Annotated in this window: 50 protein-coding genes, 3 tRNA genes and 6 pseudogenes (1 of these 59 running past the window's edge); 31 read left to right on the forward strand and 28 right to left on the reverse strand. The window is 69.7% G+C overall.

The annotated features are described in order from the left end of the window. Window positions 1-72 precede the first annotated feature (72 nt). Entirely contained in the window at window positions 73-753 is a 681-nt protein-coding gene (locus ACWDR4_RS39775) for a SanA/YdcF family protein (protein WP_450415803.1), read from the reverse strand. A gap of 440 nt (window positions 754-1,193) precedes the next feature. Between ACWDR4_RS39775 and ACWDR4_RS39780 the strand changes: the two genes are divergently transcribed. Both ACWDR4_RS39780 and ACWDR4_RS39785 read left to right on the forward strand, forming a co-directional pair. After that, the gene (locus ACWDR4_RS39780; RefSeq protein WP_450415867.1) at window positions 1,194-2,039 is read left to right on the forward strand and encodes a sirohydrochlorin chelatase; all 846 of its coding nucleotides are present in this window, start codon (window positions 1,194-1,196) and stop codon (window positions 2,037-2,039) included. A 98-nt stretch (window positions 2,040-2,137) separates the two neighbouring features. After that, window positions 2,138-3,385, forward strand: a complete 1,248-nt coding sequence (locus tag ACWDR4_RS39785; protein WP_450415805.1) for a deoxyguanosinetriphosphate triphosphohydrolase — start codon at window positions 2,138-2,140, stop codon at window positions 3,383-3,385. Window positions 3,386-3,440: 55 nt separating this feature from the next. Here the strand turns inward: ACWDR4_RS39785 and ACWDR4_RS39790 are convergent, their stop codons facing one another. Beyond that, entirely contained in the window at window positions 3,441-5,036 is a 1,596-nt protein-coding gene (locus tag ACWDR4_RS39790; RefSeq protein ID WP_450415806.1) for a M28 family metallopeptidase, read from the reverse strand. Between the two features lie 262 nt (window positions 5,037-5,298). Here ACWDR4_RS39790 and ACWDR4_RS39795 point away from each other — a divergent pair, with 262 nt between their 5' ends. From ACWDR4_RS39795 to ACWDR4_RS39810, 4 genes and pseudogenes are all read left to right on the forward strand, one after another. Next, on the forward strand, window positions 5,299-6,564 hold the full coding sequence (locus tag ACWDR4_RS39795; RefSeq protein WP_450415807.1) for an NAD(P)/FAD-dependent oxidoreductase: 1,266 nt from the start codon (window positions 5,299-5,301) through the stop codon (window positions 6,562-6,564). 70 nt (window positions 6,565-6,634) lie between these two features. Next, entirely contained in the window at window positions 6,635-8,542 is a 1,908-nt protein-coding gene (dnaG, locus tag ACWDR4_RS39800) for a DNA primase (protein WP_450415809.1), read from the forward strand. Between the two features lie 160 nt (window positions 8,543-8,702). Next, window positions 8,703-10,082, forward strand: a complete 1,380-nt coding sequence (locus ACWDR4_RS39805) for an RNA polymerase sigma factor (protein ID WP_450415810.1) — start codon at window positions 8,703-8,705, stop codon at window positions 10,080-10,082. Next, window positions 10,081-10,242 (forward strand): annotated as a pseudogene (locus tag ACWDR4_RS39810) (cobyrinate a,c-diamide synthase); the annotation flags it as partial. The gene ACWDR4_RS39805 and the pseudogene ACWDR4_RS39810, both read left to right, overlap by 2 nt. A 68-nt stretch (window positions 10,243-10,310) precedes the next feature. Here ACWDR4_RS39810 and ACWDR4_RS39815 read toward each other — a convergent pair. The 4 genes from ACWDR4_RS39815 to ACWDR4_RS39830 all read right to left on the reverse strand — a co-directional run bounded on the left by ACWDR4_RS39815 (window position 10,311) and on the right by ACWDR4_RS39830 (window position 16,046). Next, complete coding sequence (locus tag ACWDR4_RS39815; RefSeq protein WP_450415811.1) at window positions 10,311-12,245, reverse strand: ABC transporter ATP-binding protein; 1,935 nt, start codon at window positions 12,243-12,245, stop codon at window positions 10,311-10,313. Then, window positions 12,245-13,978 (reverse strand): ABC transporter ATP-binding protein, encoded by a 1,734-nt coding sequence (locus ACWDR4_RS39820; protein WP_450415812.1) that lies wholly within the window; start codon window positions 13,976-13,978, stop codon window positions 12,245-12,247. Before ACWDR4_RS39820 ends, ACWDR4_RS39815 begins: the two co-directional genes overlap by 1 nt. A gap of 145 nt (window positions 13,979-14,123) precedes the next feature. Then, the gene (locus ACWDR4_RS39825; protein WP_450415814.1) at window positions 14,124-15,584 is read right to left on the reverse strand and encodes an FGGY family carbohydrate kinase; all 1,461 of its coding nucleotides are present in this window, start codon (window positions 15,582-15,584) and stop codon (window positions 14,124-14,126) included. 156 nt (window positions 15,585-15,740) lie between these two features. Then, window positions 15,741-16,046, reverse strand: a complete 306-nt coding sequence (locus ACWDR4_RS39830) for a YtxH domain-containing protein (RefSeq protein ID WP_450415815.1) — start codon at window positions 16,044-16,046, stop codon at window positions 15,741-15,743. Between the two features lie 197 nt (window positions 16,047-16,243). On the opposite strand from ACWDR4_RS39830, the gene ACWDR4_RS39835 reads away from it, so the two are divergent. From ACWDR4_RS39835 to ACWDR4_RS39845, 3 genes are all read left to right on the forward strand, one after another. After that, a tRNA-Asn gene (locus ACWDR4_RS39835) sits at window positions 16,244-16,316 on the forward strand. A gap of 6 nt (window positions 16,317-16,322) precedes the next feature. Then, window positions 16,323-16,395, forward strand: a tRNA-Asn gene (locus ACWDR4_RS39840). Between the two features lie 167 nt (window positions 16,396-16,562). Beyond that, window positions 16,563-16,636 (forward strand) — tRNA-Ile (locus ACWDR4_RS39845). Window positions 16,637-17,927: 1,291 nt separating this feature from the next. Here ACWDR4_RS39845 and ACWDR4_RS39850 read toward each other — a convergent pair. Next, on the reverse strand, window positions 17,928-19,043 hold the full coding sequence (locus tag ACWDR4_RS39850; protein WP_450415816.1) for an alkene reductase: 1,116 nt from the start codon (window positions 19,041-19,043) through the stop codon (window positions 17,928-17,930). Window positions 19,044-19,541: 498 nt separating this feature from the next. Continuing rightward, window positions 19,542-20,888 (reverse strand): aldehyde dehydrogenase family protein, encoded by a 1,347-nt coding sequence (locus tag ACWDR4_RS39855; RefSeq protein WP_450415817.1) that lies wholly within the window; start codon window positions 20,886-20,888, stop codon window positions 19,542-19,544. A gap of 169 nt (window positions 20,889-21,057) precedes the next feature. Between ACWDR4_RS39855 and ACWDR4_RS39860 the strand changes: the two genes are divergently transcribed. Both ACWDR4_RS39860 and ACWDR4_RS39865 read left to right on the forward strand, forming a co-directional pair. Continuing rightward, entirely contained in the window at window positions 21,058-21,411 is a 354-nt protein-coding gene (locus ACWDR4_RS39860; RefSeq protein ID WP_060895109.1) for an ArsR/SmtB family transcription factor, read from the forward strand. Window positions 21,412-21,585: 174 nt separating this feature from the next. Beyond that, a pseudogene (locus tag ACWDR4_RS39865) lies at window positions 21,586-21,699 on the forward strand (transcriptional regulator); the annotation flags it as partial. Window positions 21,700-21,783: 84 nt separating this feature from the next. On the opposite strand, the gene ACWDR4_RS39870 reads toward ACWDR4_RS39865, so the two are convergent. Beyond that, window positions 21,784-22,020, reverse strand: coding sequence for a hypothetical protein (locus ACWDR4_RS39870; RefSeq protein WP_450415819.1), 237 nt, complete (start codon window positions 22,018-22,020; stop codon window positions 21,784-21,786). Window positions 22,021-22,187: 167 nt separating this feature from the next. Further along, window positions 22,188-22,796, reverse strand: a complete 609-nt coding sequence (locus ACWDR4_RS39875) for a TetR/AcrR family transcriptional regulator (RefSeq protein WP_450415821.1) — start codon at window positions 22,794-22,796, stop codon at window positions 22,188-22,190. 88 nt (window positions 22,797-22,884) lie between these two features. On the opposite strand from ACWDR4_RS39875, the gene ACWDR4_RS39880 reads away from it, so the two are divergent. Further along, complete coding sequence (locus ACWDR4_RS39880) at window positions 22,885-23,604, forward strand: SDR family NAD(P)-dependent oxidoreductase (protein ID WP_450415822.1); 720 nt, start codon at window positions 22,885-22,887, stop codon at window positions 23,602-23,604. A gap of 20 nt (window positions 23,605-23,624) precedes the next feature. Here the strand turns inward: ACWDR4_RS39880 and ACWDR4_RS39885 are convergent. Further along, window positions 23,625-23,775, reverse strand: a pseudogene (locus ACWDR4_RS39885) (MFS transporter); the annotation flags it as partial. A 13-nt stretch (window positions 23,776-23,788) separates the two neighbouring features. Beyond that, window positions 23,789-24,223 (reverse strand): DUF2568 domain-containing protein, encoded by a 435-nt coding sequence (locus ACWDR4_RS39890; RefSeq protein ID WP_450415823.1) that lies wholly within the window; start codon window positions 24,221-24,223, stop codon window positions 23,789-23,791. Between the two features lie 5 nt (window positions 24,224-24,228). Between ACWDR4_RS39890 and ACWDR4_RS39895 the strand changes: the two genes are divergently transcribed. Then, window positions 24,229-24,684, forward strand: coding sequence for an aromatic-ring hydroxylase C-terminal domain-containing protein (locus ACWDR4_RS39895; RefSeq protein ID WP_450415825.1), 456 nt, complete (start codon window positions 24,229-24,231; stop codon window positions 24,682-24,684). An 85-nt stretch (window positions 24,685-24,769) separates the two neighbouring features. Further along, window positions 24,770-26,920 (forward strand): MMPL family transporter, encoded by a 2,151-nt coding sequence (locus ACWDR4_RS39900; RefSeq protein ID WP_450415827.1) that lies wholly within the window; start codon window positions 24,770-24,772, stop codon window positions 26,918-26,920. Between the two features lie 206 nt (window positions 26,921-27,126). Here ACWDR4_RS39900 and ACWDR4_RS39905 read toward each other — a convergent pair whose 3' ends face one another. Continuing rightward, window positions 27,127-28,578, reverse strand: a complete 1,452-nt coding sequence (locus tag ACWDR4_RS39905) for a HAMP domain-containing sensor histidine kinase (RefSeq protein WP_450415828.1) — start codon at window positions 28,576-28,578, stop codon at window positions 27,127-27,129. Continuing rightward, window positions 28,575-29,267 carry a response regulator transcription factor gene (locus tag ACWDR4_RS39910; protein ID WP_362084318.1) on the reverse strand — a complete coding sequence of 231 codons (693 nt, stop codon included), beginning with the start codon at window positions 29,265-29,267 and terminating at the stop codon, window positions 28,575-28,577. Before ACWDR4_RS39910 ends, ACWDR4_RS39905 begins: the two co-directional genes overlap by 4 nt. A 224-nt stretch (window positions 29,268-29,491) precedes the next feature. Between ACWDR4_RS39910 and ACWDR4_RS39915 the strand changes: the two genes are divergently transcribed. From ACWDR4_RS39915 to ACWDR4_RS39930, 4 genes are all read left to right on the forward strand, one after another. Further along, window positions 29,492-29,914 (forward strand): hypothetical protein, encoded by a 423-nt coding sequence (locus ACWDR4_RS39915; RefSeq protein ID WP_450415830.1) that lies wholly within the window; start codon window positions 29,492-29,494, stop codon window positions 29,912-29,914. 564 nt (window positions 29,915-30,478) lie between these two features. Further along, window positions 30,479-30,883: a hypothetical protein gene (locus ACWDR4_RS39920; protein WP_450415831.1), complete on the forward strand. Its 405-nt coding sequence runs from the start codon at window positions 30,479-30,481 to the stop codon at window positions 30,881-30,883. Between the two features lie 41 nt (window positions 30,884-30,924). After that, a complete protein-coding gene (locus ACWDR4_RS39925; protein WP_450415832.1) occupies window positions 30,925-31,755 on the forward strand; it encodes a hypothetical protein in 831 nt (276 codons plus the stop codon). Window positions 31,756-31,861: 106 nt separating this feature from the next. Next, the gene (locus ACWDR4_RS39930) at window positions 31,862-32,719 is read left to right on the forward strand and encodes a hypothetical protein (RefSeq protein ID WP_450415834.1); all 858 of its coding nucleotides are present in this window, start codon (window positions 31,862-31,864) and stop codon (window positions 32,717-32,719) included. Between the two features lie 76 nt (window positions 32,720-32,795). Here ACWDR4_RS39930 and ACWDR4_RS39935 read toward each other — a convergent pair whose 3' ends face one another. The 3 genes from ACWDR4_RS39935 to ACWDR4_RS39945 form a co-directional block, all read right to left on the reverse strand. After that, complete coding sequence (locus ACWDR4_RS39935) at window positions 32,796-35,714, reverse strand: helix-turn-helix transcriptional regulator (RefSeq protein WP_450415836.1); 2,919 nt, start codon at window positions 35,712-35,714, stop codon at window positions 32,796-32,798. Between the two features lie 339 nt (window positions 35,715-36,053). Then, window positions 36,054-36,563, reverse strand: coding sequence for a cupin domain-containing protein (locus tag ACWDR4_RS39940; RefSeq protein ID WP_450415838.1), 510 nt, complete (start codon window positions 36,561-36,563; stop codon window positions 36,054-36,056). 266 nt (window positions 36,564-36,829) lie between these two features. Then, window positions 36,830-37,387 (reverse strand): hypothetical protein, encoded by a 558-nt coding sequence (locus tag ACWDR4_RS39945; protein WP_450415840.1) that lies wholly within the window; start codon window positions 37,385-37,387, stop codon window positions 36,830-36,832. A gap of 321 nt (window positions 37,388-37,708) precedes the next feature. Here ACWDR4_RS39945 and ACWDR4_RS39950 point away from each other — a divergent pair. Both ACWDR4_RS39950 and ACWDR4_RS39955 read left to right on the forward strand, forming a co-directional pair. Further along, a pseudogene (locus ACWDR4_RS39950) lies at window positions 37,709-38,248 on the forward strand (AfsR/SARP family transcriptional regulator); the annotation flags it as partial. A gap of 153 nt (window positions 38,249-38,401) precedes the next feature. After that, on the forward strand, window positions 38,402-41,152 hold the full coding sequence (locus ACWDR4_RS39955) for an ATP-binding protein (RefSeq protein WP_450415869.1): 2,751 nt from the start codon (window positions 38,402-38,404) through the stop codon (window positions 41,150-41,152). A gap of 58 nt (window positions 41,153-41,210) precedes the next feature. On the opposite strand, the gene ACWDR4_RS39960 is transcribed toward ACWDR4_RS39955, so the two are convergent. The 5 genes and pseudogenes from ACWDR4_RS39960 to ACWDR4_RS39980 form a co-directional block, all read right to left on the reverse strand. Next, entirely contained in the window at window positions 41,211-43,604 is a 2,394-nt protein-coding gene (locus ACWDR4_RS39960) for a GMC oxidoreductase (RefSeq protein WP_450415842.1), read from the reverse strand. Between the two features lies 1 nt (window position 43,605). Next, window positions 43,606-44,718 carry an alpha/beta fold hydrolase gene (locus tag ACWDR4_RS39965; protein WP_450415843.1) on the reverse strand — a complete coding sequence of 371 codons (1,113 nt, stop codon included), beginning with the start codon at window positions 44,716-44,718 and terminating at the stop codon, window positions 43,606-43,608. A gap of 650 nt (window positions 44,719-45,368) precedes the next feature. Then, complete coding sequence (locus tag ACWDR4_RS39970) at window positions 45,369-45,578, reverse strand: hypothetical protein (protein WP_450415844.1); 210 nt, start codon at window positions 45,576-45,578, stop codon at window positions 45,369-45,371. Then, a complete protein-coding gene (locus ACWDR4_RS39975; RefSeq protein ID WP_450415845.1) occupies window positions 45,575-45,772 on the reverse strand; it encodes a hypothetical protein in 198 nt (65 codons plus the stop codon). The genes ACWDR4_RS39970 and ACWDR4_RS39975 overlap by 4 nt, the downstream gene beginning before the upstream one ends. Further along, window positions 45,769-46,176 (reverse strand): annotated as a pseudogene (locus ACWDR4_RS39980) (DUF6415 family natural product biosynthesis protein). The gene ACWDR4_RS39975 and the pseudogene ACWDR4_RS39980 overlap by 4 nt, the downstream one beginning before the upstream one ends. Before the next feature lie 231 nt (window positions 46,177-46,407). Here ACWDR4_RS39980 and ACWDR4_RS39985 point away from each other — a divergent pair. The 3 genes from ACWDR4_RS39985 (at window position 46,408) to ACWDR4_RS39995 (ending at window position 48,049) form a co-directional block, all read left to right on the forward strand. Then, on the forward strand, window positions 46,408-46,671 hold the full coding sequence (locus tag ACWDR4_RS39985) for a hypothetical protein (RefSeq protein WP_450415846.1): 264 nt from the start codon (window positions 46,408-46,410) through the stop codon (window positions 46,669-46,671). Beyond that, on the forward strand, window positions 46,640-47,170 hold the full coding sequence (locus ACWDR4_RS39990) for a DUF6879 family protein (protein ID WP_450415848.1): 531 nt from the start codon (window positions 46,640-46,642) through the stop codon (window positions 47,168-47,170). The genes ACWDR4_RS39985 and ACWDR4_RS39990 overlap by 32 nt, the downstream gene beginning before the upstream one ends. An 81-nt stretch (window positions 47,171-47,251) precedes the next feature. Further along, window positions 47,252-48,049 (forward strand): helix-turn-helix domain-containing protein, encoded by a 798-nt coding sequence (locus tag ACWDR4_RS39995; protein ID WP_450415870.1) that lies wholly within the window; start codon window positions 47,252-47,254, stop codon window positions 48,047-48,049. A 63-nt stretch (window positions 48,050-48,112) separates the two neighbouring features. On the opposite strand, the gene ACWDR4_RS40000 is transcribed toward ACWDR4_RS39995, so the two are convergent. From ACWDR4_RS40000 to ACWDR4_RS40010, 3 genes are read right to left on the reverse strand one after another with little or no spacing between them, the layout of a single operon-like run. Then, complete coding sequence (locus ACWDR4_RS40000) at window positions 48,113-48,376, reverse strand: hypothetical protein (protein WP_450415850.1); 264 nt, start codon at window positions 48,374-48,376, stop codon at window positions 48,113-48,115. After that, entirely contained in the window at window positions 48,376-48,561 is a 186-nt protein-coding gene (locus ACWDR4_RS40005) for a hypothetical protein (protein WP_450415851.1), read from the reverse strand. The genes ACWDR4_RS40000 and ACWDR4_RS40005 overlap by 1 nt, the downstream gene beginning before the upstream one ends. A 9-nt stretch (window positions 48,562-48,570) precedes the next feature. Further along, window positions 48,571-48,717, reverse strand: a complete 147-nt coding sequence (locus tag ACWDR4_RS40010) for a hypothetical protein (protein WP_450415852.1) — start codon at window positions 48,715-48,717, stop codon at window positions 48,571-48,573. Here ACWDR4_RS40010 and ACWDR4_RS40015 point away from each other — a divergent pair. From ACWDR4_RS40015 to ACWDR4_RS40025, 3 genes are all read left to right on the forward strand, one after another. After that, window positions 48,711-49,556: a S66 peptidase family protein gene (locus ACWDR4_RS40015; protein WP_450415871.1), complete on the forward strand. Its 846-nt coding sequence runs from the start codon at window positions 48,711-48,713 to the stop codon at window positions 49,554-49,556. The two genes, ACWDR4_RS40010 and ACWDR4_RS40015, sit on opposite strands and share 7 nt — an antisense overlap. A gap of 263 nt (window positions 49,557-49,819) precedes the next feature. After that, complete coding sequence (locus ACWDR4_RS40020; RefSeq protein ID WP_450415853.1) at window positions 49,820-50,197, forward strand: type II toxin-antitoxin system RelE/ParE family toxin; 378 nt, start codon at window positions 49,820-49,822, stop codon at window positions 50,195-50,197. Further along, complete coding sequence (locus tag ACWDR4_RS40025) at window positions 50,194-50,532, forward strand: XRE family transcriptional regulator (protein ID WP_450415854.1); 339 nt, start codon at window positions 50,194-50,196, stop codon at window positions 50,530-50,532. The genes ACWDR4_RS40020 and ACWDR4_RS40025 overlap by 4 nt, the downstream gene beginning before the upstream one ends. Before the next feature lie 488 nt (window positions 50,533-51,020). Here the strand turns inward: ACWDR4_RS40025 and ACWDR4_RS40030 are convergent. After that, a pseudogene (locus tag ACWDR4_RS40030) lies at window positions 51,021-51,143 on the reverse strand (transcriptional regulator); the annotation flags it as partial. A 37-nt stretch (window positions 51,144-51,180) separates the two neighbouring features. Here ACWDR4_RS40030 and ACWDR4_RS40035 point away from each other — a divergent pair. Together ACWDR4_RS40035 and ACWDR4_RS40040 are read left to right on the forward strand one after the other, a co-directional pair. After that, window positions 51,181-51,441, forward strand: a complete 261-nt coding sequence (locus ACWDR4_RS40035; protein WP_450415856.1) for an alpha/beta hydrolase — start codon at window positions 51,181-51,183, stop codon at window positions 51,439-51,441. Window positions 51,442-51,616: 175 nt separating this feature from the next. Next, window positions 51,617-52,225 (forward strand): TetR/AcrR family transcriptional regulator, encoded by a 609-nt coding sequence (locus ACWDR4_RS40040; protein ID WP_450415858.1) that lies wholly within the window; start codon window positions 51,617-51,619, stop codon window positions 52,223-52,225. Window positions 52,226-52,248: 23 nt separating this feature from the next. Here the strand turns inward: ACWDR4_RS40040 and ACWDR4_RS40045 are convergent, their stop codons facing one another. Further along, window positions 52,249-52,800 carry an RNA polymerase sigma factor gene (locus ACWDR4_RS40045; protein ID WP_450415859.1) on the reverse strand — a complete coding sequence of 184 codons (552 nt, stop codon included), beginning with the start codon at window positions 52,798-52,800 and terminating at the stop codon, window positions 52,249-52,251. A 201-nt stretch (window positions 52,801-53,001) separates the two neighbouring features. Between ACWDR4_RS40045 and ACWDR4_RS40050 the strand changes: the two genes are divergently transcribed. Both ACWDR4_RS40050 and ACWDR4_RS40055 read left to right on the forward strand, forming a co-directional pair. Then, window positions 53,002-53,874, forward strand: a complete 873-nt coding sequence (locus ACWDR4_RS40050) for a hypothetical protein (RefSeq protein WP_450415860.1) — start codon at window positions 53,002-53,004, stop codon at window positions 53,872-53,874. A 23-nt stretch (window positions 53,875-53,897) separates the two neighbouring features. Next, on the forward strand, window positions 53,898-54,080 hold the full coding sequence (locus tag ACWDR4_RS40055; RefSeq protein ID WP_450415862.1) for a hypothetical protein: 183 nt from the start codon (window positions 53,898-53,900) through the stop codon (window positions 54,078-54,080). Here ACWDR4_RS40055 and ACWDR4_RS40060 read toward each other — a convergent pair. Next, window positions 54,038-55,573, reverse strand: coding sequence for a protein kinase domain-containing protein (locus ACWDR4_RS40060; protein WP_450415863.1), 1,536 nt, complete (start codon window positions 55,571-55,573; stop codon window positions 54,038-54,040). The two genes, ACWDR4_RS40055 and ACWDR4_RS40060, sit on opposite strands and share 43 nt — an antisense overlap. A 189-nt stretch (window positions 55,574-55,762) precedes the next feature. On the opposite strand from ACWDR4_RS40060, the gene ACWDR4_RS40065 reads away from it, so the two are divergent. Beyond that, window positions 55,763-56,483 carry the 5' portion of a S8 family serine peptidase gene (locus ACWDR4_RS40065; RefSeq protein WP_450415865.1) on the forward strand. The gene runs 491 nt beyond the window's last position, so 721 of the gene's 1,212 nt are visible here — the first part of the coding sequence; its start codon is at window positions 55,763-55,765; its stop codon lies off the right edge, out of view.

Here is a 56,483-nt window from a genome sequence, read left to right on the forward strand (position 1 = left end):
TAGTTTTGCACTTCCTTCGGGGGGCCCCCCCCCCCAGGGATGGGACGGGTAAGGGCGGCGGGGGCGAAAACCTCACCCCGTATCCGCCCGCAACGCCCGCCCCACCCCCACCTCCACCGGCCCCAGAAACCGCGGATCAGGCTCGAACACCGCATCCAACGCAGCCTTACCCGCCGCGAAAATCTCCCGCGCCCCGCCGTAGTACCACGTCACATCATGCCGAGCCTCAACCCCGACCCCGTACGACTCCACCCCCGCCGCCTCGCACAACGCCACCGCCCGACGAATATGAAACCCCTGACTGATCAGCACGGCCCGGTCCACCCCGAAGATCTTCTTCGCGCGGACACACGAGTCCCACGTGTCGAACCCGGCGTAGTCGCTCACGATCCGCCCGTCCGGCACCCCGTGCCGCGTCAGATACCCCCGCATCGCATCCGGCTCGTCGTAGTCCTCCCGGCTGTTGTCCCCGGTGACGAGCACCACCTTCACCCGCCCCGCCCGATACAGCTCCGCCGCCGCGTCCAACCGGTGCGCGAGATACGGAGACGGCTCCCCGTCCCACAGCCCGGCCCCGAAGACGACGGCGACGTCGGTACGCGGCGCGTCCGAGACACTGCGCAGCCGGTCACCCGTGGCGACGAACATCCACGTGGCCGGCAGCAACGCCAGCACGCACCCGAGCATCACGGCCTGCACAAGCCTCCGCTGCCCGGTACGGGTACGCGGCAGACGGGGTCTGCGGAGTCTCACGGGGGTCCCTCCAGGTCGGCCTTCGACAGTCAGGGACGTGACGCGAGGCCCCACGGTTCACGACAACGCACGTGATCGGCCTCACTCGCTCGACCGAATGCGCAGGTCAAGCCACCTCACAGTGACCCCCCGCCCCACCGTGAACCTGCGGAAAAGCGCCGATATCTTCGTGCAACGGGGTGGCAACCTCCCACCGCGACCATCGGTCCATGACGCCGTCGAACCCACCGCGCGACGAGTCCACCGCAAGCCTCAGCCCGACCCCCGCTCCGACCCCCGCCCCCACCGCTGGCCAGACTGCCCGCCCCAGCCTCACCGCCGCCCCGAGCCACACCCCCAGCCCGACCCCCGACCCCACCGGTGGCCACACCGCCAGTCCCACCCCCACCCCCGAAGCCCACCCGCTCCCGGGGACCCACCTCGACAGTACGGCGCACCTCATGAACCGGATCAGCAGTCAGCTCGCCGGCCAGCTCAGCCTCGTGTCCCTCGACGGCAGGCGGCGACCCGAGCCGCCCGCGCTCGTCGTCGTGGCCCACGGCAGCCGCGACCCCCGCGCCCTGAGCACCGTACGCACGCTCCTCGACCAGGTCCGCGCCCTGCGCCCCGGCCTGCCGGTCCACCTCGGTCACATCGAGCTGAACGAGCCCCTTCTCCCCGACACGCTCGCCGCCCTCGGCGACCGCGAGGCGATCCTCGTCCCGCTCCTCCTCAGCCGCGGCTACCACGTCAAGCGCGACATCCCCGAGATGGCAGCCGAATCGCCGGTACGCGCACGCGTGGCGCCCGCCCTCGGCCCGCACCCCTTCCTGCTGGAGGCCCTGTACGCCCGCCTGGTCGAGGCGGGCTGGCCTACGCGGACGGACGACGAGACGCGACGGCAGAGCGCGGTCGTACTGGCGGCGGCGGGCTCCCGGGACCCGGAGTCCAAGGTCGACACGGCCCGCACGGCCCAGCTCCTCGCCGACCGCCTGGGCGTCCCGGTGATCCCCGCCTACGCGACGACAGCGACCCCGACGGTCCCGGACGCCATCGAGACCCTGACGGCAAGCGGCCGTACAAGGGTGGCCATCGCCTCCTACTTCACGGCCCCGGGCCGCTTCGCGACAGAGTGCGCGGAGAAGGCCCCATGGATCGCGTCGGCCCCCCTGGGCACCCACCCCGCGATGGCAAACCTGCTCCTCCACCGCTACGACCAGACACTGGCAACCCCGCTGAGGGGCGACCCCCTAAGGGGCGCGGGGAACTGCGCGACCAGCCACCCACAACCCGCACTCGCCGTATAACAGCACCCGGCAGACGAATAACAGCACCCGCCAGACGAAACGGCGCACCCCAGCGGAGCGCACCCCCACTTGTCAGTACCTGCCCGTACTGTCGAGACATGTCGTACGACCTGTCGTCCACCGAACGCTGGGCCCCGGAACCGGACAAGCGCCCCGGCCGAACCGCCTTCCAACGCGACCGCGCCCGAATCCTCCACTCCGCTGCCCTACGCCGCCTCGCAGGCAAGACCCAGGTCGTCACCCCGGGCACCCGCAGCCACAGCTGGGACGCCAGCCCCCGCACCCGCCTCACCCACTCCCTGGAATGCGCCCAGGTCGGCCGCGAGCTGGGCGCGGCCCTCGGCTGCGACCCCGACCTCGTCGAAGCCGCCTGCCTCGCGCACGACCTGGGTCACCCCCCCTTCGGCCACAACGGCGAACAGGCACTGAACGAGTTCGCGGAGGACTGCGGCGGCTTCGAGGGCAACGCCCAGTCCCTGAGACTCCTCACTCGCATCGAGCCCAAGCGGTTCACCCCGGAAGGCTCGGTCGGCCTCAACCTCACCCGAGCCGTCCTCGACGCCGCCACCAAGTACCCCTGGCCCCGCGGCGCCCACCCCACCGACCCCGGGTCCCCCAAGTTCGGTGTCTACGACGACGACCGCCCCGTCTTCGACTGGCTCCGCAAGGACGCCCCCGGCACCCGTACCACCTTCGAGGCCCAGGTCATGGACTGGGCCGACGACGTGGCGTACTCGGTGCACGACGTCGAGGACGGTCTGCACGCCGGCCACCTCGACCCGGCCGCCCTGCACGCGGAACCCGAACGCCAGGCGGTCTTCGCGGTCGCCCTCGGGCGGTACGTCCCGCAGGACACCGACCCGGCGGAACTGGCGGAAGCCCTCGACCGGCTCCAGGACCAGCTGTGGTGGCCGCACGGCTACGACGGCTCGGCCGTCGCCCAGGCCCGTCTGAAGGACGCCACCAGCCAGCTCATCGGCCGCTTCTGCCTCGCCGCCGAGGGCGCCACGCGCGCGGCGTACGGCAGTGGCCTGCTCACCCGGTACACCGCCGAACTCGTCGTACCGCGCGAGACCAGGCTGGAGTGCGCGGTCCTCAAGGCGGTCGCCGACCGGTACGTCATGCAGCGTGCCGAGCAGGAAGTGCTCCGCGCGGACCAGCGGATCGTCGTCGCGGAGCTGGCCGAGGTGCTCACCGACCGCGCCCCGGACGGCCTGGAACCCCAGTTCCGGGCCCTCTTCGACGAGGCCCCCGACGACCGCGCCCGCAAGCGCGTGATCGTCGACCAGATCGCCTCGCTCACGGACGCCGCCGCCCGCTCGCTCCACGAACGCCTGACCGGCTGACACGGCACGTGGGAGCGCGCGCTCCCACGTGCCGTACCGCCTGCTGCCTACCGCATTACTCCGCCACGACCTCGTCGTGGCCGGGGTGCAGACCGCCGCCGCTGCCGTCGCCGCCCGTGGTGGGCGTGGACACGACCGGCGTGCTCAGCGAGCTGAGGTCATGGGCGTACGTGCCCACCGCGTTGGCGATGACCCCGATGTTGATGCCGAACGCCTTCAGGCTGATGTTGTCCAGGTCGTCGCACGCCGCGTGGTAGCACGCGTCGTACGCGACGCCCGCGGTGCCGCCGAACAGCGCGGCCTGGGCCTCGGTCTTGATGCCCTCGGCGCCGGTGAAGGTGCCGCCGGAGGGGATGCCGACCGCGATGAACGGCCCGTAGTCGGAGCGGCCGGAGAAGTCGGTGCCCTGATGCGGCCTGCCCTTGGAGTCGAGGAACGCGTTGATGTCGCGCTCCAGCTGGGCCGACCCCTCCGGGCCGGGGCCCGCGCCCTCGGCGTCCGAGTCGTCACCGTCGTACACGAACTGGGCGTAGTTCGGGGAGGCGATCATGTCGAAGTTCAGATAGAGCTTGATCTGCGCCCGCTGCTCCTCGGTGAGCCGCTCGACGTACGACTCGGAGCCGACCAGGCCCAGTTCCTCGGCGGACCAGAAGGCGAACTTCACCTTGTTGGGCGGCTGCTTGCCGTACCTGCCCTCTTTTTGTGTTGCAGCGTCGGCGAGTTCCTCGGCGACCTCCAGGATGCCGGCCGAGCCGGAGCCGTTGTCGTTGATGCCGGGGCCCTCGGTGACCGAGTCGAGGTGGGCGCCCAGGAACACCGTGTTGTCCGCGTCGCCGCCACGGGTCTCCGCGACGACGTTGTTCGTCGTACGGGTCTCGATCAGCTGACGGACCTCGAAGCTGACCGTGACCTCGCCCGCCGCGACATCGGCGGCGAGGGCCTCGCCCTCGGCCTGGCCGAGGCCGGCGGTCGGGATCCGGCCGCTCGCCGCGTCGCCGAGGGTGCCGGAGAGGACGCCCGCGGTGTTGTTGTAGATGATCGCGCCGACGGCGCCCGCCTCGGAGGCGACGATCTGCTTCTGCGCGAAGGTGCAGCCGCCCCGCTTGATCAGGGCGATCTTGCCGGTGAAGGCTCCGGCCGCGTAGTCACCGGCCTCACAGCCGGGAGTGGCGTCCACCGTGGCGGCGGCGAGCGCGGCCGTGATGCCGCCCACGGGCGTCGACTTGGTGTACGTCATCGCTGTGATGCCGAGATCGCGCGGTGCCGGTGAGACCACGGCCGCCTTCTCGGCGAGGGTCTCGATGTAGTCGAAGTCGAAGCTGTCGTACGAGACCTTGTAGCCGGCCTTCTTCAGCACCCTGTAGACGTACTGGGCGGACTTGTCGTGGCCCGGTGTGCCGGCCGCGCGGTTGCCGCCGTTGGCGTCGGAGATGGCCTGTAGTGCCTTGAGGTGCTTGTACGCGTCCTTCGCGGACGACTCCTTGACCAGAGTCTTCGCGAGCTTCCTGGCGTCGCCGGCCGGGTTGCCGTGACCGCCGTGGGCGCCGGCTGTTCCGGCGGAGGCGATCAGCAGCGGCGTCGCGAGTGCGGTGGCGGCGATGACCGCCACGGCTCTGTGCGAGTAGGACGATGCCTTCGGTAATACGTTCACAGAGGTCCTTCCCCAGGGATGTGCGAACGAGGTGGGAGGGACGCTAGCGAGCTACGCGGGTCACGAGAAGGGGTTTTCTGCAACTCGTGTTCGGTTTCGCCGGTTTGGCTTACATGTCCCGTGTGCGCGGGACCTCCCGCCCGGCACGCGTGGCATGCCCGAATGTGACCCTCCGTGGGTCTGATCGGCCCACTCCCTCTTCCCCCATCACGCTCCGTGCGGGAGGCTCGCTTATGGCGGCACCCTTACGAGGAGGCATCAAGTGGTCGACGCGGATCAGACATTCGTCATCATCGGAGGCGGACTGGCCGGCGCGAAAGCGGCCGAGACGCTCCGGACGGAGGGCTTCACGGGCCGCGTGATACTGATCTGCGACGAACGCGACCACCCGTACGAGCGGCCCCCGCTCTCCAAGGGCTACCTCCTCGGCAAGGAGGAGCGCGACAGCGTCTTCGTCCACGAACCCGCCTGGTACGCGCGCAACGACATCGAACTCCACCTCGGCCAGACCGTCGACGCCATCGACCGTACGGCGAAGACCGTCCGCTTCGGCGACGACGGCACCCTCGTCCACTACGACAAACTGCTCATCGCCACCGGCGCCGAGCCGCGCCGCCTGGACATCCCGGGGACGGGCCTGGCCGGCGTCCACCACCTGCGCCGCCTCGCGCACGCCGAGCGCCTCAAGGGCGTCCTGGCCGCCCTGGGCCGCGACAACGGCCACATCGTGATCGCCGGCGCCGGCTGGATCGGCCTGGAGGTCGCGGCGGCGGCACGGGAGTACGGCGCCGAGGTGACCGTCGTGGAACCGGAGTCGACGCCGCTGCACTCGGTGCTCGGCCCCGAGCTGGGCAACCTCTTCGCCGAGCTGCACCGCGAGCACGGCGTCCGCTTCCACTTCGGCGCCCGGCTGACGGAGATCGTCGGCCAGGACGGCATGGTCCTCGCGGCCCGTACGGACGACGGCGAGGAGCACCCGGCCCACGACGTCCTGGCGGCCATCGGCGCCGCCCCGCGCACGGCGCTCGCGGAGGCGGCGGGCCTGACCCTCGCCGAGCGCGCGCACGGCGGCGGCATCGCGGTCGACGAACGCCTGCGCACCTCCGACCCCGACATCTACGCGGCCGGTGACGTGGCCGCCTTCCACCACGCCCTGTTCGACACCAGGCTGCGCGTCGAACACTGGGCCAACGCCCTCAACGGCGGCCCGGCGGCGGCCCGCGCGATGCTGGGCCGCGACTCGACGTACGACCGCGTGCCGTATTTCTTCTCCGACCAGTACGACATGGGCCTGGAGTACTCGGGCTGGGCGCCCCCGGGCTCGTACGACCAGGTGGTGATCCGGGGAGACGCGGGCAAGCGCGAGTTCATCGCCTTCTGGGTGAAGGAGGGCAGGGTGCTGGCCGGGATGAACGTCAACGTGTGGGACGTCACAGAGACCGTCCAGCAGCTCATCCGCTCCCGGTCCCAGGTGGACACGGAGGCCCTGGGGGACCCGCACGTACCGCTGGACAGCCTCGTCCCGTAGCCGCCACGACTGCCCTGCGGCAGTCAGACGTCCCGACAGGAATGTCGGTCGGGACCCGTAGAATCACCGCGTGGCCGGAAGGATCAACGACGAGGACGTGAAGGCGGTTCGGGACGCGGTCCCGATCGACGCCGTGGTGTCCGAGTACCTCCAGCTGCGCAACGCGGGCGGCGGCAACCTCAAGGGCCTGTGCCCCTTCCACGACGAGAAGTCACCGTCCTTCCAGGTCAGCCCGAGCAAGGGGCTCTTCCACTGCTTCGGCTGCCAGGAAGGCGGCGACACCATCACGTTCGTGATGAAGGTCGACCACCTCTCCTTCTCCGAGTCGGTCGAGCGCCTGGCCGCCCAGGCCGGCATCACGCTGCGCTACGAGGAGGGCGGCTACAACCCCGCCAACCAGCGCGGCGAACGCATCCGTCTGGTCGAGGCCCACAAGATCGCGGCCCAGTGGTACGTGGAACAGCTGGCGACGACCTCCGAGGCGGACGCGGGCCGCAAGTTCCTCGCGGAACGGGGCTTCGACCAGTCGGCGGCGGAACACTTCTCCGTCGGCTACAGCCCCCAGGGCTGGGACCACCTCACCCGCTACCTCCGCGGCAAGGGCTTCTCCGACAAGGAACTCCTCCTCTCGGGCCTCGCCCAGGAAGGCCGCCGGGGCCCCATCGACCGCTTCCGGGGCCGTCTGATGTGGCCCATCCGCGACATCGGCGGAGAGGTCGTCGGCTTCGGCGCACGGAAGCTGTACGAGTCGGACAACGGCCCCAAGTACCTCAACACCCCCGACACGGCGATCTACCGCAAGTCCCAGGTCCTGTACGGCATCGACCTCGCCAAGAAGGACATCGCGAAGGCGAGCCGCGCGGTCGTCGTCGAGGGCTACACGGACGTCATGGCCTGCCACCTGGCCGGCGTCACGACGGCCATCGCGACCTGCGGTACGGCCTTCGGCACCGAACACATCAAGATCCTCCGCCGCCTCCTCATGGACAACGGCTCGGCCCGAGTGATCTTCACCTTCGACGGCGACGCGGCCGGCCAGAAGGCGGCCCTGCGCGCCTTCGAGGACGACCAGAAGTTCGCCGCCGAGACGTACATCGCGATCGCCCCCGACGGCATGGACCCCTGCGACCTGCGCCTCGCGAAGGGCGACCAGGCCGTCGCCGACCTCGCCGAACCCCGCACCCCCCTCTTCGAGTTCGCCCTGCGCCAGATCGCCGCCCGCTACGACCTGGAAACCCCGGCGGGCCGCGCGGCGGCACTGGACGAGGCGGCCCCGATCGTGGCCCGCATCAAGAACAGCGGCGCCCAGCACGAGGTCGCGGTCCAGCTCGCGGGCATGCTCGGCATCCTGGACACCCAGTTCGTGGTCAAGAGGGTGGCCCAGCTGGCCCGTTGGGCCAAAGACCGCGGCGGTAAGGGCCCGGCCCCCACAGGCGGGCAGCACCAGCAGCCGTACGAGCAGACAACGCGCCAGGGCGGCCCCACGGGCCCGGCCCTGAACCTCCGCAACCCGGTCTACGCCACGGAACGCGAACTCCTCAAACTGGCCCTACAGCGCCCCGAGTTGGTCTCCCCGGCCTTCGACGCCTACGGCATCGACGAGTTCACGGCCGCCCCCTACGCGGCCGTACGCCAGACGATCATGGAAGCGGGCGGCGCGGAGTACGGCGTCCAGGACCCCCAGGAGTACCTGGTCCGCGTCCGCGAGACGGCCCCCGACAACACCGTCCGCTCCATGGTGACGGAACTGGCGGTCGAGGCGATCATGCGCAGAACGGTCGACGACCTGTACGCCGGCGATGTGCTGGTCACCGTCCGACGCAGAGCGGTGGGGCGCCGTATCCAAGAGGTTCAGGGCACCCACACCCGCCTGACCGCTCACGGGGACCCGGCCCAGCTGGCCGCCGCACTGAACGAGTTGTGGGTACTCCAGCAGTACGACCTGGCACTTCAGAACCAGGGAGCGGCGGCGCTCTGAGGCCGGCGCCGGGCCGATCGTGCCAGGTGGGACCCCGGACACGTACGCGTACAAGCACCCGGGTTTGACGTCACGGTAACCACGCGGTCACGGACCGGACCCAAAAAGTGGTCGCACGCCCCTCGTGGCGGCGATGTGTCGTACTCCACACTGGGTTCCGGTGCCTGAGTCCTCGGAGCGCGGCCGACCCGTCCCCAACGGGTCCGACACCCCCGCGGTTCCGCTCAACGCGTACGGGACGGACAGCGGCGAGGCCGCCCACTCCGCCCCCCGAGTACCGCTGCCGTACGCCTCAGCAGCGATCATCCTGGAGGTCGCCCCCGTGCAGACCCAGACCCTCACCCAGACCGACAGCAGTACCGCGGTGACGGAGCCCGACGCCGAGACCGAGATCGCGGACGTCACCGACGTCGCCGAGGTCATCGCGGCCGTGCCTCCGCAGAGCCGCGCCGCTCACCACCCCGAGACGACCGATCCGGACAGCCCGCCCGAACCGGACGGTTCTCCGGCGGACGCGGTGGAGGTGGAGGAGACCGAGGAAACGATCGAGCCGGTGGAATCGATCGAGGTGGTCGAGGTAATCGAGCCGATCGCGCCGCGCCGCGCCCCCGCCCGCGCCGACACCAGCGGGCCCTCCTCCGACCTGTTCCGCCAGTACCTGCGGGAGATCGGCCGTATCCCGCTGCTCACCGCCGCCGAAGAGGTCGAACTCGCCCGTCGGGTCGAGGCCGGCCTGTTCGCCGAGGAGAAACTGCGTCTCGCCTCCGACCTGGACAGCCAGTTGGCCCTCGACCTGGACAAACTGGTCGTCATGGGCCGCATGGCCAAGCGCCGGCTGATCGAGGCCAACCTGCGCCTGGTGGTGTCGGTGGCGAAACGGTACGTGGGCCGTGGGCTGACGATGCTCGATCTCGTTCAGGAGGGAAACCTGGGCCTGATCCGCGCGGTCGAGAAGTTCGACTACGCGCGCGGCTACAAGTTCTCGACGTACGCGACCTGGTGGATCCGCCAGGCCATGTCCCGCGCCCTCGCCGACCAGGCCCGTACGATCCGTGTCCCCGTCCACGTGGTCGAACTGATCAACCGGGTCGTCCGGGTCCAGCGCCGGATGCTTCAGGAACGCGGCTACGAGCCGACCCCCGAGGAGGTCGCCGCCCAACTGGACCTTCTCCCCGAGCGGGTGAGCGAGGTACTGCGTCTCGCCCAGGAGCCGGTGTCGCTGCACGCGCCGGTGGGCGAGGAGGACGATGTGGCGCTGGGTGACCTCATCGAGGACGGCGACGCGGCGTCGCCGGTCGAGTCGGCGGCGTTCTTGCTGCTGCGGGAACACCTGGAAGCGGTGCTGTCGACGCTGGGGGAGCGGGAGCGCAAGGTCGTTCAGCTGCGGTACGGGCTGGCGGACGGGCGTCCGCGCACGTTGGAGGAGATCGGGCGGATCTTCGGCGTCACGCGGGAGCGTATCCGCCAGATCGAGTCCAAGACCCTGAACAAACTGAGGGACCACGCGTTCGCGGACCAGCTGCGGGGTTACTTGGACTGAGGTCCGGGTTTCCTCGCCCCCGCCGCCCCTACCCATTCCCATCCCCTGGGGGCTGCGCCCCCAGACCCCCACTCCGGCCCTGAACGGGCCTTGTCCTCAAACGCCGGACGGGCTGGAAATCCAGCCCCTCCGGCGTTTGAGGAGCGGGGGTTCGGGGGCGGAGCCCCCCGAGGATGGGACGGGTAGGGGCGGCGGGGGCGAAGAAACAACCCCCGAACCCCCGCCCCCCTAATCCACCTCAGCCACCGCCTCCGCAAACTGCGCCTTGTACAACCGCGCATAAGCCCCGTCCGCCCCCAACAACTCCCCGTGCGCCCCCTGTTCCACGATCGCCCCGTTCTCCATCACCAGAATCGTGTCCGCATCCCGAATCGTCGACAACCGATGCGCGATCACGAACGACGTCCGCCCATGGGCGAGTTTCGCCATCGCCTTCTGGATCAGCACCTCCGTCCGCGTGTCCACCGAACTCGTCGCCTCGTCCAGCACCAGGATCACCGGATCGGACAGGAACGCCCGCGCGATCGTGATCAGCTGCTTCTCACCCGCGCTGACCCCCGTACCCTCGTCGTCGATCACGGTGTCGTACCCGTCCGGCAACGTCCGGATGAACCGGTCCGCGTGCGCCGCCCGCGCCGCCTCCTCGATCTCCCCGCGCGTCACCTCACGCTCCCGCGCGGCCCCGTACGCGATGTTCTCCGCGATGGTCCCGCCGAACAGCCAGGTGTCCTGGAGCACCATCCCTATCCCGGCCCGGAGTTCGTCCCGGGACATGGACGCGATGTCCACGCCGTCCAGAGTGATCCGGCCGCCGGACACCTCATAGAACCGCATCAGCAAATTGACAAGAGTCGTCTTGCCGGCCCCCGTAGGACCGACGATCGCCACCGTGTGCCCCGGCTCCACCGCCAGCGACAGATCCTCGATCAGCGGCTTCTCCGGCTCGTACCGGAACGACACATGCTCCAGCGAGACAAGTCCCCGCAGCTCTTCCGGCCGTACCCCCGGCACCGGATCGGCCTGCTGCTCCTCCGCGTCCAGCAGTTCGAAGACCCGCTCGGCCGAGGCCACCCCGGACTGCACCAGGTTCGCCATCGACGCGACCTGCGTCAGCGGCATCGAGAACTGGCGCGAGTACTGGATGAACGCCTGCACGTCGCCGATCGACAGCGCGCCCGAGGCGACCCGCAGCCCGCCCACCACGGCCACCAGCACGTAGTTGAGGTTCGACACGAACATCATCAGCGGCTGCATCACCCCGCTGTTGAACTGCGCCTTGAACCCCGCCTCGTACAGCGCGTCGTTCTGCTCGGCGAACTGCTGCGCCGACTCGTCCTGGCGTCCGAACACCTTCACCAGGTTGTGCCCGGTGTACATCTCCTCGATGTGGGCGTTCAGCTTGCCGGTGGTCCGCCACTGCTGCACGAAGTGCGGCTGCGACCGCTTGCCGACGCGCGTGGCGACGTAGAACGACAGCGGTACGGTCACCAGCGCGACCAGCGCCAGCAGCCACGACACCCAGAACATCATCGCCAGCACGCCGACGATCGTCAGCAGTGAGTTGATGAGCTGCCCCATCGACTGCTGCAGCGTCTGCCCGATGTTGTCGATGTCGTTGGTCGCACGACTGAGGACTTCTCCACGCTGACGCTTGTCGAAATACGACAGAGGCAGCCGCGACAGCTTCGCTTGCAGATCCTCGCGCATCCGGTACACGGTCCGGTTGACCGCCCGGTTCACCAGCCGCGTCGCCACCAGCATCAGCAGCCCGGCGAGGACGAACACCACCAGGGCCAGCCCCAGCACCTCACCCACCGCGCCGAAGTCGATGCCCTTGCCCGGGGTGAAGTCCGTACCGGAGAGCATGTCGGCCATGCCGCCCTCGCCGCGCTCCCGCATGGCGGCGAGCACCTCGGCCTTCGAACTCCCGCTGTCGAACTGCCGTCCGATGATGCCGGAGAAGACCAGGTCGGTCGCCCGCCCCAGGATCTTCGGGCCCACCACCGACAGGCCCACGCTCACGACCACCGCGAGCAGCATCACGTACATCGTGGCCCGTTCGGGCCTGAACTGGGAGAGGAGCCGTTTGCCGGACTCCTTGAAATCCATCGAGTTATGGTCGGGGCCGGTGCCCGCCATCATGCGCCCCATGGGCCCGGCCATCAGGCGGCCTCCGCTTCCGTGAGCTGGGACAGGACGATCTCGCGGTAGGTCTCGTTGTCCGCCATCAGCTCGTGATGGCGGCCGGTGCCGACGACCCGGCCCTCGTCGAGGACGATGATCCGGTCGGCCTCCCTGATCGTGGACACCCGCTGGGCGACGATCACGACGGTCGCCTCGGCGGTCTCGCGCGCGAGCGCCGTCCGCAGGGCCGCGTCCGTGGCGTAGTCGAGCGCGGAGAAGGAGTCGTCGAAGAGGTAGATCTCGGGCCGCTGGACCAGCGTCCGGGCGATGGCGAGCCGCTGCCGCTGGCCGCCCGACACGTTCGTACCGCCCTGCGCGATCGGCGCGTCGAGCCCGCCCTCCAGCCGCTCGACGAACCCCTTGCCCTGCGCCACCTCCAGCGCCCGCCACAGCTCGTCGTCCGTGGCGTCCGGATTTCCGTACCGCAGATTGGTCGCCACGGTCCCGGCGAACAGGTACGGCTTCTGCGGCACCAGCCCCACCGTCCTCGCCAACAGTCTCGGCTCTACGGTGGCCACGTCCACGCCGTCGACGAGCACCTCCCCGTCGGTCGCGTCGAACAGACGGGGGACCAGCCCCAGCAGCGTCGACTTCCCACTCCCCGTGGACCCGATCACCGCGGTCACCTCACCGGGCCGCGCCACCAGGTCGACGGCCCGCAGCACGGGCTCCTCGGCGCCCGGATAGCGGAACCCGGCGCCCCGGATCTCCAGATGCCCGTGCCGCCGCAGCTCGACCACCGGGTCGACCGGCGGTACGACACTCGACGACGTACCGAGCACCTCCTCGATGCGCTCGGCGCACACCTCCGCGCGCGGGACCATCATGAACATGAAGGTGGCCATCATCACGGACATGACGATCTGCATCAGATAGGCGAGGAACGCGGTCAGCGCGCCGATCTCCATCGCGCCGCTGTCGATGCGATGCGCACCGAACCACACCACCGCGATGGACGAGATGTTGACGACGGTCATGACGATCGGGAACATCAGCGCGAGCAGCCGCCCGGTGCCCAGCGACACCTCGGTCAGCTCGGCGTTGGCCTTCCGGAACCGGTCCTGCTCGTACTCGTCCCGCACGAAGGCGCGGATCACCCGGTTGCCGGTGATCTGCTCGCGCAGCACCCGGTTGACGGTGTCGAGCCGTACCTGCATCGACCGGAACATCGGCCGCAGCCGCCGCACGATCAACGTCACGCAGATGCCCAGCACCGGTACGACGGCGATCAGCACGCCCGACAGCGGCACATCCAGGCCCAGCGCGAGCACGATGCCGCCCACGCACATGATCGGCGCCGACACCATCAGCGTGAACGTCATCAGCGCGAGCATCTGGACCTGCTGGACGTCATTGGTCGTACGGGTGATCAGCGAGGGCGCGCCGAACTGCCCGACCTCGCGCGCCGAGAACGACTGCACCTGGTCGAAGACGGCCGCGCGCAGGTCCCGGCCGAGCGCCGACGCCGTACGGGCGCCGTAGTACACGGCGCCGATGTTGCAGACGACCTGCACCAGCGAGATGCCGATCATCACGGCGCCGAAGGCCAGGATGTGGCCCGTGTCGCCCTTCACCACACCGTCGTCGATGATGTCCGCGTTGAGCGTGGGCAGATAGAGGGTGGCGCAGGTCTGCAGGAGCTGGAGCAGCACGAGCAGGACGATGGGTTTCCTGTACGGCCGCAGGTAAGTGCGGAGAAGTCGTATGAGCACGCTGAATCTCTCGGAGTCGGCGGTTTGTCCGTCACGGACGTCTGGCCGTCACGGACGATGGGGAGTGCCCCACGCCCCCATCGTCGAACACTCCACCCGTGTTACTTCAACCGATTAATCCAACGGCAGGACATTTTTTGGTGGGTCAGCTACGAAACGCCCCGGGATGCGTCTGCTCCCGCACGGACACGTACTGTTGCCGCACCGCCTGCCCCACCGCCAGCTCCTCACCGGGCTCCAGCACCTGCGCGGTGGCCCCCTGCCAGGCCGGCGGGGTCCGCGGATCGAGCGTCCCCTGCGTCACCCCGAGCGCCCAGGCGGCCTGCCGCGCGGCACCGATGGCCGCGTAGTCGGCGGGCTGCGGTACGACGACCTGCGCCCCGAACAGCATCGGCGCCGCGGCCTGTACGGCCGGCAGCTCGGCGGCTGACCCGAGCAGGAACACCCGCTGTACGTCGACTCCCCGCCCCCGCAGCACATCCAAGGCGTCCGCGAGCCCGCACAGCATGCCCTCGAAGGCGGCCCGCGCCAGATGCTCGGCCTTCATGGACTCCCGCCGCAGCCCGGCGAGCGTCCCGGCGGTGTGCGGCAGACTCGGCGTCCGCTCACCCTCCAGATAGGGCAGCATGACCAGCCCATGAGCGCCGGGAGTCGACTTCATTGCGAGGTCGGACAGACTCTCCAGATCCCCGAGCCCCAACAACTCGGCGGTCCCGCGCAGGGTCCGTACGGCATTCAGCGTGGTCACGACAGGCAGATGCAGCCCGGTCGCGTCGGCCAGCGAGGTGATCATCCCGGTCGAGTCGAAGAGCGCCTCGGGGTGTACGGCCATCACGGACCCGGAGGCCCCGAGCGACACCACGACGTCCCCGAGCCCGAGCCCGAGCCCGAACGCGGCGGCCATGGTCTCCCCGGTCCCGGCGGAGATGAGCAGCCCCTCGGGCGTCGTACCGGCGGCATCGGACGGGCCGAGCACCTCGGGCAGCATGGCCTGCCGCCCGAGCGCGAGCTCGACGAGATCACCGCGATAAGCCCCCATGGCGGCGGACCAGTACCCGGTCCCGGAGGCCCCACCCCGATCGGTGGTCCTCCGCACGGGCCGCCCGAGCAACTGCCACACCAGCCAGTCGTGCGCCTGCATGAGGACGGCGGTCCGCTGGGCCGCCTCCGGCTCGTTCCGCGCCAGCCAGCGCAGCTTGGTCACCGGCTGCGCGGCCTGCGGCACACACCCCACGGCCTGCGCCCACGCCTCACGCCCACCGAGCGCGTCGATCAGATCGGCGGCGGCGACCTGCGCCCGCTTGTCCCCGCCGACCATCGCCGGCCGTACGGTGTTGCCCTGCGCGTCGACCGGCACGAGCGCGTTCTGCTGCGCGGACACACCGATGGCCTGCACGCCTTCGAGGAGCCCGCCGCCGGCGGCCTCACCGAGGGAGAGCAGCCAGGCCTGCGGATCGACATCGGACGGCCGCCCGCCGCTCCCACCCTCGGCGCCTTCCATCGGATGCGGCGCATAGCCCTGCCGCAGCACGGACCCCGTGTCCGCGTCGCAGACGACGATACGAGTGAAATCGGGCGAACTGTCCAACCCGGCGACTATCCCCATGGCGAAAATTCTGCCGTACGCGGAGAGGTGAACGCGCCGGGTCGGGTTTCCGTCAGGGACAACCTGTGCGTTGTCGGTGTCCAGGGGCCGTGCGGAGGCGCCAGATGTGGCGATGCCGACACCCGTGACACCCCTGACGCCCCCGCCCCGGGTCGCTCAGGTGTTGCTGGTGCCCCAGTCGTCCTCGCCACCTCCCGTGGCGTTGCGCTCGCGCAGGGAGCGCACCCGGTCGGCCACGGAGTCGGGCACCCGGTCGCCGACCTTCTCGCTGACGGTGTGGAACGCCTTGCCGGCGAACTCCCGCCCCTGCAGCGCGGCCGACTCGGCGGTGTTGCGGACGGCCGGGTTCTGCGCGACCTGACGGGCGGTCTTCTTCAACTGCTCGTAGCGCTCGCGCCCGGCCCGTGTGCCCAGCACGTAACCCAGGGCCAGTCCGGCGACGAACGTGAGCCGGTAGCGCATGACGGCCACCTTTCCTTGACGAGTGTCGAGTGAGGCGAGTGAGGCGAGTGAGACGAGTGGCTGACGACGGGCGAGGGGTGCACGGCGCGGGGAACCGATTGGCGGAGCACCCCCCTGCTTGCGCTAATGTATGTGTCGCAGCGAGCACACGCCCCCTGGCGAATACCCAGGGAGGTACGTTCGATGCAACGAGGCAATCCTCCGTAGCTCAATTGGCAGAGCAGCCGGCTGTTAACCGGCAGGTTACTGGTTCGAGTCCAGTCGGGGGAGCTTCGGTCTTCCGTAGCTCAATTGGCAGAGCAGCCGGCTGTTAACCGGCAGGTTACTGGTTCGAGTCCAGTCGGGAGAGCACTTGAACGAGGACCCCGTTGGGGTCCTTTTTCATGTCCGGGGGAACCGCGCGAGCCGCGTCCGGGTCCTCATGGTCATGCGAAGTCGACCATCCGAAGCAGGAGATCGTATGAGCGGCTATGCTGCGGCAGACGGCGCGCACAAATGTGCGCGACGCGCCGTAATGGGGCGGTAGCTCAGCCGGTTAGAGCAGCGGACTCATAATCCGTCGGCCGTGGGTTCGAGTCCCACCCGCCCCACTGTGCCCCCCCTGTGACCTGCGGAAACGTCTCATCTGGGGTGTGGATTCAGGGCGTTGGTCCACGGGGCTGAATCCGCTGCTCGTGAGTTCGACTCCGTTGCCATCAGCGTTAGTTGAGGTCACTGTGACCTGCGCAGACGTATCAGCCCACGGCTGGAGGATGGCGTCGTCGGTGGGCTGTGCGAGGGTCTGGACGTCGAATTCTGGACGCTGGCTGGACGCGAGATCCGGAAGTGGTGTCGCCTGGTGACCCCTGGGTGTCGGGAGACGGTGGCGCACGATGATCAGGGTGCTGGGCGCCCCATACATCACGGCGTAGCCGCCGACCTCGGGGCGGCGAGAAACGGCCCGTACAGGAAACGGTACGAAGGGACACTCGGGGTGCGCGGAGACGACTGTGGACGTTCACCCCGTTCCGTACGAGGTGCTCGTCCTTTGGCGCGGAGGGACGGGGGCAAGCCCAGCCCGCGCGGAGCCGATGCGACGTCCGTGCCGTCCCAGATGTGGATGCCGGAGCTATCCCCGCGTGCGCGAGGCCGACCCGAACTCCGCGAGACACCAGGGCGTGGCGACGGAGCTATCCCCGCGTGCTCGGGGATAGCTCCAGGTAGTCGATGCCCAGCTGTTTTCAGGACAGGTCAGCCCCGGGGGGATAGCTCCATCACGGCCGGTCGGCACATGGACTCGGTACGGTCGGCCCATGCACGCGGGGATAGCTCTAAGAGGGCGGTACGTGACTTGATGTCTGTATTGCCCTGTCGGCTGGGGTAGGCAGGCTGCTCCGAGGGCCGCCGGGCGGCTATGGCCGCGGCTGGGCGAACAATCCCTGCTCGGTCTCGACCAGGATGCCGCGCTCGGTCAGCCGCTTGAGTTTCAGGCGGGTGTTGTTGATGTTGTTGGTCGCGATCTCCATGTCCATCGCCTCGCAGACCTGCCGTGCCCGCAGCGGGGCGTCGGCCGCGGCGAACTGACGGATATCTGCGAAGGACTCCCTTACGGAAGGCGGACCTGGTAGGTGGGCCGCCGCCGGAAAACTGTCATAGGTGTCAGCTGTGGCCGAAGGCCGCCGCGGTGGCCATGCACGAGAGCGATGTGCTCGACGAGGTCACCGAACGCGGGCTGCTGACCAGGAACCTGCGGACCGTGACCGCCCTGACGGGCCCGACGGTCCTCGAGCCGGTGATCGCCGGTGTGACCGCGGGCTCAAAGGGGCGGGCACAGTGTCGCTGGTCGGGCGCCTGTCCATGGGTGAGTGGGGCTGCCGCATGGACAGGCGTGACCGTGGGGCTTCAAGCCGCTTCGAGGAAGGGGTAGTCGGTGTAGCCCTCGGCGTCCGGCCCGTAGAACAGTTCCGGCCGCGGCTCGTTCTCCGGGTTGCCACCCTGCCAGCGCTCGACCAGGTCGGGGTTGGCGATGAGGGCCCGGCCCACGGCCACGGCGTCGGCGTGGCCGGCCTCGATCTGCTGGAGCGCCCGCTCGCGGGTGGTCTGCCCCCCGCCGAGGGGGCCGTTGTTGACGATCAGCTTGCCGTCGAAGCGCCGCCGCAGCTCCTGTACCAGCTCGCCGCCCGGCTCGGTGTGCAGGACGGAGAGGTAGGCCAGGCCCAGCGGGCGCAGTTGGTCGAGCAGGGTGCCGTAGGTGGCCAGGACGTCGTCCCGGTCGGTCTCGAAGACGTCCCCGAAGTCGACCTCCGGCGAGATCCGCAGCCCGACTCGCTCGGCACCGACGGCCTGGGCGATGGCCGTGACGACCTCGACGACGAAGCGGGCGCGGTTCTGCGGCGAGCCGCCGTATTCATCGGTGCGCTGGTTGGCCGCCGGGGAGAGGAACTGGTGGAGCAGGTAGCCGTTGGCGCCGTGGATCTCCACGCCGTCCGCTCCCGCCTCGATGGCCCGGCGGGCTGCGGTGACGAAGTCCTCCAGGGCTGCACGGACCTCTGCGGTGGACATCGCTTCCGGTACGGGGTAGGGCTGCTCGCCCTTCTCGGTGAACGTCTCGCCGGTCCTGGCGATCGCGCTGGGGGCGAGGACGCGGCGGCCGCCGTTGATGGCGGGGTGGGTTTGGCGGCCGGCGTGCATGATCTGCAGGACGATGCGGCCGCCCTCGGCGTGCACCGCCTCGAACACCCGCTGCCAGCCGGCCGCCTGCTCCTCGGTGGCGATGCCCGGCTCACCGACATACCCCTGCGACGCGTGGTCGGGGTAGGTGCCCTCGGCGATGATCAGCCCGACGCTCGCCCGCTGCCGGTAGTACTCGACCATCAGATCCCCGGGAATGCCGGAGGAACCGGCCCGGACCCGGGTCATCGGTGCCATGACGACGCGGTTGGCAAGCTCGATCTTCCCGAGAGAGACGGGGGAGAAAAGTGATGGAGCGGGCGAAACTTCTGAAGTGTTGACAGGCATGGTTTTCTTTCTGCAATACGGAGGGAAACGGGATGAAGGTCTGCGACGCAGGGCGTCCACGCTGTCCCGGCGGAGGCGCGGATGCGGTCCTCGGGCAGGCGCGGGCCCGCTGACGGTGACGCGGTTCCAGGACCGCGATCGGGGTGTTGGCGGCGAACGCGGTGAGAGCCGCATGCCGTCGGCGTCGGTGTCGACGCCGGTTCAAGCGCAACTGCCCGCCGGAGTACGGGTGTTCGCTCCCTGTACACGATCAGCGGCCGGCCAGGTGACGAAGTCTTGGGTGCCGCCGCCGGAGTCGGTACGGATCGGTGTCCGCACCCGCGCCGCGACCGACTCCCTCGATGCGCCCCCGCGATGAGGACCGATATACGGCTTCACCTGGAACGCGCTTGCGGCGGTGGCGGGCACAGCGATCTCAGCGATCCTCATTCTCGCCGGCCTGAGGCACTTCCGCCGGCCGATCGCCCATCGGACAGCCTGCTTCACGAAAGCGCGGGCCTAGCTGAGCGGCACGTCCGCGACGCCCTTGAGGTGGCTGAACGTCTCGAGGGAGTACCGGCCGTGGTATCGGCCCATGCCGCTTTCGCCGACGCCACCGAAAGGCAGTCCCGGCATGAGCAGTTGCATCACCGGCTGGCCCCAGGCGACGCCGCCGGAGGACGTCTCGTTCAGGAGGCGAGACTTGGTGGCCTCGGACTCGGTGAAGGCGTAGAGCGCGAGGGGCTTGTCGCGTTCGTTGATGAAGGCGATGGCGGCATCGAGGTCTTCGACTTCCACGACGGCGAGGATCGGACCGAAGATCTCCTCCTGCATGACCGGCGATGCGGGGTCGACATCGGTGAGCACCGTCGGTGCGATGAACAGGTCGTCACGGTCGTGCTGGCCTCCCACCGCCGCCCGGCCGGAGTCCAGCAGAGCGGTGAGCCGGTCGAAGTGCCGCTCGTTGATGATCCGGCCGAAGCCGGCCGAGGTCTGCGGGCTGGTGCCGAACTGAGCTTCTACCGCCGCACGCAGGGCGGGGACCAGTGCGGCGGCGGTGGCAGGATCGGCCAGGACATAGTCGGGGGCTATGCACTGCTGCCCCGCATTGCCGAACTTGGCACCGACCAGCCGCTTGGCGGTCTCGTCCACGTCGGCGTCAGCCGCTACGAAGACCGGCGACTTGCCCCCGAGTTCGAGCGTGACGGGGGTGAGGTTCTTGGCTGCTGCGGCCATGACGATCCGGCCGACCGTGCCATTGCCGGTGTAGAAGATCTGGTCGAAACGCTGCGCCAGGAGGGCCGTGGTCTCCTCGGCGCCTCCCTCGACCACGGTGAGCACATCGGCGTCGAAGTACTCACGCAGGAGGCGTGAAGCGACCGCCGAGGTGTGCACCGACATCTCGCTCGGCTTGGCCACCACGGTGTTTCCGGCGGCCAGGGCGCCGATGATGGGGTCGATGAGAAGGTGCAGCGGGAAATTCCAGGGAGCGATCACCAGGACGACCCCGAGCGGGTCGTACGTGGTGTAGGCCGTTGTCGTGGGACCGAAGTGGGCAGGAACCTCCACCGGGCGGGGCTGAAGCCAGCTCTCGAGATTCGCCAGCGTCTCGTCGATGTCGGCGACGGTGAAGTCGATCTCCTGAGTCTTGGCCTCGGCGGCGTTCTTCCTCAGGTCAGCCCAGAGGGCTTCGATCAGCTCCTGCTCGTTCTCGACCAGCAGTGCCCGCAGCCGCTGCAGTTGACTGACGCGCCAGTCCAGTCCGCGGGTGACGCCGGTGTTGAACGTCGCACGAAGACGGCCGACCACCTCCGCGGCCGTTTCGGTCCGGTGCGTCCTCGGCTCGGTCGCCTGTGTTGTGGTCATGGGGTGTGCTCCGTTCTTGATGCAGGCCGCGCCGTCAAAGGCGTTCGTGGCATGCCGTAGTACCGGTGATGGGCAACCCGGTGGATGACGGATGAAGGGTCAATCCGTGCCTTCACTGTAACCCATGTACGCGCCGACGCGAACATAGGGCAGGGGTTATTCTTTCCTCATGGCCAGCCGCACCTCATCCCCCCTCGTCCACCCCGACACGGACGACCTCGACCTCTTCAAGATCATGAGCGCGCTGACCGACGAGACCCGGCTCACCATCGTCGTCACCCTCTCCGTCTCCCCCGGTCTGGCCTGCAGCGGCTTCACGCAGGACGTCACCGCGTCCGTACTCACCCGCCACTTCCGCGTCCTGCGCGAGGCCGGCCTCATCCGGCAGCACGATGTCGGCACCCGCCGTTTCAACACGCTGCGCAAGGAAGATCTGGACCAGCGGTTCCCCGGACTGCTCGACCTCGTCCTCAAGGAGAGCGTCGGCCGCGTGGAGCCCTACGTGAACGCCGAGTGCGCCTGACCCTCCGGGGCGCCCCTCCGCGACCGCGACGAACCGGACCCACCGCAGCCAGGTGCCCAGCTTGCGGTCGGCTTCGATCACGTCGAACAACACCTCGTGCGCCGAGCGGCAGTAACCGGTGCCCCAGCAAGGCGATACGCCACCGGCCCCGACGTACCCGCTTACACGGAGGCGACGTACTACGCCGAATCCGGTTCCCCGTCGGCAGAGGCACTACGACTGCTGGCCAGCTGGGGCACCGACGCGACAAGGGCGGGAGCCGGGATGCCGCCGGCACGCACGGCTTGATGAACAGTTGATCATCGGTAGTTGGCTGCGCGCCACGCCCAGCGTCCTTTCGCACGCCAGACGCCTCCGGGGGCGGTGTCGGGTTCAGGACGGCGCGGGTGGCGCGGGCGTGCTGCGGGTAGGCAGTGGAAGAACGGTGCCGCCGCTGCGCAGGGCGTCGTTTTCGAGGGCCGGCCGGCGGATGGCCTCCTCGTACAGGTTCCGGCGGGCTGACTTCTCCCCGCACGTCTGCCGCGTCGACATCAGGTACCGCTCCAGGTGACGCACCCGCAGCTCCTCCACCCGTCGCGGCGGTTCCGTGAGCCCGTTGACCGTGGACACCTCCCGGTCCCAGCTCGTGTCTTACAGACGAGGTCCACGCTCGCCGCGACGACGCCACCACTCGTACGCCGCCCGGTCATCCATGGACGCGTCGCGCCAGTCACGCCGGCCTCGCGCGAACCACAGAAAGTCGAAGTACGTGCGCAGATCCCGGGCTAACTGGCTGACTACAGCTTTGGCCAGCTGCCCAACGCGAGGTTCGCGACTTGCAGCAGCTCAGGGCGGGAACTACCACTCGCGGCCTGGACGGCAATCCCATTGGCGACTGTTCTCAGGTAGAGCGCAAGAAGATGAGGATCTGTGGAAGGCGGAAGGTCACCGGCGTCCACCGCCTGTTGAAACCGGCGCGTCAAGTGGGCTATCCCCTCCTCGCGCCATGCGATGAGTGCGTCTCGGACCGGGCGGCTCTCATCCCCGGCAGCCAACGCACCCAGCACGCCAAGACAGCCCGTGGGCAATCCCGGCATGGTTGCCGCCTCGACCGTCCCGTGGAGCACAGCAGTAGCCACCGCTCCACTTGTGGGCTCTGCCAGAGCCCGAGCGAAGTAGGAGGTCAAGCCCTCGGTGTACCGCTCCAGCGCCTTGTAGAAGAGGTCTTCTTTGTTGCCGAACGCCCTGTACAGGCTGGGGCGGCTGATACCCATCGCTTCGGTGAGGTCGTCAAGGCTGGCGCCCTCGAAACCCTTTGACCAGAACACCAGGACTGCACGATCGAGTGCCTCGTCGATGTCGAACGCGCGAGGCCTGCCAGGAGGGACCGGTGTCGTCGAGCTCATTTCTTCATCCTACCCCTTCGATACCGATCGGTACGGATGTGCTAACGTGTTTCGTACCAATCGGTACGCTATACGGAGAGGCGACATCATGTCACAGACCGTACTCATCACTGGCGGAACCTCAGGCATCGGCTTGAGCCTCGCGCAATCCTTCGTGGATCTCGGGGCGTCCGTCGTCGTTTGCGGGCGTTCGCAGGCTGCGCTTGACCGATTCGCGCAGGCACACCCGCAGGCGCTGGCTGTGCGGGCCGATGTGACGGACGCAGCTGACCGGGCAGCGTTGCTGCAAGCAGTCGCTGATCGCTTCGGGCGTTTGGACGTGTTGGTCAACAACGCCGGTACGTTCGAGGAACGAGACTATGCCGCCGGCAAGGACCCCAATGCGACTCTCGATGCCGAGGTGGCGTTGAACCTCACCGCCCCCATCCACTTGACGGGTGAAGTGCTCGAGCGATGGCCATCGCCCGACGCGATCGTATTCATCACCTCGGGGTTCGCTTTGGTCTCGCCCACTCGCGCGCCTACCCACGGCGCGGTGAAGGCCGGCCTGCACGGCTTTGCGGACGGCTTGCGCCGTCAACTCGTCCCGCAGGGCACCCATGTCCTCGAGGTCCTCCCACCGTCTACGGACACGCCCATGAACGCCGAAGCCACGGGGAAGAAACTGACTCCCGCACAGGTGGCGGCGGTCACGATGAAAGCTCTTCGGCGAGGGCGGAACATGGCATTCCCCGGTCAGACGAAAGTCATGCCCGCCATGCTGCGCATCGCGCCGGGCACACTACGACGCGTCGTCGCCGAGCTCTGAACCCCATAGAAATCATCGCGGGTGCCGGAGACGAGGCCCAGGTTCCAGCCCAGCCGCGGCAGGCGCCGCGGCGGCGGTGATTCCGGCGACGAGGAGGGTGAGGCCGGAGGCTGCGGCTTTCGGCGTACGGCCGTACCGGTCGACGAGCCAGCCGGTCAGTGGGGAGGGCAATGCAGACATCGAGTCACGTACCGCCCTCTAAGGCGGATGATCTCCTGGACACCTTCAATGAGTCGGCCCCGCGCACGCGGGGATAGCTCCCAGACAGCGACATGGGCGCCGCGGGAATAGTGGTTCGCCCCGCGCAAGCGGAGGTGAACCGGCGGTAGAGGATCTTCCCGCGTGGGCCGAAGTCTGTTCTCCGCGCGAGCGGAGGTGAATTGCGTGGCTGAGCAGCCAGCCGATTCGGTCGTAGGCGAGGACCTGGTGGCCGACCATGATCACAAGGAGCCGGCGGGCCGCGGCGCAGGCCGGCGAAGTTGAGCGCGGCCACCGCGCCGAAGAACACAGTGAGTTCGAGGAGCAGGCGCACTGGTCCGGGGGTGTGGATATCGCTCTCGCCAGAACGGGACGGGGCATCCGGCACGGCGAAGGAACCCCACGCCCAGCCCACAGCCACGGGCAGTGCGACGACCAGCAGCCAGCGCCACGGAGAGGGGACCTTGCGCCGGGACCCTCGACGACGCCCGCCGGTACGTCGCCGACATGCTCGCCGGCATGGACGTCCGGTACGACCTGGGCGACGCCCACCGGCTCGTCGGCACCCTGTGCCCGGACATGAAGTTGACGCTGGAGCGGCCCGACCCGGACGTCGTCACCGCGGTGACCCGGTCGGCGGACCTGCTGCGTGAGGGTCGTGGGCTCCTGCTCGACCTCGTCGACCGCGCAGAGGTCCGCGACGCCGCGGCCGCGTGGACCGGACGGGTCAACACCGTCACCGCCCGCACGGACCGGGTGGACGTCGATGCGTTGCTCATCCGGCCCGACGGCTGTGTCGCCTGGGCCTTGCCCACCGGGCAGGACCTCGACGCCACCACGCTGGTACGTGCGCTGGGCACATGGTTCGGCCAACCGGCCTGAGCAGCGTTTTAACGGTCGTCTCAGGTTCGCTCAATAGGAAGAGGCATCCAGATAAGCGATGCAACCCGTATGTAGGAGGCTAGTGATGGCAGTCAACGCAGCGCCGTCCGGGGAAGCGCCGGCCGGTCGGTTGGCAGGCCGGTGGGTGCCATGGTTGGTGATTGGCTTGTGGCTGGTGCTGGCGGCGGGCATGGTGCCGCTGAGCGGAAAGTTGAGCTCGGTCACCACCGACAGCGCCGTAGACACCCTGCCGGCCAGTGCCGAGTCCACCAAGGTGGCGGTGCTGGACGACAGTCTCCCCGGCGGTGACAACAACACGTTCGTCTTCGTGTACCACCGCGCCGGCGGCATGACGGACGCCGACCGCGCGACGGTCGAGCGCCACTACAACACCCTTGCCAAGCGGTACCCGCCGAAGGCGACGGCGGCGGCCGGCGAGGACGACGAGGGCTCACCGACGAGCCCCTCCACCGACCGCAAGGCGATGATGTTCACCCTCGAGGTGAGCACGGCCTACGGCGCACCGGAGGACATCGTCGGCCCGTTACGTGACGCCGCGAAGGACCGCCCCTCCGGCCTCGAACTCGACGTGACCGGCCCGGGCGCGATCGACGGCGACATGGAGGCCGTCTTCGACGGCATCGACGTGCAGGTCCTCCTCACCACCATCGTCGTCGTCACGCTCCTGCTCATCCTCACCTACCGCAGCCCGGTGTTGTGGATCATCCCGCTGGTGGCCGTCGGCGCGGCCGCACTGACTTCGATGGGGACCGTCTACCTGCTCGTCAAGGGCTTCGGCATCGTGGTCAACGACCAGAACTCGGCGCTGCTGACGATCCTGGTATTCGGCGTCGGCACGGACTACGCGCTGTTGCTCATCGCCCGATATCGGGAGGCACTGCACCACCACGAGAACGTCCGGGTCGCGATGGTCCACGCGCTGCGCGGCGCGGCGCCGGCCATCGTCGCGTCCGCGGCCACCGTGGTCGCCGGCCTGCTCTGCCTGCTCGTCGCGGACCTGAACAGCACCAGCGGGCTGGGCCCGATCGGTGCGGCCGGCATCCTGTGCGCGCTGGTGGCCATGCTGACGCTGTTCCCGGCGGTGCTCGTGGTGTTCGGCAGGCGGATCTTCTGGCCGGCCATCCCGCGGTTCAGCACGGCCGTGGAGGAGAAGCCGGGGCTGTGGGGACGGCTCGGCACCGCCATCAGCCGCCGCCGGTGGGTGGCGACGCTCGGCTCGCTCGGAGCCCTCGGCGTGCTCGCCCTCGGGCTGGCGGGCAACACCGGCGCCCTGCGGGAGCAGGACCAGTTCCTGTCCGCGCCGGAGTCGGTCACCGGCTTCACCGTTCTCCGCCAGCACTTCCCGGAGCTCGGCGGCCAGCCGATGACGGTCTTCACGCGGCCGGCGCACCAGGAGCGGGTGCTCGACATCGTCAAGGACACGCGCGGTGTGGCCCTGGCCGTCCCGGAGCAGACCAGCGGTGGCTGGGCCAACATCTCCGTGTTCCCGAAGGACGCGCCGGACACCGTCGCGGAGTACGACACGATCAAGCGGGTGCGCACCGCCGTGCACGCGGTGAGCGGGGCGGAGGCGATCGTCGGCGGGCCGAGTGCGGAGAACCTCGACACCGAGGTGACCACCAGGCGCGACGAGAAGCTGGTGATCCCGCTGATGCTCGCCGTCGTCCTGATCGTCCTCGGGCTGCTGCTGCGCGCGATCCTGGCCCCGCTGGTCCTGATGGCCACCGTGATCGTCTCATTCGCCGCAGCCTTCGGCGGCAGCGTGTTCGTCTTCGACACGATCCTCGGGTTCAAGGGGATCGACTATTCGGTGCCGCTGCTGGCATTCCTGTTCCTGGTGGCGCTCGGCGTCGACTACAACATCTTCCTGGCCAGCCGGGCCCGGGAGGAGACCGTGCGTCTCGGCACCAGAGAGGGCATGCTCAAAGCCCTCTCGGCCACCGGTGGCGTCATCACCTCGGCAGGCCTGGTCCTGGCGGCCACGTTCGCGGTCCTCGCCACACTTCCGCTGGTGATGCTGATCGAGGTCGGGTTCCTGGTCGCCTTCGGCGTGCTGCTCGACGCCCTGCTGGTGCGGTCGGTCCTGGTGCCCGCCCTCACCCTGCTGATCGGCCGCCGGATCTGGTGGCCGAGCCGGCTGTCCCGTCCAGCGGCGGAGCTGCCGGACGGTCAACAGCCGCTCGCCGACGACGAGGAGCCCGCGCTGCAACGGTGAGCGCGGCGGCACGGACGAGATCCGGGACGGGGCCCCAGGCCCGTCCCGGATTTCTTTCATGGGCCCGACGGTCGCCGCCCTTTGGTCCTGCGCCACGCGCCGGGGCTGGGGTCGGCGCACCGCGGTGTCCTGTCCCGACGGTGAGCCGCGCGGGGCCATGCCCGAGGGCCGCCGTCCCTTGTCCTGCGCCGCGCCGCCGGGGCGGGTCAGCGCACCGCGGTGTCCTCCCCGGCGGTGAGCCGCGCGATCGGGGCGGGCGGGGCCGCGGCCGGAAGGTCGACCCGGAGCAGCGCGCCACCGCGTGCGGAGCGGGCGACGGTGGCCCGGCCGCCGTGGGCGTCGACGACCCGCTGCACGATCGACAGCCCCAGACCGGATCCCGGCAACGCCCGGGCGCTGTCGGCACGGTAGAACCGGTCGAACACCCGCGGTACGTCGGCGGCGTCGATGCCCGGTCCGGCGTCGTCGACCTCGAGCACCGCCGACGCGCCCTCGGCACGGAGCCGGACCTGGACCGGCTGGTCCGCGGGGGACCACTTGCCGGCGTTGTCGATGAGGTTGAGCACCGCCCGCTCGAGCGCAGCGGGACGCCCGCTCACCCACACGGAGGTCACGTCGAGCGCGACCTCGATGTCGGGCATGCGGGAACGCGCCCGGGTCGCGGCGGCCACCACCACGTCGGCGAGGTCGAGCACCTCGGTGTTCTCGTCGCTGACGTCACCGCGCGCCAGGTCGGTCAGCTCGGCGGCAAGGGTGCTCAACTCGGCCACCTGGGCGCCGAGATCGTTGAGCAGCCGGGTCCGGCTCTCCGCCGGCAGTGCGCTGTCCAGGGTGCCGCGCCGATCGAGCCGGATCAGCAGCTCGGCGTTGAGGCGCAGGCTGGTGAGCGGGGTCTTGAGCTCGTGGGCGGCGTCCTCGGCGAGCAGCCGCTGGGCCCGCCGGGAGTCCCGGAGCGCGGCGAGCATGTCGTTGATCGACTGGATCAGCCGCCGGATCTCCCCACCGCCCTCGTCCGGGATGTCGGCGTCGAGATCCCGGGTGTGCGCGACACGTACCGCGGCGGCGGTCAGCCGGTCGATCGGTGCCAGCCCGGTCCGCGCCACGGTCCGCCCGACAAGGGCGCCGCCGACCACGCAGAGCAGCCCGATCAGCAGCATGCCAAACCCGAACCGGTTGATCGGGCTGTCGTCGACGACGTGGGCCACCTGGACCGCGCCGTCGCCCGCCCGCAGCGTGTAGATGAGGTAGCCGTCGTCGTCGCTGTCGTTCGACTCCATCAGGTCGGCCGACGCGCCCTGCGCCACGCGCCCGGCGTGCTCGCTGACGGGGGGCAGCGCGGGTTGGCCGGCCGGCGTCCGGGTCGAGCCGTCGGGCAGGATGACCCGCACCAGCCGACCGGATCCGGGATACGGCGGTAGCTCGACCTGCGCCAGACCGGCGCGCTCCGCGTTCGTCGCCAGGACGCGGGAGTCGGCGCGCAGCTGATTCTCGGCGGTGTCCCGCAGCTCCCAGTCCAGTAGCTCGCTGGCCACCTGGAAGGCCACGAACACGCTGACCGCGATGGCCGTCGCCGCGATCACCGTCAGCCTGGTCCGCAGGGACCGCCGGCGCCACCATCGGGTCAGCCGGCGCGGTTCCCGGCCGGCGGACCTGCTCACGGAGGAGTCTCCCGCAACGTGTATCCCAGGCCGCGCAGCGTGTAGATCAATCGCGGCTCACCCTCGGCCTCCATCTTGCGGCGCAGGTAGCTCACGTACACCTGGAGGTTGTTGGCGGTGGCGCTCATGTCGAAGCCCCAGATCGCCTCGAACAGCGCGTCGCGGGTCAAGACCCGGGTCGCGTTGCGCATGAGGACCTGCAGGAGGGAGAACTCGGTCCGGGTCAGGCGCAGCGGCCGCCCGCCCCGCCACGCCTCGAACCTGTCGGGATCGAGCCGGACATCGGCGAACGACAGGATCTGCGACTCCCCGTCGGTCGGCGTGCGCCGGCGCAGCAGGGCCCGCACCCGGGCCAGCAACTCCTCGGTGGCGAACGGCTTGGGCAGGTAGTCGTCGGCGCCCGCGTCCAGCCCCGCGACCCGGTCGGAGACCTGGTCACGGGCCGTCAGCATCAGCACCGGCAGATCCCGACCCGCGGCCCGCAACCGCCGGCAGGTCTCCAACCCGCCGAGGCGGGGCATCATCACGTCGAGGATCAGCAGATCCAGCGTGTCACCGCCGGCCCCACCGAACCCGTCGAGCACGGCGAGACCGTTGGCGACGGTGCTGGTGTCGTAACCCTCGACCTGGAGCACCCGCTCCAGCGACTCACGGATGGCCACTTCATCATCCGCGATCATGATCCGCACGCCGGCCCGCCCCCTTCCAGTCGATGTTTTTGCCGCTCACTGTCCCCGATCAACCTGAGGCCAGGATTAGAGCGTCGCTGGGGACCGCGCTCTTACGGATACCTAAGAAATGGAACCTACTACGAGCATCTGCCCCGCAGTTCGGAGTCGCGGGTGTACTGGGCGATGACCGCGGTGATACTGCGTCGGCTGACCGGGGCGACCACATCGGCCTGGCGCACCGCATGACCGGCGGGGAGCTGACGCTCGGCGCGGTGCCGGCGCGGCTGGAGGAGCGGGAACGCGAGATCACCGCACAGGCCGAGACGATGCGGGAACAGGTCGCGCAGCTGACCGCACAGCTCGACGAACCCGGCCGGGCCGCCGAGGAAGTCCGGATCACCCGCAAGACACTGCTGGGGCTGCCGGACCCCGGGCCGCCCGCGCCGCCGGCACCGAAGCTGCCGGATCATCCGGCCTACCAGCAGATCATGGCGGTGTTCACCGCGGCCGACCACCCGCTGCGGGCCCGGCAGGTGTGCGAGGCCATGGACCTGGCGGTCGCGCCCAACAACATCAACAACGTCCGCCTCAGGCTCAAGCGGCTGGCCGGCCGCGGGATCCTGACCGAGACCGAGCCAGGCTTGTTCACCCAGCCTCGGCCGTAGCCGACCGACGTCGCCACGACCTGCCCGCTCGTCCCGCACGAAACGAAGAATCGGGCATCAGGTCTCATACCGCCCTCTGAAGACATCTTGGCCAACGACATCGGTCGTAGAAGGCTCTGCCCCGACTGCTGGGGTGGAGCCATCGTGCGTTGGAAGGGGAATCCGCTGCGCGCGGGTTCGGGACCCCTTCCTGGGCTGGCACAACCGGCCCTGCGTCGGCCAAGCCTGTCCATCCGGGACGTGTTCGGGACACGTTCGGGACGCAAGGATAGGAACAGACCGACAAAGGCGAAGGGATGCCGACGCGGCAGTCGAGTACCGGGCGGGCATGCCGGCGCCAGGCCGCGTCCAGGGGCGCGTCGACCGTGCGGTCGGCGGGGTTGGCCCGGCGCTCGCATCCTGGTCTCGCCCGTGGACCTCGTCGCCGAGAGCAGACAGCGTGTTTCCGCGCGCCGAAACGACGGCGGAGGAGATCGCGGCGGCCGGGCGGCGATGGCATATCCGTACATGGACTACGTACTCCTACCGACGTGTCCCTGACACCTGTGCCGTTTTCTTGGATTCATGACGACACCGAGCGTGAAAGCGCAGATGCCGAAGAGTGTCAGGCTGGCGTTGGTGGGGGTATGGGTCCAGGCCGTGCTGAACCTGGCGGTGGGATTCCTGTTGCTGGCCTTGGTGAACGACGCGGCGGACCACGGTCAGGACGAAGGGGCCGGGCTGCTCCGGTTCCTGGCGGTGCTGTCGCTGCTGATGGCCGGGGCGCTTCTGCTATGCGGCGTTTTCGCGGGCAAGCGGTCGAACGGGATACGTGTCACGGTCATCGTTATCGAGGCGCTGAGCCTGCTGAGCGGTGTGCTGGGCCTGCTTCAGGGAAGCGGTGTCTCGGTTCTCCCGGGCATCGCCTTCGCCCTCGCCGTGCTGCGGGGCTTCAGCACCGTGGAAGCCACGAACTGGTTCGACCGATGAGATACGTACCGAGGCGCATACCCGGGCCGAAACACTCCGTCGTGCCTGTCGTCGCGGCCCTCGCCGTGGCCGTCCTGTTCACCGGGGGTTGTTCGAGCGCCCACGGCACCTCCCTTTCCGGGGATCCGTCCGAGAGCGCGACGGGGGTGTCCGAGTCGCCGAGCCCTTCGCCGACCCCGTCTCTCACTCCCCCGTATCCGACCGGGGCGTCCGGTTGCCACGACAACACGGGGTGGACGGCCGAGGAATCCAGGGACTGGGTTCGGAGGGTCGTCGACACGCCCAAGGAGAACTATGTGGGCGAAGGGCTGAGGGTTGTCAGCCTGCCGGGGTACAACGGACCGCTCTGCCGGAAGATCACCGTGCAGGTCGAGTTCTGGAAGCTGGTGTACGGAGTCGCGAACGGCGCCGACGGCGAACGTCTCTCGGACGGGACGCGACCCGCCTATTACTTCGACATCCGCCTGGGGAAACGCGTCGAACTCCATGTGGACGCGAGCGTCGAGCGGAAGATCGCCCTGCCTGCGTCCCTCTACGCGACGGACCGCAGTCCCTGCGAGGGCGCCCTCCTCTCGATCACCGTGGGCAAGCCGCTGACGAGCAGGGAACTGCCCGAGGAGGTCGAGGCCAGCGGCGAAGAGAGCCGCTGGGACAGCGCCACCGTGGACTTCCGGTCGCAGCGGGTCGCCGACTACGAACTGTCCAAGCCCTCGGCACCGCAGGTGTGCAGCCCGGACGGCAAGCCCACCGCCGACCCGGCCGATGTACCCACACCGGGCTCCCAGCCGACGGACCTCTACCCGACAGACCTCTACCCGACGCCCGACCGCAGCTTCGACATCGACGACGTCCTCCGCTCTCCCACGCCCTGAGCCCTTCGCCGGGTCCGGGCGTGCACCGACCTTTTCACCACATCAACGGGCCCTGTCGCAAGGCCAGTTCGGCAGGGCCACCCGACCTCACCTTGGGGGAAATCACATGCGTATACGCACCGCGGCCACCGTCCTTTCCGGCGCCCTCGTACTCTCGGCGCTCGTTCTTCCGGGCGCCGCCCAGGGAGCGGAGCACCCCGGGGCGGCGACGGACCTCAGAGCCTTCGCCTCGCAGAGCGTTCAGCCGAAGGACGCGCTGGGCGGCACCACCTTCAAGAACGGAGTCGTCAACAAGGGCAAGGACATCGTTCTCGGCGTGACGGGCAAGAAGGCCGTTCCCGTCACGTTCACCGCCTTCGACGAGGAAGGCCTGGCCCTCACCATGGCGTTCCTGTGGCAGGGCACCGACAGTTCGAGCACGGACACCATCACCGGCGCCCTGGGGACGGACGACAACCCCGTCTGCACGGAGACGACGGTCGAGGGCGGCTACAGCTACAGCTGCAAGGCGGTCTTCACCATCGACCCCGCGGTCGACTTCAAGGACGGCAACGGCATCGCGGGGCCCTGGAAGCTCTTCCTGGGCGCCTACGACCTCTACGCGAACGCCAGTGCCGACGACGACGTCGCCAGGACCAGCATCAAGCGTGCCGCCAAGCTGACCGTCAACGCCTCCCCGGAGCCGGTGAAGAAGGGCAAGACCATCACGGTCACCGGCAAGCTGACTCGCGCCGACTGGCCCACGGGCAAGACCACGGGCTACGCGACCCAGCCGGTGAAGCTGCAGTTCCGCAAGAAGGGCAGCAGCACCTACACCACCCTCAAGACGGTCAAGACCAGCCGCACCGGCGCCCTGAGCACCACCACCAAGGCCGGCTCCGACGGCGACTACCGCTTCGTCTTCGCCGGCACCTTCACGACCGGCTCCGCGACGGCGCCCGGCGACTTCGTCGACGTCAGGTAGGCGGCTTCCCGGCCGGGACCGCGGTGGCCGGTTCGCGGAGGCTCACCGGTCACCGCCGAGGGCGCCTGGACCGGGCTCAGTCCTGCTCCGCGCGGGCGTCCCCGAAACGGCTCCCGGCGCGGCGGCGGGCCATCAGCGTGGCCAGGGCGGTACGCGAGGAGACCCCGGTCTTGCGGAAGGCGCGGGAGACATGGGTCTCGACGGTACGCCGGCTGACGTAGAGCCGGTCCGCGATGGCCTGGCTGGTGAGCCCCTGCGCCACCAGCTCGGCTATCTCCAGCTCCCGGGCGGTCAGGGTGGCCAGCCGCTGGGTGAGTTGGGCGCGTTCCGGGGAATCGTACGGAGCCTCGGAGACGTCACCGGGCGGACGGTTGGCGTCGGCGAGGCCGACCAGCATTCCGCTGCCGCCCGCCTCGGCGAGCCGGCGCCCCCTGAGCCAGGTGTGCGTGGCGCCCCGGCCGCGGCCCGCCGCCGCTTCCAGCGGGGCGCCGAGCAGCAGGGAGTGGGCCTCCCAGAAGACCGCGCCGCAGCGGGCGCTCTCCGCCGCGGCCTCCGCGAACAGGTCCGCCGCCGCTGCCGTGTCCCCCTGCGCCAGCGGCAGATGGGCGATACTGCGCAGCGCGGACGCCCGCTGCATCGGCAGCCCCAGTTGTTCCGCCTCCTTGTGCGCCCGCTCGGCCCAGCCGCGAGCCTCCTCGGACCGGCCCGTCACCAGTGCGGCCGTGACCAGGATCTCCAGGTAGAGCGGACGCATCGAGGGCTGGATCCGCTGCAGCTCGGGACCGCCCGCCTGGAGCGTCGCGTCCCGGGCCCGGACCGGATCGCCGGCCATGAGCGCGGCCCAGCCGAAGATGCACCAGGCCGTGGAAGCCCACCAGTCGACCCCGGCACCGGCCGCGGCCACCGCCTCCTCGGCGACGGCGAGAGGGCGCGGATCGCCCGGCGGGCAGGCGGCGACGAGTGCCGCGGCCTTGCTCGCCAGTACGAACGCGAGCATCTGGTCGCTGCCGATCCCGCGGGCGATGTCCTCGGCCTGGTCGGCGAGTTCCAGCGCCGAGGAGACCCGGCAGGTCTGGACCCGGACATGGGACAGGCACAGCAGCAGATGGGGCACGACATAGAGCTGGCCGCTGCGGCGGGCGATGTCGAGGCCGCGCTCCGCGTGCCGCTCCGCGTCCGGGTAGTGCTCCAGGAAAGCCTCCGCCCAGCCGAGCCGGGCCAGTGGTTCGCACAGCGCGGTGAGGTCGTTGTCGGGCAGGGAGTCGACCAGGGCGGCGGCCTGCCGGGCGAGTCCGTGCGCCGCCGTCATGTTGCCCTCGTACGCTTCTCCCAAGGCGGCGACGGCGAGGACGCCCGCCTCCCCGACCTCGTCCCCCGTGTACCGGGCCGCCGCGAGCGCCCCCTCGACCTCGCTGCGCACCTGGGCGTACGAGGTGTCGCTGTCCTGGGGCGCGGCCGAGCCCAGTTCCAGGCCGAGCCGGACGACGTCGGCCGGGGCGGGGTCGCGGGCCAGCTCGCGGCGCAACAGCGCGACTGCCTCGGTGCAGCGCCCCAGATGACGCTCCACCAGCGCGCACAGGACGACCGCGCGCACTCTGAGGCGGTCCTGGTTCTCGCCGGTGGCCGGGCCACCGGGTGACCGCCGCGGGGTGGCGATCAGCTCCTGGAGCAGGTCGCGGCTCTCGCGCAGGCCACCGCACGCGGCCAGGGCGCGGGCCCGCCTCAGGACCAACTCACGCCGCCGGGCAGTGTGTTCGGGAGTGTGCGGAAGGTGGCGGAGTGCCACATCGAGCCAGTGGGCGCAGCTCGCCGGGGCCGTTCGGGCGGTTCGTGCGGCGGCCTCGTCGAGCACGGCCACCGCTGCCGGGTCCCAGGCGGTCAGCGACTGTTCCACATGGTGGGCCCGCTCGGCGGCGGAGGCACCTGCGCGGGCCAGTTCCTGCGCGGCGAGCCGGTGCATCTCGACGCGCCTCAAGAAGGGTGTGCTTTCGTGGACGAGGGTTCGCACGACCGGATGCCGCAGGGTCAGCAGGCCCTGCGGGGTGGAGCGCAACAGGTCGCGGCGGGTGAGAGCGTGGACGTCGGCGGTGAACGCGGTGCCGGAGCGGCCGGTCACCCGGCTCACCATCGCCGGGGTGGCGTGCTCGCCCAGTACCGCCACGGCGTCGACGATGCCGCGCTGGGAAGGGGCGAGCACGGTGAGTTCGTCCAGCAGCAGGGTGCCGAGTCCGGGCGGCGCCGAGGACTCGGGCGTCATACCCCCGCGGTGGGCCTGAAGGAGGGTCAGGAAGTAGAACGGGTTGCCCTCGCTCGCGGCGTACAGCGCGGCGGTCTCGGCGGGCGGCAGGCCGGGGCCGGCCAGTTCGGCGCAGTCGCGTGCGCTCAGCGGTCTCAGGCCGAGTCTGACGACCGTGCCCGTGTCGAGTTCTCGGGTGAGCCTGGCGGCCAGGGACTCGGGACTCTGGCGGTCACGGCGTGTGACGGCCAGGACGACGGGGGCGTGCACGGGATGGCGTACGAGATGGTCCAGCAACTCCAGTGACGCGGGGTCCGCCCAGTGCAGGTCGTCGAGGGCCAGCAGCAGCCCGGACGGGGCGGCGAGCCGGGCGAGCAGGCCGGCCGTGGACCGGTGCAGTCCGAAACGGTCGACCGCTCCGCTCCGCTGGAGAAGGGGCGCCACCGCGTCGGTCTCCTGGAAGCCGTCCAGGGCGTGCGGGTCGAGGTGGGCGAGCGCGTCGGTGAACACCTGGAACGGCACCTGCCGCTCGTACTCCGTGGCTCTGCCGCGCAGTACCGTCATTCCGCGTCGGCGCGCCCGCGCGCAGACCTCGCCGAGCAGCCGACTCTTGCCGATGCCGGCCTCACCGGTGATGTCGACGAGCCGGGAACGGCCGCTGTCACGGAACTCCTCGCCCCGTGCCGTGCCGCGCGTGCCGTCTGCCGCACGGTCGAGCAGCGCGTCGAACCGGGCCAGTTCGACGGAGCGGCCCAGCAACGGAGCCCCGTTTCCGCTGTCCCCAACTACCCCATCCGCTCCCACAGTTGCCCCCTTTGTCTCTACATCCCCTCACATATCATTCTCTCCTGTTGATCGTCGTAACCCAGGGGGTGGCCGACGCGCGGTTACCCGAACGCGTCGAGCAAGGTCGCTTACACCGCGAGTGGGACATGGCCCGCGGCTGTCGCTGTGGTAAGCGTCCAACTCATCGACCTTCAGGGGCCATTGAGGGGCCACCAGGACAGGAACACATCGACAGGCACCACGTCGTTGACCTGCGCTGGGGATCGGTGACCGCTGGAGTTGCATCCTGATCGTTGCCCACGCCCTGTGGCCTCAGTCCGTGGTTGTGGCGGTGAGGGGGGTGAGTTGGTGGATGTCGTGGCGGAGCCGTAGAGCTGTGATCTCGGCTTGGTCCGGGGGGCCTGGAGTGTTCAGGAGGTCGGTGAGTTCCTGGAGGTAGGTCTCGTGGCCGGCCGGGGACACGAGGAAGAGCATCCGGGCGGGTTCGGCGCCGGGGTTGGAGAAGGCGTGGGGGCATCCGGCGGGTACGAACATGAAGCTCCCGGGTCCGCCCCGCAGCACCCTCGCGCCGGTCTCGGACTCCCAGGACCGCCAGTCGCCGGTGGCCTGGGGGGTGGGGCGGAAGGCGAGCAGGTCGAGTTCGCCTTCCAGGACGTAGAAGACCTCCTCGGCCTGGTGGTGCAGGTGCGCTCCGACATCGAATCCCGGCGCGACCTCGGCCTCGAACGTCGACCAGGTCGTCGACTGTTCCGCACCCGACTTCATGGTCATGGTCTGGATCCGGCGGCCGCCACCGGGCGGCAGCAGCAGTCCATCGGTCATGTCTACTCGTTTCAGGGGTTCAGGGCTTCCATCCGGTGCTGCGCAACCAGGTTCCGAGGTTCATCAGGCCGGGGTGGTGCTCCCGCAGGGCTGAGATGTCGGGCAGGCCGGCAGCCCGCGGTGCCGAACTCGTCGCCTTCCTCGTGTGCCCGTCCTCCCTGGGGAGGACGGGCAGGGTGCGGTGTCAGCTGCAGGTCCGGTGGTCGTGGCCGGCGAGTCGCGGCACACCTCTCGTGCGGTCACGTACCGCGTACAAGCCCCCTGGGTCAGTAGAGCGCGATCGAGCTCACCAGGTCATTCCAACTGCCGCTTCCCATGTACCCGTCGGACTGCCACGGTCCGACGTCGGCCTGATCTCCCCAGCCACCGTTGTCAACCGCGAAGGAGGTGTAGCAGCTGCCGGTCTTGTAGGAAGAGGTCTGGTCGTTGAAGTACCAGCGGTCCAGGTTCTGCCAGTAACCGCTGTCGTAGAACGACAGGATCCGGCCGTCGGGGAAGGGGGCCTGGTTGAAGTTGGCGTGCTCGTACAGGCGTAGCGGGGTGGAGCAGTAGCCCTGGGCAGTGCGGGGGCTTGCGGTCCTGGCCTGTTGGGCGGCCTGTGTGTCGCTCTCCTCGGCGGTGCGGAAGCAGTTGATGACGCCGCGCTGGATGTTGCAGGCCTTGGCAGCGCCCCAGTCCTTGGACAGGTCGATCGTCTTGCCCTCGAAGCGTGCGAGGGTCGACGTCCCGGCCGCCTGGGCGGTCGGTGCTGTGACGGTGGCGCTTCCGACTGCCAGCGCGAATCCGCCGAGCATGATGCCTGCCTTGGCAAGGATTCTCTGCATTCTGCTTGCTCCCCTGATTGGGTCGGTTCGAGGCATGGCGGAGGCAATTCCTGTGCGGGTTGTTGTGCGTCGCGCTCTTTCCTGTCCTGGACCACAGTGCGCGGCCGACCGTCGGCGAACCTTGGACAGACGTTGAATCCACTGGTCGAAGGTGCTAAGCCAGGGTGGGAACTTGAGACTCGGGGGCGTGCTGTGACGGTTGAGTTCGATTTACTCGGCAGCGTCGAGGCGCGTGTGGACGGCCGAATCGTTGATCTGGGTCATGCCCGGCAGCGGTGTGTGCTGGCAGTGCTGCTTGTGGACGCCAACCGGGTGGTCAGGGTGGACCAGCTTGTCGAGCGCGTCTGGGCCGACCGTCACCCGCAGCGGGTCAGGAACACGCTCTACGGCTACCTCTCCCGTCTGCGGCAAGCTTTGGCCATCGCCGACGGGGCGGATATCGTCCGGCGATCCGGTGGTTATGTCCTCGACGTCGAGGCGACCGCAGTGGATCTGCACCGGTTCCGTGATGTTGCCGCACGAGCCCGGGCGGCCGTGCGGAACGAGCAGGACGAGCTGGCTGCAACTCTGTTCGGGCAGGCACTCGGCCTCTGGCGGGGAGATGCCTTCGCGGGTCTGGACACCCCTTGGATCAACGCCCTCCGCGACGCGGTCGACCAGGAACGGATCGCGGCCGAACTGGACCACACCGACGTTCGGCTCCGCTGCGGTCACCACACCGGACTGTTGGCCGAATTGGCCGCCAGGGTCGAGACACACCCACTGGACGAACGACTGGCGGGCCAGTTCATCCTCGCCCTGCACCGCTGTGGCCGCCCGGCCGATGCCCTCAACCATTACCAGCAGGTCCGGCTGCTGCTGGCCGAAGAATTCGGCTGTGACCCCGGCCTCCCGTTGCGGCAACTGCACCAGCAGATCCTCACCACCGATCCCGCGCCGAACGTCCCGGCCGCCGGGCGCGCTCCGAGATCCGCACCCGCTCTCGTGCCGCGCCCGTTACCCATGCCCCCGCCGGTGCGCACCCCACGGGACGGCGCCGACCTGGCCGGCCCGCCGAGACCGCAGCGTCCCCGGACAGGGAGCCACCTGGTTGGGCGGGCAGCGGAGTTGACGGTCCTCGACGGTGCGATCGAGGATTCCTTGGCCGGTGCGCCAGGGGTGGTCGAGGTGGTCGGGGAACCGGGTATCGGAAAGACACGGCTGCTCGGCGAGCTGGGCGAGCGCGCGAGACAGCGCGGTTTCGTGTCCTTGGCCGGCCGCAGCGTGGAGTTCGACCGGGCTCCGTACGGTGCGTTCGTGGACGCCTTGGACGACCACCTCGGCACGGTGGACTTCCCTCGGTTCCGTCACGACGGGGCACCGCCCGGCACGTTCGCCCTGCTGAGTACGGTCTTCCCCGCGCTCTGTGATCGTTTCCCGACCGGGCCGGATCCGGTGACGGTCGAACGGTACTGGTTCCACCGGGCGGTGCGAACGTTGCTGGAGACGCTGAGTGCCGACGGGGGGCTCGTGCTCAGCCTGGACGACCTGCAGTGGACGGATGACGGTACAGCCGAGCTGATCGACCATCTGGTACGGCACCCGCCGAGGACACCGCTGCTGCTCGCCCTCGCCTATCGGCCCCGGCAGGCTCCGCCACGACTGGCCGCGGCACTGGCCCGGGCGGGAACGGAGGGAAGGCTGGCCAGGGTCGAGTTGGGGCCGCTGTCTCCGGCCGAGGGAGCGGAGCTGTGCGGGGCCAGGCCGGATCACTGGCGTTTCCGACGGCTGTACGAGGCCAGCGGCGGCAACCCGTTCTACCTGGAGGCGCTGACCCGGAGCACCGGGGACGAAAGCCTGCCGGCGGTGCCGGCCGTCTCGGCACCTGTCGCCGGCGAACTGCCGCAGTCGGTGCGGGCCGCGCTGCTGGAGGAGCTGGGAGGTCTGTCGGCCACTGCGAGGGTCTGTACACAGGCGGCCGCGGTGCTCGGCGACTCTTTTGAAGCCGGCATGGTGGCAGTCGTGGCCCAGACCGGTGAGGCACAGGCCCTTGCCGCCCTGGACGAGGTCGCGGAGCGGGACCTCGTACGCCAGGTCGGCTCCACGCGCCAGTTCCGGTTCCGCCATCCGCTGGTGCGGGCAGCGGTGTACCAGGGGGCGGGCGCCGGCTGGCGGATCGAGGCGCACACCCGGGCCGCGGACGGCCTGGCTCTGCACGGCGCACCGCTGACCGCCCAGGCGTCGCACGTTCAGCGTTCGGCGCGCGTAGGAGACGAACACGCCGTCGACGTACTTGTCCGGGCCGCCCGTCAGGTGATGACGATCGCACCGGCCACCGCCGCGCACTGGACACAGGAAGCCCTGCGGTTGCTCGGCGAGCAGAGTCGACTGCGGCCCGAACTGTGGCTCCAGCAGGCCGATGCGCTGGGCATGGCAGGACGACTGCTGGAGAGCCGCGACATCCTGCGCACGGCCGCGACCCTCCTGCCTGCGCAGGCCCGGGGCCGACGGGCCCGGGTGACTGCCCTACGAGCCACCATGGAGTGGGCGCTCGGCCGGTACGAAGAGGCCACGGCTCTGCTGCTGCGGGAGTTGGCGGACCACGAGGGCCAACTGCAGCCCGAGACCGCCACTTTGGAGTGGGGCGTCGCGGTGGTGGCGCTTCGTAAGAACGACTTCTCCACGGCGATCGACTGGGGCGAACGCGCCTTGCGTTCGGCGGAACGTATCGGCGACCCGCCGCAGACCACCGCGGTCCGCGCTCTCCTGGCCCTGGCGCATACCTTCGCGGGCGACGCTCGGGCGGCCGACTACCTCGACCCCGTGGTGGAAGTGCTCGACGACACCGACGACCAGGAACTGGCCGGGCAGATGGACACGCTCGTCATGACGGGCTGGACGGAGATGCTCCACGGACGCTATGACCCCGCACTGCGCCATCTCCGCCGCGGCCTGGAAGTGTCCCGCCACACCGGCCAGAGCCTCGTGCTCGCCGATCTCTTCGCCGCCTCCGCCTACGCCTACCTGTGGCTCGGACGCCTGGACGAGGCGGCGGCCTACGCCGACGACGCCCTGGAGGCGGCGTCACTCGTCGGCAGCAGCGAGCCGCGCTCGTTGGCCGAGGTGGTGAGCGCGGCAGTCCTGATGTGGCGGGGAGACTTCGTCGGAGCACTGAAGATCTGTGAGGAGTCACTCTCTTCGGCCGGCCCCGCACCGGGCGCGCACCGGTCGGCGATGGTCGGGATGCTCGGCCAGACGCTGCTGCTCAACGGCGATCCGGAGGGCTGTGTCAGCAAGGTACTCGAAGCGGGCGGCGGCCCGCGCCTGCTCGGGTTCGAAGCCCCGGTCCGCCCGATGTGGTTCCGGCTCCTGGCTGTCGCGGAACTGGCCCTGGGTGACGTGGCAGCTGCCGAGACGTGGGCCGACCGAGCAGTCGCTGCCGCGGGGCTCGACCTGGCGCCCGGCTGGCGCGGTTTCGCGTTGCAGGCCCGCGCCGAGGTACAACTCGCCCGGCAGAACCCGGCGGCGGGTCCCACCGCGTGCCAGGCCGCTGCCGAGTTTCGCGCGGCCCGGATGCCCCTCAACGAGGCCATGGCCCGGCTGACCGCCGGTACCGCGCTGTCCGCCTCCGGCCGTCAGGCCGAAGCACTCGCCGAGCTGGAGCAGATGAAAGCCTTGGCGGATACCTGCGGGACCCTCGCTCTGTCCGAATTGGCTGATCACGAACACCACCGAATCGCCGTCCAGCCCCCGCCTCCGGCAGCTGGTACGACACCCGGCACATGACGTTCCCGAACAGCACAAGCTCTGGTGGAGCACGTTCTCGCGGTATGTCCTGAGCTTCTCAGGGGCGCCGCAGGGCGTAGGTGTTCCAGAGTTCGCCGGCGAAGAAGCGGCCGAAGCGAGTGAGTGCCGCGGTGCCGTGCGGGCCCGTTGTGCGGAACGTGGTGAGCAGGCGGGCGAGATCGGTGGCGCCGAGACTCGCCGTCCCTGTGCCCAGTATTCCGGCGTCGGACCCGCCCTGTTCGTGGACGTGTCCGTCCAGGATGCGGAAGGCCAGCCTGGTCGTGTCGGTCCACAGGCGGGCCGGGGTGCCGGGCGCCAGGTCCTTGCGGCCGGTGAAGGTGCGGGGGTGACCGTCGGCGTCGGTGAAGTGGAGCCGGTAGCGCATCGTCCGGCAGCCGTCCTCGAACAGGCGGACGCTGCCGTGCAGGACGGGCCGGCGTCCGCCGAAGGAGGGGCTGTCGATCCAGCCGTCCGCGCGCGCCTCGTGGTCCGGTTCCTCCAGGAAGGCGTCCACGTCGTCGGCCGTGACGGTGAGCCGGAACGCGAACGGTTCGGTCCGGGACCCGTCCGCACCGGGTGCGTAGCGTCCGCGCAGTTCCTCCGTGAACTGGAGAGAGGTGCGGCGGGGGTACGTGCGGTGCGCGACCGCTCGTGGAGCGGCGGGCCGGTGCTCCAGCAGGCGGGTGCACATGCGGTCGGCCAGGGCCGCGATGGTGAGGGCCGGGTTGGGGCCCACCGGGCCGGGCATCGCCGCCCCGTCCGCGACGTACAGGCCCGGGTGGCCGAAGACCTCGCCGTACGGATCGCAGACCCCGGTGCCGGGGTGCCGGCCGATGGGGGCGCCGCCGAGCGGGTGCACCGTGAGGACGCGGTCCCGGTGCCAGAGCGGATGGTCGGCGTATCCGCCGCCGAGCGCGCCGGCGATCTGCCGCATGAGTGTGCGCGTCCGCTCGAACTGGGCCGCGCTGCCGCCCCGTACCGTCCAGGTGCTGTCCAACCGGCCGCCACGCATGCGCAGTTCGCCGTCCGGCACATCTCGGCCCATCCCGAGCAGCGGCAGGGACGTACCGGTGAATGCGCCGTCGCCGAGGAGCTCGGCGAACGCGCCCGAGAGGCTGGGGTCCGGGGCGCGGGAGATCCGGTCGAGCAGCCTCCCGGTCAGGAAGCGGGCCGCCCGGGAGACTCCCTGCGGTGCGTGAGCGCCTTCGACGAGCCACTCCACGAAACCCGGGTATCCCGCGTCCTGGATGTATCCTCCGCGCCCCGCGCCCGGTACGCCGTCCTGTTCGTCGGGCAGCCGGATGGAGCTGGTGATGACCGGACCGCGGCTGGGACGCATCGGCCGGGGCTCGTCGCCCCGCCTGGCCCGGAGCACGAACGCGAGGTGGTCGCCGTTCGTCGAGAACCGGCTGCCGATCGCGGGGCTCAGACCGGGCAGGTTCCGGCGGGAACGCAGCAGCAGCGAGACCGTGTTGTAGGTGCCGGCGGCGAGGACCAGACGGTCGCAGCTGATGGTGTGGAGCGTTCGGGAGGTACGGGGTGATCCGGAGGTGTGGGGTGATCCGGACGGGACTCCTCCGTCCCCGCGGCGGCCGTCCGGATCACCCCTTTCCCCTTCCCCTTCGCCATTCGGTCCGTGTCTTCCGTGTCTGACGTAGTCCACCGCGTATCCGCCTCGCGCGAGTGCCCGCACCGCGCGCACCTCGTGTCCGGTGCGCAGGTCGGCACCGTGGCGCCGGGCCGCCGACAGGTAGGTGTGGTCGAGGCTGTTCTTGGCGCCGTCGTTGCAGCCGAGGTTGCACTCACCGCACAGCCGGCAGGTACGGCGGCCGACCCCGTGCAGGTTGCCCTGGTCGGCGTTGACCAGCGGCAGGCCGGGCTCGGGGTCGGCGCCCGGTTTCGGGGCGAAGCTGATCGCGAGCGGCGGCCGTTCCGCGGTCAGGCCCAGCCGTTCGGCCGCTTCCCGCATCGCGTGCGCCCGGGGCGTGTCCGTGTAGCCGGGGCGGTCGAGGGGGTACGGGACCGGGCCGAGCATCCGCTCGACCTCGTCGTAGTGCGGGTCGAGTTCGGCGCGGCCGACGGGCCAGGACTCGTAGCCGCCGCCCGGCAGCGGCTGTTCGTCGACGAACCAGCGTTCGTCCTTGCGCAGCAGCACGTTCGCGTAGATGAGCGATCCGCCGCCCAGTCCGCTGGCGACGACGGAGTCGAAGGCGCGGAAGCTCCACACGTCGAACAGGCCGTGCAGGCCTGCCCGCGGGTCCCAGAACGCACGGCCGAGTTCGGCCGGGGAACGGGCGAAGCTGCCGGGAGGATAGGCGCGTCCGCGCTCCAGCAGAACCACCTCCTGTCCGGCCTCGGCCAGCCGGTACGCGGTCACGGAGCCACCGAATCCCGAGCCGACGACGACGGTCCCGACGTGTTCGGACGGGGTGTCCGAGAGGAACTCCGTCATCTCATACCGACCTTCGCCGCAGGAAGTCGAGGAGGTGCGGGAACACGTCCCGGTGCGCGTCCCGACCGATGATCGTGTCCACGTAGCCGTAGCCGGGGGCGACGAACAGTTCGTAGCGGTCGGGGTCGGCGGTCTCCCGCGACATCTCCTCGTGCTCCTGGACGACGGAGTCCCCGAAGACGCGGTTGTGCTCGCCGGTCAGGAACAGCACCGGTGGGCCGCCCTTGGCCGCCGCCGCGAGGTAGTCGTCCGGGAGGCGCGCGTGGCGCGGCTCGGCGTCGTCGTACTTCACGGCACGACCCGCTCGTACGATCCTGCCGATGTGCCGGTGGTAGCCCAGCCCGACAGGGCCGAGCAGGTCCGCGACGCGGTCGTGAGTGACGGGGTCGAGTCTGTCGTGGCTGTAGAGCGCGGGCCAGCCGGTGCCCCACATGAAACTCACCATGTGGCAGGCCGGGTTGTCGCACTCCGGGTGCGCCAGTGACACCAGACGGGCGAACATCCCGCTCCGGCTGAACCAGGCCGCGTCGCCGCTCCGCGGGTCCAGCTGGGACAGCCCGAGCGCGCCCTCGACGAGCGCGGGGCCGTACGCCAGCTTCCAGCGCGACCAGGCCGGTACGCGCATCAGCAGGCCGACCGCGCTGGTGACGACGCTGGTGATGTCCCGTACGGCGCCGGCGTACAGGCTCATGAGGAAGGTCATCGACCCGAGACAGTGCGCCACGACGTGCACCCGCCGTTCGCCGACATGCCGGCGCAGTTCGGCGAGCGCGGCCGGGTAGTCGTACAGGGCGATGTCGTCGAGGGTGTGCGCGTGCGGTTCCGTGTTGTACGGGAAGCGGTTGCTCATCCGCATGTCGAGCGTCCATACGTCCGCGAAACCGTTGTCGAGGAGGCAGGTCGCCAGATTCCGGTGCTCGGGCATGATGAACAGGTCGCTGGACGCGGTCAGTCCATGTACGAGGAGTACGACGTCGTCGCACTCCGCCCGGCGGAAACGGGTCAGTTGGAGGCCGAGTCCGTCGTCCGTGGTGACGGGGTGGACGGTGACCTGGGCGTCGGGAACGCCGGTCGTGGTGTGACGGGGGACGGCGGCGCCCTTCTGGATCGGCATGATTGTCTCCCCTCAGTTGGTCGACCGCCCCCACGACGGCGTCGGCGGCCAGGCAGAGGTCATCGTGGCGCTCCCGGCTTCGGCGTACCTGCGGAAAACCTGAAATCGGCAGGTCACGGCGCCGATGCCAGGTCAGGCTCGGTTGCCGTCGCTCTTCAAGGCGCCTCACCGCGGCGCTGCCAGAGGCCGGAGTCCCTGCGCGTTGGAACGGGAATTCGCTGCGCGTGGGTTCGAGACCCCGTCCTGCGCTGGCGCGTTCGGGACGCAAGGATAGGAACAGACTGGCAAAGACGATTGGATGCCGACACGCCTTACCCGCTCTGAGCAGCGAAAACGTCAAAGACGAGCGGAGATCGGCAAGGGTCGCCAAGATCCTCAAAGGACTCATAATCCGTCGGCCGTGGGTTCGAGTCCCGCCCGCCCCACCTCGGTGCCCTTGGTGCAGGAACGTTTTCACCTGGTGACAGCTGGTCAGCCTCTCGGAAACCGAGGGGCCCCTTTCGTCTCCGGTGATCGTTAGCTCGGCCGATGCTCGGACGAAGTGCAGACGATCAAGACATGGAGCGGCCCCGACCGGGACATGCGGACCGGCCGGGGCCTGGACCCGCCCGCCCCCGGATTCACGGGGTGCGGGGCGGGCGGTTCAGGGGTCAGGCGTCGTGCTGCCGGTGGGCCCATATGCGGGTCATGATCCGTAGGGCGTCCGGGTCGATCAGGTCGACGAGGCCGGCGTGCTCGCGGTGCGCCCACACGGAGCGGCCGGGCCCGGAGTTGCCGTGCTCGTAGGCGACCTCGACCGCGTCCTCGGGGTCGACGATGAGGCCGTCGCAGTAGCGGCACACGTGCAGGGTCGCGGTCATGACGCGTCCGCGATCGGCCGGTGGCAGACGCAGCGGCAGCGCGGCCGGAGAAGGATGCCCGTGCTGTGCGGCAGGGGGATGTCCTCGGTCTGGCGACAGTCGGCGTGCATGGTCTTGTACTCGGGCCGGAGGGCGACCGCGCACTCGGCGGACATCCGCGAGGTGTCGTCGAGCGTGAACCCGGAGCCGCTCACCGGCCGGCCGCCGGGCGGACGCCGTTCAGGTTCTCCCAGTGGTCGCACAGGGCGTTGAGGACGCGGGCGAGGCGGCGGGCGTAGGCGACATCCCCGCCCGGGCCCAGGCTCGGCGAGGCGCGGAGCTTGCCGCGGGCCTCGCCGACGCAGGCGAGCGCGCACTAGCGGGGGATGCTCTCCTTGTCGAGCCTGCCGGCGGCCCGTGCCACCTCGGGGGCGAGGAGTTCCAGGTGCCCGCGCAGTGCCTCGGTGAGCGTGGCCAGCTCGTCGGCGGCTGGCGGAAGCACGTCCGGCGCACCGTCAGGGCCGAGCAGCAGGGCGGTGCTGGTTCGCATCTCCTCGGTGTCAGGTGGGCGGGAATCCTGCTGTTCAGCAGTTGAGGGTGAGGCTGTAACTTGCCTCATGTCGACGCTCCTTCACGGTGTCGGCCACGCCCCGGGAGTCCTGACCGACTCGCCGGGGTCTTGCCGTAACTGCCGACGCTAGGAGCGCGGTGTGTACGCGATCCAGCATTGTGCAGATCTGTGCGCACACCACCATGCGTAGGAGCGGTGGCCGGTTTGTCACCCTGACCAGCTCATCGGATCCGCAGACCCTGTTGCACAGAACTGCACATGACGATGCGGGAGGCAGCCATGCCGCTACTGTTCATCGGAATCGATCCCAACACGGGAGACCACGAGAGTCCGACCGTGTGGGTCGACCAGGAGAAGAAGGAACTCGTCTTCCAGGGGTTCAAGCCTGACGCGGAACTCGAAGCGGAGTGCGCCGCCTTCGAGGTTCCCGGTCACGCCAAGGGGATCCCGGACCACGAGGCAGTCATCCGTATCCCGGCCAGGATGGTGCACATGATCAGGGAGGCGTGCGATGCCGTCGAGCACACCGGCGACGTTCACTGATCTGCTCTCCCGAAGCCAACACTCCGCCGTCCACCTGGAGATGCGTGACACCTACGCCGTCGACTACGAGCAGGGCCCGTTCGCGGACTGGAGGAACGGATACCGCCACGACCCGGCCAACCGCGACTCGTGGTGGCGCCCGTGGCTCGACCTGATCCAGGACACTGTGGCCCGCGGCGTCGTCGTCCGGCGGGCCCGGATCGTGTCCGAGCCAGTCAGCGAGTACACGCGTTTCCTGTACGACGGCACCTTCACTAACGTCGCCAGCGGCGAGCACGTGCGCTGGTTGCCGCGCCGCCGGGCCTCCGACATCGCCCTGCCCGGCAACGACTTCTGGCTCTTCGACGAGCAGTGGATCTACTGGAACCACTTCACAGGAGACGGCGCTTCGGTCGGCGGTGAGGTCTCAGACGATCCGACCGCCGCGAAGCTATGCGCTGAAGCCTTCGAGGCCGTATGGGGGCGTGCCGTCCCACACCACGAGTACGAGATCCACTGACAGAAAGCATCGGACAAGCCAGCTCATGTCCTCTCCTCCTCCTCGTCCGCCCAGGCCGCGCGCGAAGTCGTTGCCCAGCGACTGCGCGACCTTCGTAAGGGGGCAGGGCTGACGGTCACCGAGCTGGCCAGCCGCTGCAGTTGGCACCACGCGAAGACGTCACGCATTGAGAACGCGCGGACCGCACCGTCGGCAACCGACATCCGACTGTGGTGCCGTGCGGTCGGAGCGCAAGACCAGGCAGAAGACTTGATCGTGCAGTCGCTGCACGCTGAGTCGATGTACACGGAGTGGCGCGACCAGGTACGCAGTGGCCTGAAGCAACTCCAGGACAGCGCCGTCCAGTTCTTTCATGAGACGCAGCTCTTCCGCGTCTACTCCTCGTCTCTTGTGCCGGGCCTGCTCCAGACTGAGGGGTACGCGGCCGGGATCCTCGGTATCAGTGCCCGGTTCCGGGACCTTCCGGTCGACGACAGCGCGGAGGCCGCGCGAGCGAGGGTCGACCGGTCACGCGTGATCCATGAGCCAGGGCATCGTTTTGTGTTCCTCGTCGCGGAGGCGGCGCTGCGCTACCAGATCGCGGACACTGATGCGATGGCCGCACAGTTGGGCTACCTGCTCACCGCCGGAGCGATGCCGCAGGTGTCGCTCGGCATCATCCCCATGGCCGCGCTGGAACGAGGCCAGTGGCCGCGCGAGACCTTCCACGTCTACGACGACAGTCTTGTCTCCGTCGAGCTGGTGTCGGCCCGAGTGAAGATCACTCAGCCATCGGAGATTGCCCTGTACCTCAAGGCGTTCGAGCAAATGCGCGGCATGGCCGTGTATGGGGCAGAGGCGCGAGCCCTAATTCTCAAGGCGATCGAGGCGCTGAACTGACCCCGATCATGCCGAAGCGCCCCCTGCACGGCCAGCATGACCGTGCAGGGGGCGCAGTGTTGTTCAGCGGCCGAACAGGGCGACGGCGCCCGTCGCGGCCCCGGCGACACCGGCGAGGACGCCGATCGTGGGCAGGGGCCAGCGGGCACGTTCCAGGGTGCGCAGCCGGGTCTCGTGGTCGGCGACGTCCTTGCCCAGGTCGGTGAGTCCCTGACCGATGCCGTCCAGCTTTGTCTCTACCCGGGTCAGTCCGTCGCTCAGGGATCTCAGCTCCTGGTACATCTGGGCGCTGCTGATGTACACGCCCGCAGGGTCGGGCGTCGTCATCAGCGGCCCTGACCTGTCTGCCGGTTGGGCACGGCGTACGTAATGCCCCAGGCGCCGAGGACGGCGAGCGCGATGGTGACGCCCTCCCCGGTGGTGAGCACGTTGTCCTGTACGGCGGTGACGGCCGCCGTGGTGCCGGCGGCGATACCGGCGACGATCGACTTGGCGATGCTGGAGATCTTCATGGGTGCCTCCTAGTTGGCGAGTCGCGCGGCGAGCTTCGCCGCGACCTTCTCGGCGATGGCCTCGGCGAGCGCCGGGTTCGTGGCGAGCGCCTGGACCTGGGCGTCGGTCAGGGTGACCGGGCGGGCGACGACGGCGTCCGCGACGGGGACTGTCAACTTTTTGGTGGAGCGCGGCTCGGCCGGCGGAGATCGCCGAGGAGTTCAATGGACTGCTGCGTGATCCTGAGGTGCGCGCGATCATCGCGCATGACGGCGGCCAGACGGCGCTCGGTTACCTCGACCTGATCGACTTCGAGGCGATCACTGGTGACCCCAAGCCGATCCTCGGCCACAGCGACATCTCGCTACTGCATCTGGTGCTCTACGCGCGCACGGGCCTGGTCGGCTTCCATACCGACTTGGCCACCCCCGGACTCGGCGGCCATTGGCAGGCCGCGCCCGCAGCGCACCAAGCGGTGCTTGAGAAGCTCTACTCGACGCTGCTGACCGGTACGGAACCGATCGGCGCGCTGCCAGCCACCCCGTCATGGGAGTGCTGGCGTGCCGGTCGTACCGAAGGCTGGCTGATCGGCGGGGTGATCAACCGCATCGTGCTGGCGCAGGCGACGCGTTTCGCGCTGCCGCTCAATTGGTTCGACGGTGCGGTGCTGTTCTGGGAGGAGACGGGCGGCCAGGCATCGTATGTGTGGAGCTATCTACAGGTGCTGCGGCACAGCGGCATCCTCGATCGGATCTCCGGCATGGTCGTGGGCGTCCCGTACGCGATCGACGGGCTCGGGACGCCCGACGTGTCCCCGACCCTCCGCGAGATAGTCTTCGACGTCCTCGGCGACCGTGACATCCCGGTCCTGGGCAACGTCGAGTTCGGACATGCCGGCCCGAATCTGCCGATGCCCGTCGGCATCCGTGTCGGCCTGGACGCGAGGCAGCGGACATTGTCGCTGCTCGAGCCGGCGGTACGGCGGCCGCACGCGATGACGGAACCGGTCGGCTGAGCAACGCGGACCAGTGAGCCGAGGGTTTGTAGAACCAGCCGTAAGGACCCCGCCCAGGGGCGCAGTGAAATCATCGAGGGGGACCCCGCCCGTCTCACGCTCGCTGTGGGCGCCGCCCTGCTTGGCACCGCGGCGTTCGCGACGCAGGACACAGTCGACTCGAAGGCAGCACTCGACGGCATCGAGGATCTGGCGTATCTCTCCATTATGACGTCAGTGGTGTATGCTGTCAGTGTAATAAATTGCAGATGGGGGACGCGTGCATGGCTTGGAAGATCGTCGTGGTCGAGCCGGCTCTCTCGTGGCTACACAGCCTGCGCCGCACTGACCGCGACACCCTGATTCAGGTCAGCCAGGCTGTCACTGCCCTTCAGGAGGAAGGTCCCGCGCTGGGTCGGCCTCTGGTGGACACGATCAAGGGCTCGGTGCTGTCGAACCTCAAGGAGCTCCGCCCCGGCTCGGCGGGGGCCACGGAAGTGCGGTTGCTGTTCGTGTTCGACCCGGACCGCCAGGCCGTGATCCTGGTCGGCGGTGACAAGGCGGGCAACTGGTCCGGCTGGTACCGCGTCGCGGTGCCCCAGGCGGAGCGGGCATACGCGGAGCATCTGAAGCGAATCGATGGAGAGGACGGGGCACGATGACTGATCACCTCAAGGACCCGCAGGCCGTCGCCTGGGAAGGCCTGGCCGAGGACTTCGCCTTCACCGATGCCGAAAAGGACCAGATCCAGAAGGGGGCGCAGGCGATGGTCCTGGCCTCTCGCGTGCACCGCCTCGCCGAGTTGCGGAAGCGGCAGCACACCACACAGGTTCAGGTAGCCGAAGCCATGGGTGTCACCCAGGCTCGCGTCTCACGCATCGAGAAGGGTCAACTGGAGCGCAGCGAGGTCGACACCCTCGCTGCCTACGTCAAGGCGCTCGGCGGCAAGTTGAAGATCGTCGCTGACTTCGGTGACGAGACCTACGTCCTCGGCTGACTCGGTCGACAGGCTGCGCCCAGGTCCTGCGCAGTCCGGTGGACAGATTCGCCTCGTGACGTCAGGGATGATGCTCCACCCCGGTACAGGGTTGGAGCATCATCGCGTCGGTAAGGCGCTGCGCTGTGTGAAGGTTCCAGCCTCTTGGCTGAACTGGGCGGACGCGGCTGCTGCTGTGGTAAGCGTCCAACTCGTCGACGCCCAGGGGCCATTGAGGGGCCACAAGGACAGGAACAGACTGACAGGCGCTGTACAGGTCTGACACGGATCGGCACGTCTGACCTGCAAGAACGGCGTCAATCGGCACTGATCGGCAAGAGCCGCCAAGATCCTCAAAGGACTCATAATCCGTCGGCCGTGGGTTCGAGTCCCACCCGCCCCACCTCGGTACCCCTCGGCAGGCTTCAGACCTGCGGAAACGTCTCATTTGGCGTGCGGATTCAGGGCTTTGGGCCAACGGGTGAATGTTCGACGGGGAAACCGATCGCTCAGGTCTCGTCGGCTGTAGGGACCGCGCGTTGCTGGTCGTGTGTGGCCGCCCAGGTTGCCAGTAGGCGTAGGCCGTCCTCGGAGGGGGTGCCGGGTTCGGCGCCGTAGGCGAGGAGGGTCAGCACACCCCGCGCCCAGCACCCCCGCTCCGACAACCGCATGCTGTTCACCAGCGTCGCCGATATCTACGCATTCGACGCGTTCCACCAGGTCGAGACGCTGCTGACCCAGCCGCTTCTCATGGTCGCAGGCAGTGACGCGGGCTCCCTGTGGCAGGCCGAGCAGCTCCTGCCCCGGGTGAACAGCCCCAAGGAGCTGGCCGTCATCGACGGCGCCGGACACGTCTCCCTCTACGACGTCCCCGAGTGCGTCGACCAGGTGACGGCCCACCTGTCGCCGTTCTTCACGAAGTACCTCTGATCCCCCGCGTTGCCTCCTGTCTCGTCCCGCATCGGATTGCGAGACGTCAGTAAATTGCTGGACTGGAGGCCATTAATGTCCGGCAATCCAAGAAGACAGTGGGTCGGCGTCAATATCCGTGCGGCCCTGTGCTGTACTGGCGGCCATGAAGACCCCGGAGGCAGGAGCCGAAACCGTGCCCGCAGTGCCGCCCGCCGGGCGCCGGGAACGCAAGCGGCAGCAGGTGCGCGACCAGCTCTACGCCGCGGCGCTGCGCCTGTTCGTCAGCCAGGGGTACGAGGCGACGACCATGGACCAGATCGCCGAGACCGCCGACGTCGCCCGGGCCACCGTCTTCAACCACTTCTCGCAGAAGGTCGGGTTCCTCGAGGAATGGGGCGTCCGCCGCCGCGCCCGCGTCAACGAGATCCTCGGCTCCCAGCGCGCCGAGGACCTGCCGGTCGGGGACCGGCTGCGCCGCTACCTGAAGGAGATGGCCGACCTCAACGTCGTGTCCCGCGCCGAGACCACCGTCCTGATGGACGCCTCCGCGCGGTACGGCCGCCTCCTCCAGGACCCGTCCCTGGAGACCGAACTCGCCAGGATCGTCGAGCAGGGGCAGCGGCGCGGGGAGGTCAGGGCGGACGTCGACTGCGAGCAGGCCGGACAGCTGCTGGCCGCCTGCTACTTCACGACGATCCTGCGCTGGATCCGAACGGAGCCCGCCCCCTTCGACCTTCAGCAGCGACTCGCAGGCGCGCTCGGCATCATCCTGCGGGGCCTCCTCGTCGACGAAGCGGCCTGACCGGGCACCTCCCTGAACCGTGTTCAGAGCCCGGGCTTCAGCCACTGCCGTACGTGCTGGCGCGCGGTGTGCAGGCGGGACTTGACCGTGCCCAGAGGGAGGCCGGTGCGCTCGGCGATCTCGGCGTACTCCAGCTGACAGATGTCCCGGTACACCAGCGGCGCGACCAGTGTGGGATGGTCCCGTTCCAGCCGTTCGAGCGCTTCGAGGAGGTCGATGCGCGAGCCCGCGATCACGCTCGTGGTGCGCGGATCCGCCCGGTGGATCTCCTCCGCCGGCAGCGGTTGCTCGGCGGCCCGGCGCTTCAGGTCGCGGTACTTCTGGCGGGCGCAGTTGGCGACCACGGTGTGCAGCCAGGTGCTGAACAGGCTGCGCTGCTGAAACGTGGTGATCTTGCGGGCCACCTGTAGCAGCACGTCCTGGGCCGCCTCCTCGGCGTCCTCGCGGCAGGGCAGGAACCGCCCGCAGCGTCGGAGCACCTCTGGCCGGATCGCCTGGAGAAGGGTGTCGAGGGCCTGCTGATCGCCTGCCGCCGCGTGTACGGCGAGGGTCTCGGTGTCGACGGCGGGCAGCACGATGACTCCCTGGTAACTGGTAGTGACAGCACGGATTTTACGGTGTACACGCGTCACCAGGGCACGAACGGGCAGACCCGGCTCCCTTTCGGTACCCCCCTCGCCGCACGAACTCCCGCCGGGCGAGGGGTGTTCCTAGAGTCGCCGACGGCACCTGCGCCTCACCCTTCCGCCGCCCGAGCCTTGGGGAGAACCGACGCGATGAGCATCAGCGACGAGTACGAGCACGAGCCCGAGGGCTTCGTCCGGGCGCAGCCGGTGCCGAGCGCCGCCGCCCGGATCGTGCCGACGGGCGGAATCGGGATCGCCAAGGACCGGCTACGGGTGTGGAGTCGGTACGGCCAGCGGTTTCGCGGGGCGATGACTGTCGTGGAACAGGCCTGGGCGGAACGGGAGTTGACGGAACGTCAGAGAAGTCGGGGTCGTATGCGGAACGACCGGGTGGGCACGCTCGCCGATCTGGCGGCCGTCCAGCTGTATCTGACCGGGGAGTGGGCCTGGCTCGACGAGGCGCTGCCCGAGGGGGAGGCGGGCGCGCATCTGCCGCTCTCCCGGTGCGTCGCCTCGGGACTGCGCCGGCTGCCCTCCTACCGAGGGCCCGCCGTCGTACGCGGTGGTGCGGTCGGGGCGGTGACGGACTGGTACCGCGACCACCGGTTCGTCACCGAGAGCGGCTTCTGGACCGCGTCGTCGTCGCCGGCCGCGCTCCGTGAGGGCGGTCCGGGGTTCCTCGTGTGGTCCCTGACCGCCCGCCGTACGGCGGTTGTCGCCCCGTACGGCCCGGACCGGCTGGTCTTCCTGCCCGGTACCCGTTTCAAGGTGCTGCGGGTGACCGAGCTGCCGCGGCCCGTGGTGCTGATGCGGGAGCTGTTCCCGGAGGAGGCGGACAGCCCCGACGAGGGCGGGATCTCGTGGCTCGACCGGAGCACGGTGGAGGAACTGGACCGCGTGGTGAGCGCGCTGCGGGCCGCGGCCGGACCGTCCGTACCGCCGCCGGTCGGCATCGCGGGGCCGCGCGGCCGGCTGCCCGGGCTCATCGCCCCGGCGGAGACCGCGGCCCGCGCGGGCCGTTGAGACGAACCACTGGGGAGAGAGCGGTGCGGGTCATCGGGGCGGGCGTGGAGGAGACGGACGTGCGGTACGGGGTGACGGGTCCGGAGGAGACCGCGGAGGAAGTACGGGCCGCGGTGCGGAAGGCGTGGGAAGCCGGAGGAGCCGGAGGAGACATGGCCCGGCATCAGGTCTCCGTGTTGGCGGACCAGATGGACTGGTCCTGGTAGATCAGGTGGACGCTGCCGTCGGCCCCCAGACACAGGACCGCCCCGTCGTGGCCCTGGGTCCCGGTGTGCCAGAGCGACACACCGTCCTGGCTGAGCACGACGAGGTTGCCGTCGCCCTGCAGATAGGCCTTGTTGCCGCTGCCCGTCGTACCGGACGACCACCGGGCCTTGTCGTTCTCGTCGTAGACCACCAGATCGCCGTCGGTCTGCATCTCCATCCGGATCCGGTTGGTGCTCCAGGCCTGGCCGGCCGGGAGCCGCTCGTTCGGCTGGACGCACCGGGTCGTCCATTCCTGCGGCGCGGCGGAGCGCGACGCCGACGGAACGCTGCTCGCGGCCGTCACGGGCTTCGCGCCCTCCGTGCTCACGACGGTCCTCGTGACCTCGGGGGCCGGCGCCGCCGACCGGCCGGGCTTCGAGGCGCTCGGTGCGGCGGACGTGGGGGTGAGGGAGGGAGTGGGGGCCCCGGTGCCGGCGGAGGGCGAGGCGGACGGGGTGTCCGAGGAGCGCGTCATGGATTCCCCGGCGGCTGTCCGTGGAGTCGCGGCGGTGGAGCGTCCTGCGTCGTCGAGGGCGAACCGTCCCGCCAGGAGAGCGGCAACCACCGCGACCGCAGCCCCGCCCAGCAGGAACCGCCGTCTGCCCCCGCCCACGAGGTTCCGCAGGCGGGGTCTGCGGCCCTCGGCGGGGGAGACGGTCGACTGCCCGGCGATGGCGTCGAGTTCGTCCGCGAGAGCGGTGGCGCCGGGCCAGCGGCGTTCGCGGTCCGGCGCCAGGGCGCGCATGATCGCCTGCCCCGCCCGGTCGGGGAGATCCGTGCGGATCCGGGCGGGCGGGACCACCTTCCCGGGAGCCGCGGGCACGGCACCGGTCAGCAGGTGGTAGGCGAGCGCGCCGAGCCCGTACACATCGGCGCGTTCGTCGATCCCGTCATCCGGCTCGGCCTGTTCGGGAGCCATGTAACCGGCCGAGCCCGCGGCCATGGTGAGCCCCGACGCGTGGGCGAGGCTCTTGGCCAGCCCGAGGTCGGCGACGAGCAACTGGCTGTGCCGCGCGCCGAGTTCGGAGCGGAGCAGCATGTTCGACGGCTTGATGTCCCGGTGCAGGATGCCGGCCTCGTGCAGCACGGCCACCGCACGGGCGGCCTCCGCCGCCAGCCGCAGCCCCTCGTCCAACGGCAGCGGACCGTCCGCCAGCAGATCCTCCAGGGTGCCGCCGTCGGCGTACTCCATGACGAAGTAGGGGCGTTCGTCGGGGAGTTCGCCGATGTCGTGGACCTGTACGACGCGGGGGGACGCGGCCTGCCGCAGCAGTCGGGCCTCCGACAGGAAACGCTCCCGCATGTCCAGTCGCTGGGCCCAGTTGTCGGCCATGACCTTGATGGCGACCGGTGCTCGCAGCGAGTCGTCGTGTGCCATCCAGACGACTCCGAAGGCCCCGGAACCCAGCGGCTTTTCCAGCCGGTAGCGGCCGATGTTGTGGGGTAACTGCATGAGATCACCTTGCTGGGACGAGGTTACGGTCAGGTAGCGGGCGAGCGGCATTCCGGAATACCGGGGTCCGTACGCACCCTCCCGGCCTGCCGGTTTCCGACCGCCGAACTTTCGTCCCCTCCGCCGCATCCAATCAGAGCGAGCACTACGCAGCTGCACCCGCAGCAAGGACACGGAGGACGCGGTCACGTGGTTCAGTGGAGACAGGGCATCACAGTCGCCTTCGGGTGTACGGCAGTGCTGGTCGCGGGCGGAACGACAGGGGTCAGGGCCGCCGTCCCCCTGGCCCCTTCGGCCTCGGACGCGCTGCCGCAGATGCCGGAACAGGTGGGCGCGGACGCCGGGTGCACCCCCGCGTCGAAGAAGACGGTGACACCGACCCCGTGGGCTCAGCAGCTGCTCGGGCTGCGCCGGGCACAGGAGTTGAGCCTGGGCGAGGGGGTCACCGTCGGCGTCGTGGACACCGGAGTGGACACCCGTACGTCCGTACTGAAGGGCCGCGCCTCCGGTGACGGGAAGCGGGACTGCGTGGGCCACGGGACGTTCACCGCGGGCCTCGTCGCCGGTGCCCGGCGGGACGGGACCGGGTTCGCCGGAGTCGCCCCGCGCGCCCGGGTGTTCGGGGTGCGGGTGACGACGGACGAGGGCGCCACGACCGCGGATGCGATCGCCGCGGGCATCGACGCGGCGGTCCGGGGCGGGTCGGAGGTGGTGCTGGTGTCGGTGGCGTACGGCAGATCGAGCAAACGGCTGAGCGCCGCCGTGGCGTCCGCCGCACGGAAGGACGTGGTGGTGGTCGCCCCGGCCGGCGGCGGACAGCAGAGCGGCGCGCCCGCCTATCCGGCGGCCCTGCCCGGTGTCGTCGGCGTGGCGTCCGTCGGGGTGGACGGGGGCCCGTTCCCGTCCGGCC

Source organism: Streptomyces sp. NPDC000878 (genome assembly GCF_053599695.1).

Bases quoted from the DNA above. Each gene is read 5' to 3' on its own strand.
- ACWDR4_RS39780 (WP_450415867.1), top strand. From the start codon at position 1,194: ATGAACCGGATCAGCAGTCAGCTCGCCGGCCAGCTCAGCCTCGTGTCC.
- ACWDR4_RS39785 (WP_450415805.1), top strand. From the start codon at position 2,138: ATGTCGTACGACCTGTCGTCCACCGAACGCTGGGCCCCGGAACCGGAC.
- ACWDR4_RS39815 (WP_450415811.1), bottom strand. From the start codon at position 12,245: ATGGCCGGGCCCATGGGGCGCATGATGGCGGGCACCGGCCCCGACCAT.
- ACWDR4_RS39825 (WP_450415814.1), bottom strand. From the start codon at position 15,584: ATGGGGATAGTCGCCGGGTTGGACAGTTCGCCCGATTTCACTCGTATC.
- ACWDR4_RS39830 (WP_450415815.1), bottom strand. From the start codon at position 16,046: ATGCGCTACCGGCTCACGTTCGTCGCCGGACTGGCCCTGGGTTACGTG.
- ACWDR4_RS39850 (WP_450415816.1), bottom strand. From the start codon at position 19,043: ATGCCTGTCAACACTTCAGAAGTTTCGCCCGCTCCATCACTTTTCTCC.
- ACWDR4_RS39855 (WP_450415817.1), bottom strand. From the start codon at position 20,888: ATGACCACAACACAGGCGACCGAGCCGAGGACGCACCGGACCGAAACG.
- ACWDR4_RS39860 (WP_060895109.1), top strand. From the start codon at position 21,058: ATGGCCAGCCGCACCTCATCCCCCCTCGTCCACCCCGACACGGACGAC.
- ACWDR4_RS39875 (WP_450415821.1), bottom strand. From the start codon at position 22,796: ATGAGCTCGACGACACCGGTCCCTCCTGGCAGGCCTCGCGCGTTCGAC.
- ACWDR4_RS39880 (WP_450415822.1), top strand. From the start codon at position 22,885: ATGTCACAGACCGTACTCATCACTGGCGGAACCTCAGGCATCGGCTTG.
- ACWDR4_RS39900 (WP_450415827.1), top strand. From the start codon at position 24,770: ATGGCAGTCAACGCAGCGCCGTCCGGGGAAGCGCCGGCCGGTCGGTTG.
- ACWDR4_RS39915 (WP_450415830.1), top strand. From the start codon at position 29,492: ATGACCGGCGGGGAGCTGACGCTCGGCGCGGTGCCGGCGCGGCTGGAG.
- ACWDR4_RS39920 (WP_450415831.1), top strand. From the start codon at position 30,479: ATGACGACACCGAGCGTGAAAGCGCAGATGCCGAAGAGTGTCAGGCTG.
- ACWDR4_RS39930 (WP_450415834.1), top strand. From the start codon at position 31,862: ATGCGTATACGCACCGCGGCCACCGTCCTTTCCGGCGCCCTCGTACTC.
- ACWDR4_RS39940 (WP_450415838.1), bottom strand. From the start codon at position 36,563: ATGACCGATGGACTGCTGCTGCCGCCCGGTGGCGGCCGCCGGATCCAG.
- ACWDR4_RS39945 (WP_450415840.1), bottom strand. From the start codon at position 37,387: ATGCAGAGAATCCTTGCCAAGGCAGGCATCATGCTCGGCGGATTCGCG.
- ACWDR4_RS39960 (WP_450415842.1), bottom strand. From the start codon at position 43,604: ATGACGGAGTTCCTCTCGGACACCCCGTCCGAACACGTCGGGACCGTC.
- ACWDR4_RS39965 (WP_450415843.1), bottom strand. From the start codon at position 44,718: ATGCCGATCCAGAAGGGCGCCGCCGTCCCCCGTCACACCACGACCGGC.
- ACWDR4_RS39970 (WP_450415844.1), bottom strand. From the start codon at position 45,578: ATGACCGCGACCCTGCACGTGTGCCGCTACTGCGACGGCCTCATCGTC.
- ACWDR4_RS39985 (WP_450415846.1), top strand. From the start codon at position 46,408: ATGCCGCTACTGTTCATCGGAATCGATCCCAACACGGGAGACCACGAG.
- ACWDR4_RS39990 (WP_450415848.1), top strand. From the start codon at position 46,640: ATGCCGTCGAGCACACCGGCGACGTTCACTGATCTGCTCTCCCGAAGC.
- ACWDR4_RS40000 (WP_450415850.1), bottom strand. From the start codon at position 48,376: ATGACGACGCCCGACCCTGCGGGCGTGTACATCAGCAGCGCCCAGATG.
- ACWDR4_RS40005 (WP_450415851.1), bottom strand. From the start codon at position 48,561: ATGAAGATCTCCAGCATCGCCAAGTCGATCGTCGCCGGTATCGCCGCC.
- ACWDR4_RS40020 (WP_450415853.1), top strand. From the start codon at position 49,820: ATGGCTTGGAAGATCGTCGTGGTCGAGCCGGCTCTCTCGTGGCTACAC.
- ACWDR4_RS40025 (WP_450415854.1), top strand. From the start codon at position 50,194: ATGACTGATCACCTCAAGGACCCGCAGGCCGTCGCCTGGGAAGGCCTG.
- ACWDR4_RS40035 (WP_450415856.1), top strand. From the start codon at position 51,181: ATGCTGTTCACCAGCGTCGCCGATATCTACGCATTCGACGCGTTCCAC.
- ACWDR4_RS40050 (WP_450415860.1), top strand. From the start codon at position 53,002: ATGAGCATCAGCGACGAGTACGAGCACGAGCCCGAGGGCTTCGTCCGG.
- ACWDR4_RS40060 (WP_450415863.1), bottom strand. From the start codon at position 55,573: ATGCAGTTACCCCACAACATCGGCCGCTACCGGCTGGAAAAGCCGCTG.